Here is a 54,236-nt window from a genome sequence, read left to right as displayed (position 1 = left end):
CGGTAATTTTTGCTGTTGGTAAAAGAATCTCTTTCGCATTTCTTTGTTTCTCGTGAATAAAATATAATGATGTATTCACAGAATACGACCAAGGCATGGCTAATCCGCCTAATGTTTTTGAATTCTTATCAATCCATAACCAGTTACTCGCATTGGCAAAAACTAAAACAATTAACAAAAATAAACTAACTAAAGAAGTAATTGAAAATCGCTTGAAAGTTGGTTTTATAAGCTTAGCTTTTATGATAAAAATACTAGGTACAATACCTAAGAAAAGAATGTATACTAAAAACTTAATCGAAAAAAAGCTACTTGCTTCTTCATATTTTGTATTAAAAACGTTGCTTATCATGCTTTCGTCTATGATAACACTGTAAGTTGTGACAAAATAAAGCGCGATAGAATTTATAAGAAAAAATAGGGTAAAAAGAACCTTGCTAAATCTTCGTGATAGATAGAAAAACAAATAAATAACAAAGAAGTTTGCTACCAACATTGCAATTACAAGGCTAATGATTAATAATATTCCATTAAAACTTTTATAATCTACATCGACATGATTGACTACAAATCCAAAAAATGGAATATGAAACAATAAAAAATTAAGAACACTAATAATTAATCCGAAGTGGAATAATTTAAACTCTTTTTCTAACATAAACTCTTATCATTAAATAAACTGTAACAAATAATATTCCCAAAGGAAAGTAGTAAATAACTAAATTTTCTTTCAGAATTTTATTGATTAAAAGAACAATACTTACTGTAAATAACAAAATAAAAAAGGGATAGATTTTCTTGTTACCAATCCATTGACACAAACTATATTTTCTACAAATAAATATGCCTAAAAGCCCCGAAATATAACCAATTATGCTTCCCACCATAACATCTAAAGGATAATGAGCACCTACACCTACTCTAGTAAAAACTAACACTAAGCCGATTATAAGAACAGAGATTGTCCAAATTATTTTTTTATATTTTTCAGATGGCATAAATGCAAATAACAAAATAGTAAGAATCGTAAAAACTGTCATAGAATGACCAGAAGGCAAACTGTTATGTCCTGATAATGTTTTTCCAACAATAACAAAGCTGTTATTGTCAAGTATTACTGCTGGTCGCGGTACAGAAAATACTTTTTTAGAGATACTACAAAAAACAACTGAAACTAAAGAGGCACAAACTAAAGCTTCCCAAATTTTGGGTGCATGAATGATAAAGATTGTTAAAAGAGAAAGAAATACAAAGGCATCTCCTAATTGAGTCAAATTATGTTGAATCATTGGAAATTGAGATAATTTTAGATTCAAGAAAAGGAACAATTCTTTTTGAACTTCGATATACTTTTCAATACTAAAAGCATCTTTTGTATAAAGATATACTACAATTGAAAGTAGCAAAAATAATGGTGGAAGAATTGGTACTAAACTAAGTTTAGTATAATTTTCCATAATGGATTTATTCATAAGGTTGGTTGTTGGTTAGTTGGTATTAGGCTATATTTTTTATCTCATAACTTTAAATTTATTTCGAATAATAATTTGAAAATAGGTCTAAGATTATGTAATTAAGATACATAATCGGTAATTAAATGGTAATTTTAATGGCTTATTGTTACAAATATAATAAATTGATTTATAATATTTTAAAACAATTATTTAAAAAAAAACAGTAATAGCAATAATTTAGCTACTACTGTTTTTAATTAAAAGATATTTATATAGTTATTTTTCTGTTTTTCTATATGCGTAATAAAATACAACTGGTAAAATAGTAAAGGATAATATTAAACAAATAATCAATCCACCTACAATCATAATTGCTAAAGGTTTCTGAATTTCAGATCCCATTCCTGTAGATAATGCAGCAGGTAATAATCCCATAGACCCCATTAACGCAATCATAACAACAGGTCGTATTCTACTTCTTACACCAGAAACAATAGATTCTTTTAGTGGCATTTTATGTTTTAAATTCTCTCTAATTATTCCAATTAATACGATACCATCAATCGTAGCAACTCCAAAAAGAATAATAAAACCAATACCCGCAGAAATTCCGAAAATAGTTCCTGTTACCCATAAAGAAATAAATCCTCCTATAAAGGCAAAAGGTAATGTAAGTGCAGCAATTGCAGTGTCTTTAAAGTTTCCAAAGTTTGTATAAAGTAAAATCAAAATTAAAACTAAAGAAATAGGAACAACTAACATTAACTGTTTTGCGGCACGTTCTTTACTTTCAAATTCTCCTGCCCATTCCATATAATTCCCTTTTGGTAATTTTACTTCTTTTGCAACGACTTTCTTCGCTTCTTCTATTGTACTTCCTAAGTCACGTCCTTCTATACTGAAACCAATACCAATGTATCGGCTATTTCCTTCTCTATAGATAAATGCTGGTCCAGTTTGGTAACCAATATCAGCAACTTCTTGTAAAGGTACATTATGTCCATTACTTGTTGGAATTAAGATATTTCCAATTTTTTCTGGCGTATCTCTATATGTTTGCTGAAATCTTAAAATCACATCAAATTGACGATCATCTTCATAAAATTTTGTCGCAGCTTGTCCACCAATCGTCATTTCAATAACAGCTTGTACATCTGCTGTACTAATACCATATTTAGCCATTTTGGTATCACTTAACTGAATTCTTAACTCTGGTAAACCAATGTTTTTAAATACATTAACATCTGTAACTCCATCTACTTTTTTAATAGCTGTCCCAACTTTATTTGCATATTTTTCGAGATCGTATAAATCTTCTCCAAATATTTTTATAACTAAAGAACTCTTAACCCCAGCAACATATTCTTCTACATTATCTTGAATTGGTTGAGAAAATCCAAATGTAATTCCAGGGTAATGTTCTAATTTTTCGCGTAGCTCTTGAACAATATCTTCTTTTGATACTTTTCTCTTCCAATCTTTTGCATCTTTTAATTGAATATTAAATTCTATATTAAAAAATCCAGTAGGATCAGTTCCATCATTCGGTCTACCAGTTTGTGTTAAAATAAAATCAATTTCGTCATTGTCTTTCTGCATCAATTTTTTCATCTCTTTTGTTAATCGAGTTGATTCTTGGAGATTAACACTGTTTGGTAAAGTTGCACGAATGTAAATTGCACCTTCGTTTAACTTTGGTAAGAATTCTGAACCATAATGTGAAAATTTGAACATACAAATTGCTAATAAACCTAAGAATAAGCCTATTGTTAGTTTCTTGTAACGAAATGCTAAATCGTGCATTCCAAATATTGTTCTCTGAAAAAATCGTGTAACAAAGTTTTCTTTTTCGTCAATGTTTTTTGTAAATAATAATTTACACATTGCTGGAACATACGTTAAACTTAAGATCAGAGATCCTAAAAGTGCATATCCTAAAGTAAATGCTAAAGGTGTAAACATTTTTCCTTCTACTTTCTGAAAAGAGAAAATAGGTAATAATGCTACTATTAAAATAATTAATGCAAAGAATATATAAGAAGCTACACTTCCTGCACTTTTCTTAATAACACCCATTTTGCTCATTTTTGCAAAACGTTCTGCTCCCACTCTATGTTGCATTGTTGCTAAAGCAACAAAAACTGTTTCTACAATTACCAATGTTCCTTCTAAGAGCAAACCAAAATCTAAAGATCCCATAGAAATTAAATTCGCTGGTAAGCCCTGAATTTTTAACATTATAATAGCAAAAAGAAAAGATAATGGAATAACAGATGCTACAATTACTGTAGATTTCCAGTTATATAAAAACACAAAAACAATTAAAGAAACAAGTAAAATACCTTCTATAATATTTTTAGAAACAGTATGTACAGTGTTATCAACTAATTTTGTTCTATCAATAACAGTTTCAATCTTTACATTAGATGGTAAAGTTCTGGTATTTAATTCTTCTATTTTTGCTTTTAGATTACCAATAACTTCCGAAGGATTTTCTCCACGAAGCATAATAACAATTCCTTCTACTAAATCATCGTCATTATTGTATCCTACTTGTCCTAAACGAGGTTTGTTTGAGATTTGTACATCTGCAACATTTTTAATTAAAATTGGAGTTGATCCATTAAGTTTAATTGTAATATTCCCTATGTCTTCAATCTTATCCAATAATCCTACCCCACGAACAACATAAGCCTGATCACCTTGTTGAATGATATCTCCACCAACATTTATATTTGATTTTGATACAGCTTCGTAAACATCTAATGGCGATAAATCATAATTTTTTAATTCTGTTGGATTAATTTTAATTTCATATGTTTTTTCTTCTCCACCAAAACTAACAATGTCTGCAACACCAGGAACAGAAAGTAATTCTCTTTCTATCACCCAATCTTGTATAGCTGTTACTTCTTTTATTGGTAAATCACTTTTTATAACATATCTAAAAATTTCTCCTGTTGCACCAGATGGCGGTTCTATATCTGCATCTGCACCTTCTGGTAAATCGACACCATTTAATTTATTAGAAACATATTGTTGTGCATAAAAATCATCTACTCCATCTTCAAATTGAACCGTTACAACTGATAAACCAAACAGAGATATAGAACGAATGTTTGATTTATGCGGAATACTATTCATTACTTTAGAAATTGGCAAGGTTACCAATTTTTCCATTTCCTCTGCACTTCTTCCTGGCCATTGAGTAATAATACGAGCTCTCGTATTTGTTACATCTGGGAAAGCCTCTATTGGAGTATGTTTTAAGGAATAAATTCCTGCAAAAAGCAATACGAGAACTCCAAATAGAACAAAGGTTGTATTGCGTAACGAAAATGTTACGACTGCTTGAACTAACTTTTTCATGAATTTATTTGTTTAATTCTGCATAGATAAGTAATGCATTATTCGTAATAACTTTATCGTTTGGAGCAAATTTTTCGTCTACAAAAGTGTATTCTTCATTTTGACCAATTGTTGTTATTTTACGAATTTCCATTTTACAATCATCTTTATAAACCACAACATATTCTTTATTGTTTTCAAAGATTTTTGCTTTGTTTGGAATTGCATATGCATTTCTCAAAATATTTTTCTTATCGATAATAATGTCTGCGCTTAAACCTGGAATTAGATTTAAATCTTGATTTTCTAAAACAACTCTTGCTTTTAATACATGTTCATTTTCATCAAAAACATTATCTATTCTATCTATTGTACCACTGTATATTTTATCCGGATATGCCATTGTGCGAACTTTTACCACATCTCCTTTCTTTACATATTGTAAATTATTTGCATAAATATTAACCATTACCCAAACTTGATTTAAGTTTGAAATGGAGAATAAATTTTCTGAATCGTCTGCTGTTATAGATTGACCAGCACTTATATTTTTCTGAACGATGTAGCCGTTTTTAGGAGCAATAATCTGAAATTGTCCATTTCCAACCGCACGATACATTCTTAAAGTTGAGTTTATTTTTTCTACTTCTATTCTTGCCGATTGTAGTTCATGTTCTATTTCTGTTACTTCTGGTTGAGAAGCTAAACCATCATTTACTAATTCTCTTTTAGTTTTGATTTGTTTCTGTGCTAAATCTGCCTGGTTTTGATAAGAGCGTTTTTGTTGCATCAAATCAATTACATCGTTAGATCTTACAATTGCTAAAACCTGACCTTGTTTTACGTAATCACCCAATTCAAAATTTACCTTATCTACAGTTCCTTGTAACAAGCTTTTAAAAGCTACCAAATCATTCTCATTATATTCAACCTTTCCAGATAAAGTTAATTGCTCATGTACAGGTTTTTCTGTTACAGGTTCTATTCCTGTTGTTTTTTTAAGCTGAGCATTTAAGCAAAATTTTGCTTCTTCTTGTTCGTTTACTTCTTCATTTTGTTTTGATGAACAACTACTCAAAACGATAGAAATAGTTGCTAAAAAATAGATTACTTTCTTCATTTTTTTAAAAATCTTGGCCTACGATATAATTTAATTCTTCGAATGTATTTTGGTATGTTTCTAATAGCTCTAAATAAGCCTGTTGTGATTCTCTATACGCTTGTGTAAAATCTATAAACTCTAACATTGTAACTTGTTTACTCTGTAAGTGTTTTTTATAATTTTCAATCATTTTTAATTGATCTTCTGTATTTAAATCCTTCCATTGAACTAACGTTTTATCTAATTGATTTAATTGATTTTGAAGTCCATCAATTGTACTATTTAATTCATAAACAATCCCGTCATGGTTAACTTGTTGTTGAGCAACAGATAATTGTGCAGATTTTATATTCCCTTTGTTTGTATTAAAAATTGGTAAATCTAAACTAACACCAAGACCAACAAAATCTCGCATGATATTACCTCCTCTGTCATAACCAAGTTGAAAAGTTAAATCTGGAACACGCTGTGCTTTTTCCAAAATCAATTGTTTCTCTGCCAAGTTGATTTCATTTACTTGACGTTTTAATCCAATATTTTGGTTTTGTGCTAATTCTTTAATATTTAAAGGAATTGATTTTGAATGCTCTTTAAATGGAGAAAAATCTATTTCTGTTATTTCTAAATTAGGATTTTGAGTAAGAACACGAAGTTTTGTTAACTCTTCTATCTCATTTTTTTCTAATTCTATTCTATCTTTCTGAACGGAAATTAATTCTGTTTGCAAGCGATAAAAATCTGCTTTCGGTACATTTTTTAAATCTGCTTGTTTCTTATATTGTGTAGTTAATTGCGTAAATAATTCGATACTATTATCTAAAGCAATTTTTTCTTCGTTAATTTTTCCTAATGAAAAGTAAGTTTGACGCAATTCTTTTTTCAATTCGCGCATTAACTCTTCATAATCAAACAACGCACTATTTTTTTCGAGCTCTTTTATTGCAACTCTCTTTTTACGCTTTCCTGCAGTTTCTACTAATTGATCTATATCTACAGAAATCTGTTGATTTTTACCATATCTACCTAATAAATGTGGCTGTTCCTCTACATTATATGTTTTCCAAAGGTTAACTTCGGAAATGCTCAACGTTGGATTATTCCACAATTTTTCTTGCACAATTTCTGCATCGATTTTATCGACATTAAATTTATTGGCAATTAATTGATAGTTTTTTTCTAAAAAGGCAGCTTCTAGATTTTCTAATGTTACATTCTGTGCTTGTATTTGAGCACAAATGACCAGTGGTAGTAAAGCAAAATAATTTGATTTCACAATAATTTGATTTTATGAAAAGCAAAATTAGTTGCGCAACATTAAGAAAACTTTTGAAGTAGATTAGAATTAGATTAGAGTGGTATATTTTTCTGTAGAAAACTCTTGTTTTAGTCTAGTATGTCATCCTTGTCACATTGAGCCAAGTCTAAATGTCGTTTCAGGATCTCACCCTACTTACACGATGTGAAGCTGAAATGATGCATCGACAAGCTCAGCATGACAAAGCTTGAGATTCCCATAACTAAATGGTATAAGTTTAAACAAGTTCAAAAAAATTAAAGAACAAGTCTAATAATAGTCCCTTCTGGTTTGTTCTGAGAAATTTCTAATTGAATTTGATGAAGTACCAATATTACATTTGCCATAGATAAACCTACTCCTTTTCCTTGATATTTTTGAGTATTTTTTCCTCTGAAGAAGTTCTGTTTTATTTTAACCAAATCTTCTTCTAAAATTCCTATTCCTTGGTCGATAATCTGAATTTCTAAATGATTACCAACTTCTAGAAACTGAATATGAATTGGCTTATTATCTGAATATTTTATTGCATTACTCACTAAATTATTAAAAGCTAATTCTAATAATTTTTCATTTCCTTGTATGGATAAAAGATTGTTATTTTCAACTTTAATGTCAACATTAATTTTTGCCTGATGATATAAAATTGCATTTTCTATTACTTGCCAAACAACCTCATCTATTCTAATTGACTGAAATTCGAAACTTGTCTTAGCACCAGAAAGCAACATCATTTGGTCTAATGTTTCTTGCAAATCGTTTGTGTATTGTTGTAGTTGATTAATAACTTCTTTGTATTCTTCTTCGCTACGTTTTTTTTGTTTTGTAACTTCTAAAGTTCCTAGTAAAGCCGTAATTGGAGTTCTTAACTCGTGCGAAACATAATCTATAAAATTTTTCTGAACAGTAAATGTTTGAGAAATTCTATCAATAAAATGATTGTAATTAATAATTAAATCTTCTATTTCTGTATACGATTTTTTTAAAACCAAAGGTTGAGTAAAGTTTTTACTATCTCGTTCTTTTATTTGGTCTATAATTTTAATAATTGGTTCGTAAGCTAAATACCCTAAATAGTTAGAAAATACGTAGATAAATAGTAAACCAATTAAAAAAACAGAAATTAAAATATGTAATAAAGACTGTGCTCGTTCATTAAATTCTTGTTTAGATTCTCTTGTAATTACAACAAAATCACCTTGATTATCTTCATAGTAAAGACCTCTATAAAAATAAGTTTTCGTTACAAAGAAATCACTTTTAGTATGTCTAATATTATCAATGAATTTTTTCGAGATATTTTCATCAACTGCCATTTTACCTCCAAATATTTGGTTGTTTTTATCAACTACCATAATATCATTTCGAGAAATACTTTTTAAAAGTTGAGTCTTAATGTTGTTATGCTCAAAAACAGGTAGCTCATCTTGCTCTAAATAATAGATTGCAGCTAGAAGTGTTTTGCTTTCTAAGGATTGCAATTCTTTTCTTTCCATTTCGTTAGAAAATGAGAAATAAATTATTGCAGAAATAATTAGAACAACTACACTAAAAATAAAAACAGAATAAAGGGATAAACGGTGTTTTAACTTCATAAAATTAAGCTTTAAACATATATCCAACTCCTTTTACAGTGGTAATAAACTTTCTCTTTTTTTCTATTTTATTTCTTAAATAAGAAATATAAACGTCAACTACATTGGTATGATTATCGAATGTTATTCCCCAAACAGCATTTAGAATCTGAATTCTTGTTACTGTTCTTTCCATATTTTCTACGAGATAATTTAATAATTTAAATTCTCTTGGAGATAATTCTATTTCTTCGCCATCTAATAAAACTTTATACTGATCTAAATCAATCTCTAATTCATCAAAAACTAACTTATTGGGCACTGTTTCTTGTTGACGAAATTGATTACGTCTTGTTAATGCTTTTATACGTGATAATAGTTCATCGAAATGAAAAGGTTTTGTAATATAGTCATCAGCACCATAATCTAGTGCTGTTACTTTATCTTGTGTAGAATTTAATGCACTTAGCATTAGAATTGGTGTAAAAATCTTTTTAAATCTTAGTATTTGTACCAATTGAATACCATCCATCGCAGGCAACATGATATCACAAATAATTAAATCAAACTGAATGTTCATGTAATTTTCTAAGACAGTTTCTGCATCTAAACATAACGTAACTAAGTGATTATTCTCTTCTAATCCTTGTATTAGAAAATCACTAATTCGTTTATCATCTTCAATAACTAATATTTGCATGCGAGATATTTTTACAAAAATATTCAATTTTACAATAAGAAGAGTGTTTACCGCTTCTTTCTAATTGAACTTTAATCTACGAAAAATATATGAATGTTTTCTAAATGATAGAGGTTAGAGGTTAGAGGTTAGAGGTTAGAGGTTAGAGGTTAGAGGTTAGAGGTTAGAGGTTAGAGGTTAGAGGTTAGAGGTTAGAGGTTAGAGGTTAGAGGTTAGAGGTTAGAGGTTAGAGGCAAATTTAAAATTTTTAAAACTTAACAACCTAACAACTTAAAAAAATGACTTACAGGGGTTAGAAATTAAAAATTTTAAAAAGGTATACCGTTAAGCTTATAGCTTATAAATAAAAACATAAAAAAAGAGTTCGATAAATATTTATCGAACTCTTTATAATTTTTACTGTGATTATTTTTTAAACAATCCCGATATCTTTACGGTAAAATTCGTAATCAAAATTAATTTTTGTAATGTTCTCGTAAGCTATTTCTCGTGCTTGCTCTAAAGAATCTCCTAATCCTACAACATTAATTACACGTCCACCAGAAGTTACAATTTTATCGCCGCTTAGATTAGCACCAGCAATAAAAGTAGGACAAGATACATTTTCTAAACCTCTAACTTCGTAACCTTTCTCGTAATTACCTGGATAACCACCAGAAACCATTACTACACAACAAGCATGTTGATTTTTAAAGTTTAATTCGAAATTTTCTCCTTTTATTGCTTTGTTTACAACATCGAATAAATCATTTTCTAACAATGGTAAAGTTGTTTGCGTTTCTGGATCTCCCATTCTCAGGTTATATTCCAATAAATAAACACCTTTTGTTGTAATCATTAATCCAAAGAAAATAACACCTGCAAAATCTAATCCTTCTTTGATTAAACCACATTTTGTAGGCTCCATAATTTCTTCTTCGAATAATTTGAAATGCTCGTCTGTAAACAAAGGATTTGGAGCAATAACTCCCATACCTCCAGTGTTAAGACCAGTTTCACCTTCTCCGATTTTTTTATGATCTTTTGCCGAAACAAATGGAACAATTTTTTTACCATTAAAGAAAGATAAAATTGATGCTTCGAAACCTTCTAAGTATTCTTCGATAACAACTTCATTTCCTGCATCACCAAAAGTTTTATCTTCCATAATATCTAAGACAGCTTGTTTCGCTTCTTCAAAATCTTGACAGATAATAACTCCTTTTCCTGCTGCTAAACCAGATGCTTTTACAACAATTGGGTATTCTTGATTTTTTAAATAATCAATCGCCAACATTGGTCCTTGAAAATTCTTATATTTTGCTGTTTTTACACCATATTTATCCATAAAGTCTTTTGCAAACGCTTTAGAAGCTTCTAATTGCGCTGCTGCTTTATGTGGTCCAAAAACATTTAAATTCTCTTTTTGAAAAGTATCTACAATTCCTACTGATAACTCAGCTTCTGGTCCTACAAAAGTTAAATCGATATGATTTTCTTTTGCAAAATCTTTCATACTTTCTATAGATGTTATAGAAACATTTGTACCTAATTGAGCTGTACCTGCATTTCCTGGAATAAAAAACAATTCTAAATCTTGTTCTTTTGCTTTAAAATCTTCTGCAAATTTCCATCCTATTGCATGCTCTCTTCCACCGCTACCAATGATTAAAATGCGAGTATGCGATTTGTGGTTTGTGTTATTTATTTCGTTCATAATTTTAATTTTTAAATGAATAGTGATAAGTGAAAATAGAAAGATAAAATTTCCTAATTATCACATTAACTCATTTCCACATTAAAGGTTTTTAGTGCATAAAATGTCTCATTCCTGTAAATACCATTGGTATTCCATATTCATCACAAGCATCTATAGAATCTTGGTCTTTAATAGATCCTCCTGGTTGAATAATTGCTTTTATACCATTTTCTGCTGCATAATCTGCTACATCTCGGAATGGGAAAAATGCATCTGATGCTAAAACTAAATCTTCATTTACTTTTTCTTTTGCACGAGCAATAGCTTGTTGTGCCGCCCAAATACGGTTTGTTTGTCCACCTCCTATTCCATAAGCTTGACCATTTGTAGCTACAACAATTGCATTAGATTTTACCCATTTTACAATTTTTTGAGCAAATACTAAATCTGTCATTTGTTTTTCTGTAGGTTGAGTTGCTGTTACAACATTTAAATCTGTTGAAAACTGATTGTCTGTTGATTGTACAATTAAACCTCCGTCTACTTTTACATAGGTTACTTTATCCGAAACAGGATTTTTTACTTTAATAATACGTAGATTTTTCTTTTGTTTAAAAACTTCTAAAGCAGCTTCTGTAAAAGATGGTGCAATTACAATTTCTAAAAATATTTTATTTAATTCAACAGCTGTTTTTCCATCTACTTCTCTATTAAAAGCAATGATTCCTCCAAAGATTGACATTGGATCACATTCGTATGCTTTTTCATAAGCTTCTAAAACATTTTCACCAATTGCAACTCCACAAGGCGTTGAATGTTTTACTGCACAACAAGTTGTTTCTTCGAATTCTGAAACTACTTTGTAAGCTAAATCCATATCGCGAATATTATTAAAAGAAAGTTCTTTTCCTTGTAAATATTCGAAATCTTTCATTGCTCCATTTTTCGTTTTATCTACATAATATGCAGCTTTTTGATGCGGATTTTCACCGTAACGTAAATCCATCACTTTCTCGTAAGAAGACTCTAAGAATTGTGGAAAATCTTCACCCAATAAGTAAGTTGAAATTGCAGCATCATACGCAGAAGTTAAATTGAAAACTTTACCAGCACATAATTTACGTGTTTCGATAGAAGTTGATCCATTTTCTCGAATTTCGTTGATTACCGTTTCGTAATCATTAACGTCTGTAACAACAGTTACATCGTAAAAATTCTTAGCAGATGAACGTAACATAGATGGTCCTCCTATGTCAATAAATTCTATCATTTCTGCTTCAGAAAGTCCTGTATTCATCTTTTCGAAGAAAGGATATAAATTTACAATTACAATATCGATTGGGTTAATACCATGCTCTGCAATTGTTGCCATGTGATTTTCATCTGCACGACGAGCCATAATACCACCGTGAATAGCTGGATGTAAAGATTTTACACGACCATCTAATATTTCTGGAAAACCTGTTACATCTTTTACTTCTGTAACCGCTATTCCATTATCTTGTAAATGTTTGTAAGTTCCTCCGGTTGATAAAATTTTATAATCTTGTTCAACTAAGAATTTTGCAAATTCTAATAAATTGGATTTATCCGAAACACTGATTAGCGCTTGTTTTTGCATTTTATGTTTTGTTTTTAAAGTTTATTGTTTGAGGCATAATGCCTATTTGTTGTTTCGTAATTTTACAATTACTTTGAAATAAAAATACCTCGACGTTTTATACGCCGAGGTATTCTTTTATTATGCTTCGCTAATTTGTTTAATTGCTTCGATAAAAATTTTACTTTCAACCTCAGCCACCTTTCTTTGTAAATCAGCTACTTCATCGCTTTCTTCTATAGCAAAAGATTCTTGACAAATAATTTGTCCTTCGTCTACACCAGCTGTAACATAATGTACACTAGCACCGGATTCTTTATCCCCAGATTCTAAAACTGCTTTGTGCACTTTTGCTCCATACATACCTTTACCTCCAAATCTTGGTAGTAAAGATGGATGAATATTAATCATTTTTGATCCCCATTTTTCTGTGAATTCTGACGAGAGAATTGTTAAAAAACCAGCTAAAACGATTAAATCTATTTCTTCTTCTTCTAAATTATGTTCTGCATCTTCCGAAAAAGTTTTTCGGTCCAAGACATACGTTCTAATATCTTTATCTAACGAACGTTCTATTGCATAACAGTCTCTATCTGCCATTACCATAGATATTTCTACATTTGGTAATGTACCGTCTTCAACTGCATCAATAATATTTTGAAGATTTGTTCCTCCTCCGGAAACAAATACAGCTATTTTCATTTATGTTATTTTGTGTTTGTTCTTATGTTTTTTTGGTTAAGACAATTAAGTATTAACCTTTTTTAGCATTAATCTATAAATAGTAATGCTTTTTTAATGTCTTCGTAACCAATTTCTCCATTATAATAATCGAAAATTGGTTTCAATACTCTATTTTCTTCAAATTCTATTTCGCTGTAAGCAAAACGAACTTTATCAATTACCTTGTCTGTTGGTTTAAATTTAGAATAATCTAAGTCTGGTTCAATTTCCTTGATTTTTCCAATATGATCGACAATCGCCGATGTTGTTAAACCTCTTTTCTCTGCAATTTGTTCCAAAGATAAGCCATCTTTTACATATTCTAAAGTGATTTCGTAAGTAGATTTTTTTTGACCTTTCTCTTTGGTTTTATTTTTCTCTAAATTCTTGGCTATTTGCTTCTTATCTAACGTACCTCCAGAGTATCTGATAAAGCTTGCCCATGAATCTTGCAATTCTTTTTCATCTAAAAAATTATCTATTTCTGTAGACAATTCTTGGAAACGTTTATCAGCTTTCATTGCTAAAGAATCTATTTCTAAAGCTGTTTGATTAAGCCCATGTAACATTAACGATTTTAGATCTCTTAAACGAGAAAGTGCAACATAACCTTGTCCTTTTTCAAAAGCTTTTGATAAATCTATGAATGCTGAGTCTAATGTCATCCCTTGCGACTTATGAATGGTTATTGCCCAAGCCAATCGTAAAGGAACTTGTGTAAACGAAGCCAAGGCTTTACCTCCTTCATCTTCTATTGCCCAAGTTTCTGGTTTTGCTACATAAAATTCTCCGTCTAATGTTCTAATAATAGGTTCATCTTTTTCTGTATATCCAGATACATTTCCTAATGTTCCGTTTACAAAACCAACTTCAAAATTATTACGAACAAACATTACTTTTGCTCCAATTTTTAATTCTAAAATTTCTTCTGCTAAAACAGATTTTTTCAGTACTTCTATTAAAGCTGGATTTCCTGCAACTTTTGCTTCGAATGTTTTAGATGATGAATCTATATTAATTAATTGTCCTTTATTAATACGATCAACGTCCATATTATGCGTATATAAACGTGTTTGCGTATCTATTTCATCTGCAAAATATTCTATTCTAGATTCTAATAAACTAATCGTTTTTTGAGAAATTGCTCCAGAACGAATTTCATTTAAAATATCATTTAGTGCATTATTGGTCTGACGATATTGTTCTGTTAAATAACAAATATGAACTTTTGATTGTACCCAAGCATCTGACATAAAACAGAATTTATCTTTAGACTCTTCCCATTCCTCACCAATTGGAGGTAACTGGAAAAAATCTCCCGAAAAGATAACTTGAACTCCTCCAAATGGCTCATCATTTTGTTTAAAAAATTTCAGAACATAATCTACCGCATCTAATTGATTACGGTGAAGCATTGATATTTCATCAATAATCAACACTTTTACTTTATCCATTTTATCGCGAAAATATTTTTTATCGCGTAACGAAGCTAAATATCTATCCGATACATAATCCTTAATTCCTATTCCAGCCCAAGAATGGATTGTTTGACCATTCATGTGCGTAGCAGCAATTCCTGTTGAAGCTGTTATAGCAACTGGAACACCGTGTTGTTTTAGATATTGAATGTATTGATTGAGCACATAGGTTTTTCCGGCACCAGCTGAACCTGTTAAAAATACATTTCTTCCAGATTTTAGTATTGCCAAAGCCTTTGATTGTTGCATAATCTTCTATGTGAATTTTAGATATTAAAAAGTAAACAGCAAAGATAAGAAGATTGTATGAAGTAAGGAAATTGAAAGTAATAGGATATTTAGTATTTCTTAAGTAAAATATTTCTAACTAAAATAAATCTTTACTTGTTTTAATTTCAAATATTTTATTTAACTTTGCATTTCAAAGTACTTTTATTATGAACGAAAAAGATCCTATAAATAGTCTAAATGAAATAAAATCGATGATGCAAAAATCTTCGAAATTCACAAGTATAAATGGATGGAGTGGAATTTGGGCTGGTTTTGTAGGAATTATTTCTGCTGCAATTGCGCATTTCATTTTATTAGGAAACTCTTCAAATTATAGTAATTATCAAGAATTTTCTGATGTAAGTACTGTCAGATTAGAATTAATCCTATTAGGCATTGTAACTGTAATTATTGCTGCAACGGGAGGTTTTTATTTTATGATAAAGAAATCTTCTAAGGACAATATTAAATTTATTAATCCAGTAACAAAACGTATTTTAAAAAGATTCTGTTTTATATTATTTATTGGAGGAATTGTATGTTTATTATTTATTAAAAATTTAAACCTATTATATTTTGCTCCTTCTACTCTACTTTTTTACGGATTAGCTCTTTTTCATGTAGAACGTGATACGATTACAGAAATTAAATATTTAGCTATTACAGAAATATTTTTAGGCTTATTAGCTTACTATTTTATATACAATGGTTTACTATTTTGGTTAATAGGATTTGGTGTTTTACATGTAGTTTTTGGTATATGGATTATACTAAAATATAGAAACAAAGCTTAAATTTGATTATGGATTTTAATTTAAAGAAATTAAATAAAGTTTTTGATAATCGTATTCGAGTAGGAATAATGAGCGCTCTTTTAATGAACGATCAAATTTCTTTTAAAGATTTAAAAGACTTTTTAGACTTAACTGATGGTAATTTAGCATCACATCTAAAAAACTTAGAAGACAACAATTATATCATTGTACATAAAGGATTTATTGGTAGAAAAACTAACACAACATACTCTATAACACAATTAGGAAAACAAGCTTTTCAAGATCACTTGGCTTATCTTGAAGAATTAATTAATAACATGAAATAATTTTTTTTACCATTTTACTTTGAAAAACAAAGTACTTTTAAAAACAACAAATAAAAATCAATCAAATGGAAAACAACAATTTAGAAAAAGAAACAGAAAATTCAACTTTTCAAAACAGAACTATGATTAAAGGCTTTTTAGTTGGAGTTTTAACTTTATGCCTACTTATTCCTATTCCTTTTATACTAAGCTTAATAGAAGAGAGAGAACAAAACAAGGAAAAAGTAATGACTGAACTCACGAATAAATGGAGTGAGAAACAAACAGTTTATGGTCCATTTATAGAAATTACTCATTTAGAAAAACAGACAGATGATAAAGGTAAAACTGTAAGTAAGCAGCAAAAAACTTATATTTCGGCAGATAATTTAAATATAAAGGGATCTGTTAATGCTCAACTTAAAAATAGAAGTATTTATGATGTTACAGTCTACACTACAAAGTTAAATTTGGAATCGAAATTCAAAAATTTTCAGGAAATTTTGAAAAATTCAGAAATTGATGCCAATAACATTATTTCGACTAAACTTATTTTTGGAATTACAGATTCTAAAGGATATGAAAATAACGTTATCGCTAAATCTGGAGGAAAAAACTATCCTTTGATTGCGGACAATCAAATATTTTACACTCCAGAACCAACTCCCCCTGTTGCAAGCGAAAATTCTTATGATTCAACGCCTACAAAAGAAAACAAGACTGTTACAGAATTTCAATTATTGTCTCAAAAAATAGATATTGAAACATTTAATTTTAATAAAGTTACTATTCAGTTATCTGCAAAAGGATCTCAACTATTAAACTTTATTCCATCTGGTATAAATACCTATGTTAATTTAACAACGAATTGGAAAGATTTAAAATATGATGGAAATTTCTTACCAAATGAAACCCCAATTTACAAAGATGGAAAGACAAATATAGTATGGTCTATCTATCAACAAAATCCATTACAAGGACAGGTTTGGAAAGATGCTAGTAATTTTTCTAATTATAGTTTTGGAGTAAACTTTTTACAAATGAACGATCATTATGAGAAAACTTACCGATCTACAAAATATGCCATCTTATTTATTAGTTTAACTTTTGCTGCATTTTTCTTTATAGAAATTAAAAATCGTTTTAATATTCATTTGGTACAATACGCTTTAGTAGGAATAGCAATATGTGTAAATTTTGTTTTGTTAATTTCATTATCAGAATATATTGGTTTTGATTATTCTTATTTAATCTCTTCCGGAGCAACCATTCTATTAATTACATTTTTTATCAATACATTTTTACAGTCTTATAGATTAACATTTAAAATCAGTTTAATGCTAATCTTATTATATAGCTTTATTTATAGTCTTCTACAATTAAAGGAACATGCATTATTAGTAGGAAGTATTGGATTATTTATAATAGTTGCAATTATTATGTACTATTCAAAAAATATAGAATGGAACAAAGTAAAATAAAACTAATTTACTTTTATGTAGGAATTTTTGTCATCGGTATTTTACTGATGACATGTTCTTTACAAAATCAATTAATAATAAAACCTAAATTAATATTATCTATATCTATTTATTTAATAAGTCTTTCTTTACTACTAACTGGTTTTAGCTTCTATTATAAACTAGAATTTTTAGAAGATTTAATAAAGAAAAGAGGATTGAGAAACACAAAAGAATTATTTATAGTGACCAATATTTTTTGGTTTTTAATGCTTATTACATTTAATCTTGATGATTGTATAAATAACAATTTAAATTCACTAGATGGTTTTCATGTATTATTTATGGTATTACTTTTTGGAGCATTAGTTGTAAATTTTATTGTTCTCATATTTAGTGCATATGTAAATTTTGATGTTCCATTACTTTACATGAAGAAAAACCTGAACCTTCAAGATTTATTTGCTATTGTTCTTGTTCTTATCTTAATTATATTCTTCAGTTTTCTTACAGTTAGTTTAATCATAGGAAATTTTCCAACAACAGCAATTTGTTTTACAGCCTTTAATTTGATCTTAGTAAATACCTTATCTGGAATTTTCAGAAACAATTCATAAAACCACTTAAAATTAAAAAGCCGGATAAGAATTAACTTATCCGACTTTTTCTTTAAACTACTTAATCTACTATTTCAATATGATTTTGGTTGCACCCGCTTGGATTTCTCCAATAACAGCACTTCCATCAATAATATTCACTACTTTTTCGGCATCAGCTTGGTCTACGATTACAACCATACCAACACCCATGTTAAATGTTCCGAACATTTCGTCTTCTGCAATACCTCCGCGTTTCGCTAATTCTTGCATAACAGTTGGTACATTTATTTTAGATTTCTCTATTACTGCGCATAATCCGTCAGCTATAATACGAGGTACATTTTCGTATAAACCACCTCCAGTAATATGAGCAATTCCAGTCATTTCTATTCCTGCTTCTTTTACAGCAAAAATATCATTCTGATATAATTTAGTTGGCACTAATAAAGTTTCGAATAATGGTTTTCCTTCAAACTCTTCATTAAAATCTGGAAAAATTCTACGAACTAAAGAAAATCCATTCGAGTGAAATCCACTTGCTGGTAAAGCAACAATTGCTTGTCCTTCTTTAATTTTAGAACCATCAATAATTTCATCTCTTTCTACTACTCCAACACAAAAACCAGCTACATCATAATCACCAACTTTGTACATACCTGGCATTTCTGCTGTTTCTCCACCAATAAGAGCAGTTCCTGTTTCTTTACAAGCTTTCGCAATACCAGAAACAATTTCTGCTGCAATATCAGAATCTAATTTTCCACAAGCTAAATAATCTAAGAAAAACAAAGGTTTTGCTCCATGACAAAGAATATCATTTGCACACATTGCGAAACAATCTATTCCTACAGTATCATAAATTTTAGAATCTAAAGCTACACGCAACTTTGTCCCAACACCATCTGTTCCTGATACTAAAACTGGATTTTTGTAACCTCCTAATTGATAAAAAGCTCCAAAACTTCCTATTCCATTCAAAACATTTTCGTTATGTGTTGCTGCAACAGCTTCTTTTATTTTTGATACCGTTTGATAACCTTCCTCTTTATCTACTCCGGCTTGTTTGTATGTACTCATTGAATTATGAATTTATTTTTTGCTTAATTGTAAAACGTATCGAGTATAAAGACTTTTTACATTTTACATTGGACTTTTTACAATTTTCAATTAACAGCAAGAAGTTGATTCCTCCTGTGCTTTGTTGCTATAATTAACTGGATATTTTTCTGTAAAACATCCAAAACAATGTTGATTACTTCCTAGTAAATCAATTAAATTATCAACTGTTAAGAAATCTAAAGAATCTACATTCAAATATTTTTCAACTTCTTTTATTGACTTGTTTCCCGAAATTAAATCTGCTTTAGATGGCATATCAATTCCTAAATAACAAGGCGCAATAATTGGTGGTGATGCAGAACGGAAATGAATTTCTTTTGCTCCAGCTTCTTTTAAAATTTTGATTAATAATTTTGAAGTTGTTCCACGCACAATAGAATCATCTAAAACGACTAAACGTTTTCCTTTGATTTTATTTTTGATTGGATTTAATTTCAAATTTACTACACGTTCTCTCATTTCCTGAGAAGGAACAATAAACGAACGTGACATGTATCTATTTTTAATAAGAATTGGTTCGTATGGAATTCCAGATGCTTCTGAATAACCAATTGCAGAAGGAATTCCAGAATCTGGAACACCAATTACAATATCTGCTTCTACAGGAGATTGTTCATATAATTTTCTACCAGATTCTACACGTAAATCATAAATTTCATTTCCTTCGATATTAGAATCTGGACGAGCGAAATAAATGTATTCAAATGCACAAATATTTTTCTTAGATGGTTGATTTAAAGAATAAGATTTTAAACCTTCTTCATTTACAACAATTAATTCGCCTGGTTCAACATCGCGAATAAATTCTGCACCAACTGCATCTAAGGCACAAGTTTCTGAACAGAAAACATAAGCATCATCTAATTTTCCCATACATAATGGACGAATTCCGTTTGGATCACGAAAAGCTGCCATTTGGTTATTAGCCAAAAGTAATACAGAAAATGCTCCTTTTATTTTTTCAGTTCCTTTCTGAATAGCTTCTACAATATCTAAATGAGAATATTTCTGAATAGAACGTAATAAAACCTCTGTATCTGAAGTTGCTAAAAATGGTAAACCTTCAGCTTCTAATTCTTTTCTCAATTCATCAACTTCTATTAAGTTTCCGTTGTGAGCAATAGAAAAATGAGGTTTCCCGTAAATATTGTATGTATAAAGTGGTTGTATATTTCGCCTATGTCCATCACCAGCAGTTGTATAACGTGTGTGTCCAATTGCAGCATTCCCTTGGTATTCTTCAATCTCTGCTTCCATTGTTTTGAAAACATCCAATACCAAACCTGCTTTTTTAACTGTTTTGATGTTTCCATCTTTTAAGAAAGATACACCACACGCTTCCTGTCCTCGATGTTGAAGAGCAAATAAACCAAATTGTGTAATAGAATATGTATTGATTTTATTTGGTGAATAAACACCAAAAACACCACATTCTTCGTTTACACTGTCAACTGTATCGGCTGCATATTTTTTCAACAAATTTCTTTCATAGAAATTTGTCATATATTCAGCCTTCAGCTGATCCTTATGTAATTTTTTATCAATCATTTCGAATGAAAAAAATAAATTATTTTAAAACTTTTGACAAACGATTGTAAACCTCATGATAAGCTTCCGAAACGTCTCCTAAATCGCGACGAAAACGGTCTTTATCTAATTTTTCTCCAGTTTCTACATCCCATAAACGACATGTATCTGGAGAAATCTCATCTGCTAAGATGATGTTCCCATCAAGATCTTTTCCGAACTCAATTTTAAAATCAGCTAAAATCAAGCCAGCTTTTAAAAATAACTCTTTTAAAGCTTCATTAATCTTGTCTGTAATTGCATACAATTCTTTTAACTCATCGTAAGTTGCAGCTCCTAATAATACAGCATGATGGTCGTTAATTAATGGATCACCTAATTCGTCTTTCTTGTAACAAATATCAAAGATTGTAACAGGAGATTTCCCTCCTTCTTCTAATCCTAAACGTTGTGCCATACTTCCCGCAACATAATTACGAACAACCATTTCGATAGGAATAATCGAAACTCTTTTCACTAATTGCTCGCGATCATTTAATTGCTCGATGAAGTGAGTTGGGATACCTTTTTCAATTAAATAATTAAAAATTAAAGTCGAAATTTTGTTGTTCATTTCTCCTTTATCCTCAACTGTTCCACGCTTCTGCGCATTAAAAGCAGTTGCATCATCTTTGTAATAAACAATTACTTTGTCTGCTTCCTCTGTAGCATACACTTGTTTTGCTTTCCCTTCGTAAATGAAGTCTTTCTTTGTTAAACTCATCGCTTTTGTTTTTTCTTGAATTCGAAATTCGAAGCTCGAATCTAATTACTAGCTTCGAAAATCTAAAACCGAAAATTCGTAAATCTGTTTTTTTGTTTTGTTTGAAATGAAAAAGTCCACTTCGTGTTTGTCTATTTGTTTTGAAAAATAACTTGTTCAAGGTTATTCCTCGGTATTAAATTTTGATTGGTTCAGGATCAAAATTCGTATTGTTTGTTGTTTGTTTCTTTATTTAGATATTAAGATGTAAGACTTAAAGATATAAGATGAAATATTTTATTCAATAGCTTTTAATAATAATCTTATTTTACTAAGATCTGTCATGTTGAGCTTGTCGAAACATTTTATAAACTCTTTTACTATTCTTCGACAGGCTCAGAATGACATTAAAGTTTAAATAACTTCAGTAACATAATATGTTTAAAACATATCTTAATTCTTAATTCTTAATTCTTAATTCTTAAAATACTCTACAGCATTTTTAAAAATATTCATATATCCATTTTCAGGAATATTCTTAAATAATCCTTCTTCGTAACGTTCTGGGTGTCCCATTCTTCCGTATACTTTTCCACATGGAGAAACTATTCCTTCTACAGCAAAAGTTGATCCATTTGGATTATATGGCATTTGACTAGCTAATTTCCCTTCTAAGTCTACAAACTGTGTTGCAATTTGTCCTTTGTCTATTAACTTTTCTAATTCTTCTTCATTAGCAACAAAACGTCCTTCTCCGTGCGAAAATGGAATCCAATATTCTTGTCCTTCCATTCCTTTTAACCAAGGAGAATGAGATTTATTTACACGTATTTTTGCTAATTGTGTAATGTGACGACCAATTTCATTAAACGTTAATGTTGGTGTGTTTTCTTCTAAATCCTGAATTTTACCGTATGGTAATAATCCTGATTTAATTAAAGCTTGAAAACCATTACAAATTCCTAAAACTAATCCATCACGATCTAATAAATCATGAATTGCTTTTTTGATTTTCTCGTTACGTAAAACCGTTGCAATAAACTTACCAGATCCATCTGGCTCATCGGCTGCAGAGAATCCTCCTGGTATAAATAATATGTTTGCTTTATTAATTTCTTTTACATAAGCTTCTACAGATTCTTCTACATCTTGTTGAGAAAGATTTCTGAATGGTAAAGATGAAACGATTGCTCCTTCTCTTCTGAAAGCTTTTGCTGAATCATATTCAGAATTTGTACCTGGGAAAATTGGTATAAAAACTTTTGGTTTTTCTACTTTATGATCTGCAAATGAAAAACAAATTTGTTCTGCTTTTAAATCCTTTTCTTCTACTACAACATCTGTCGTTGTTTTGTATGGAAATAATGAATGAAATGTTGTTTTCCAAGCATCTTTTAGTTCTTTCGCATTAATTTGCTCTCCATTCAAACTAAAAATATCAGATGTATTTGTTTGTCCTATAGCATGGTAATTTTTAGCAAGTTCAGCTGGAACTATTAAATCTTCTGTATGTTCGATTATAATCGATGCAGGATAATATTTAGCTAAATCTAAAGTTGTTTCAACTTCAAAACCAATCTCATTACCAAAAGCCATATTAGCTAATGTTTCTGCGATTCCTCTAAATTTAACTGTCATCATCGATTTTACATTCTCTCTATCTAAAGAGTAAATAAAATCAAAAATTGATTTAGTATTATTCTCATCGATTAAGAAATCTTCATTTTGAGTAGGAACAAAAACTGAAAGTTTAGAGTTTGCTTGTGCAAATGTTCCTTGAATAATCTTTTCTGCTTTTGATGGTGCAACTGCAAAAGAGATTAACGTTGGTGGAACATCTATATCTTGGTAAGAACCAGACATTGAATCTTTTCCTCCAATTGCAGGAATCCCGAATTGTTTTTGCGCTTCGATTGTTCCTAGAATAGCAGCAAATGGTTTTCCCCAACGAATTTCTTCGTTTCTTAATTTTTCAAAGTATTCTTGAAATGTTAAACGGATATCTGCATAATTACCTCCTGCAGCTACAACTTTCGTCATAGAATCTATCACTGCGAAATAAGCTCCATGATAATTTGACCAACGAGAAACAATAGGATTATAACCAAATGATGCAATTGAAACAGCATTCGTAAATCCGTCTGTTGGGAATTTTTGTACCGAAACATCTTCTGGAGTATCCATTGTTTTTCCTCCAAAAGCATTTAAAATAGTAGAACGTCCAACATTGTTATCAAACATTTCTACCATACCTTTTTGTGATGCATGATTTAATTCTTGCATCATTGCTATAAACTCATTCTTATTGAATGCTTTATTATCAAAAGGATTTTTATATTCTTCATCCGCAACTTCAACTTTCGCTTGCTTACGAACTCCGTTTGTATCTAAAAATTTACGGTCTAATTCTACAATCTTAGTTCCTTTCCAAACTAAAGTCATTGTATCATCTGCAGTAACTTCTGCTACACAAGTCGCTTCAAGATTTTCATCTTTTGCTAATGCAATAAATTTCTCAACGTCTTTTGCTTCTACAGCAACAGCCATACGCTCTTGCGATTCGGAAATTGCTAATTCAGTACCATTTAGTCCTGCATATTTTAACGGAACCAAATCTAAATTAACATTAATACCGCGTGCTATTTCACCAATTGCAACCGATACTCCACCAGCTCCAAAATCATTACATTTTTTAATTAATGCTAAAACTTCTGGATTACGGAATAAACGTTGAATTTTACGTTCTACAATTGCATTTCCTTTTTGTACCTCAGCAGATAAATCGTCTAATTTTAAACCATCGTGAGTCTTAGATGAACCAGAAGCTCCTCCAACACCATCACGACCTGTTGCTCCACCTAATAATATAATTTGATCACCAGCAACTGGTTCTTCACGACGAACATATTCTTTTTTAACAGCCCCAGCAACAAAACCAACTTCCATACGCTTGGCTTTATACCCTTCGTCGTAAATTTCTTTTACAAAAGTTGTTGCTAAACCAATTTGGTTTCCATAAGAACTATATCCATTTGCAGCTTCTCTAGAAATTTTACGCTGTGGTAATTTCCCTGGTAAAGTATCCTCTATTTTTTCTAAAGGATTAGCCGCTCCTGTAATTCTCATAGCTTGGAAAACATAAGAACGTCCGCTTAAAGGATCGCGAATTGCTCCACCAACACAAGTAGAAGCACCCCCGAAAGGTTCAACTTCTGTTGGGTGATTATGCGTTTCGTTTTTAAATTGTAATAACCATTCTTCTTCTACACCATCTACATCAATTGGAACAACAATTGAACAAGCATTAATTTCCTCAGAAACATCTATGTTTTTAACAACACCTGTACGAGAAAGATATTTTCCCATAATTGTTGCTAAATCCATTAAACGAATTGGTTTCGAAATTCCTAATTCTTTACGTATTTCTTGATAATAAGAAAATGTTTTTTGAAGTGTATCGTTAAATTTTGAATTAAATTTTACGTCTGTAATCTCTGTCTCAAAAGTTGTATGACGACAATGATCTGACCAATATGTATCTAAAACTTTAAGTTCTGTTTCTGTTGGATTACGTTGAATAGATTTAAAATGTTCCTGAATAAAAACTAAATCATCCATCTCTAAAGACAACCCAAATTCTTTGTATATTTCTTGAAGACGATTTTCATCAGCAGAAATAAAACCATCTATAACTGGAACTTCTGTTGCTTCTGGATTCGCAGGAACTTCCATTTTAGATAAATCCTTTTCACGAGATTCTATCGGATTAATTAAATACTCTTTTACTTTTTGTAAATCAGCTGCAGATAAATCTTCATTAAAAATGTATAATAATCCAGATTTAACCGTAACATTTTCTACATTCATTAAAACTAAACATTGCTCAGCAGAATCGTCACGTTGATTATATTGACCTGGTAAAAATTCTGTTGCAAAATAGTTTTTTGTGTAAGGTATATTTTCGCTAATAGCATCTTCTGCATACTTATAAACCACATCAGTAACTGGATCTACAAATACTTTATTCTGAACTTCTTGTAGCTGGCTTTCTTCGATGTTAAATAGATCATAAATAACAAAAACCTTGCACACAATTGTAGGTACAAGGTTTCTAAGTTCTATTGTAGTCTTTTGACTGATAACGTCAAAATTTGATTTCTTCTGAATGAAAAGTCTTTGGTTCATTGTTCTGTTTGCTGTTGTTCTTGGTCTATTATGTTTAAACCATTTGTATCTACACAAACAAATATTTTTCAGATTCAAGCATTCATAAAAACGCCTAAATTGATTGAAAAAAATTCATTTGTAGTGGCAATTATTCATGGTCTGCCGTAGAGACGCTCAACCTTATTATGAGCTATACAAATGTTGTAAACTTTAAAAACTAAATCACCTTTAAAAGTGAATTGCGAAATTAAACATTTTATTAATAATAATCAAATGGATTTTAATTTAATTTTACAATAATTTAAAACTTATAAAACAAATCCTGATTATCAGTATAATTATAATTTGACAGATAAATACTTATCTAGTTATTGTTAAATCAAATTTATTTTCAGTGTCATCATATTTATACGATAACCCCATATTAAATTCTTGAATAAATCTTTGACAAAACGTTTCAATATCTAATGTTTCTGGAAAAGTTGATTTATTTACTGTCATAAACATGGTTGTCCAGCTTGTATTTTCTTCAAATATTTTACGGAATCTTTGCCCCCAATAATTTAAAAATTTCTCTTCTTGATCATTCACTAAAACCTCTTGCATTTAATCTCTCTTTAAAAAACAGTGTGCAAATTTACGATTATATTTTTAATAACTGGTATTTGAAACATGATTATAGTTATACTTTCTATTTTAAAATTTTTCGTTTCAATAATAACTCCTAACTTTATTTCTTTAATTAAGAAATCGACAATAAATGCAAAATATAAAATTAATTGTAACCGACATGGACGGTACATTATTAAAATCTGATCACTCACTAAGCTCTGAATTTAAACATGTTTACGAAGAATTAAAACAAAATAATATCCTATTTGTTCCGGCAAGTGGAAGACAATATTTTAGTATTATAAGTTATTTTGAGGATATAAAAGATGAATTAGCTGTAATTGCAGAAAATGGAACTTTTGTTACCAATAAAGGGGAAGAAATTTTTGTAGATGAATTAGATTCAACTGTTATACATAAAATTATAGAAAAAGTAAGAAAGATAGAAGGCGCTCATCTTGTTTTAGCAGGAAAAAATGGTGCTTATGTAGAATCTACTGATGAAGAGTTTCTTGAATATTTTAAAAATTATTATTCTAAAAATACTAAAGTAGATGATTTAACTAAAGTTGAAAACGAGAAATTTATAAAAATAGCTATCAATCATCCTGGAGGTACAGAAGATAATGTTTACCCTTTATTAAAAGAATTTGAGAAATACGGGTTAAAAGTTGTTGTTTCTGGAGAAGTTTGGGTAGATATTATGAATAAAAATTCTAACAAAGGTGTTGCGCTAAAGAATTTAATGGAAAAACTAAATATAACGTCTGATGAAGTGATGGTTTTTGGTGACTTTATGAATGATATAGAAATGTTACAATTAGCAAAATATAGTTATGCAATGGAAAATGCGCATGATGATGTAAAAAAAGTCGCAAAATTTTCTGCTCCTTCTAACAATGAGGATGGTGTTTTACAAATTATCAAAAAATATTTGTCCAATTTAGCAAACAAATAATTATTGATAATTGGTTTTCCTTTTAACATATTAATCGTTTAAAAATTAGTAATTTCGCAGAAAATCCAACATTTATTACGATGTCAAAATTTACTATATACAAAACTACATTCCTTTTTAGCTTATTGTTTTTAGCTTTTTCATGTAAAAATGAAAATTCTTCTACACAAGATGCATCAAAAGACGACACTCCAAAGGAGATTTTACAAGACGAAAATGACACTATTTATAGTGTGAAATTAGACACATTGTCTGAAAAGTTAGATACACTTGTTAAAAACGAACAAGAAAACACGATAGATTCTACTAAACAGTATGTTTATCTTACTTTTGATGATGGTCCATACAAAGGAAGTAAAAACATCAATAAAATTCTAAAAGAAGAAAACGTAAGAGGTACAGTTTTTCTTGTTGGATATAATGCTTTTACAAAAGAATTAAAAGAACACGTTGAGGATTATAAATTAAATCCGAACGTAGATATTGCGAATCATACTTTTTCTCATGCTAGAAATAAATACAAAAGTTTTTACAGTATGCCAGAACAAGTTTTTGAGGATATACGAAAAAATGAAGTGGTATTAGACATTCATTCAAGATGGGTTCGTTTACCTGCTCGTAATGTTTGGAGACTTAATAATAGAAAAAAAGGAGACGTTTTAAAAGATGCTAATGTAGCTGCTGATATTATTGCAAAAAAACAATACTATATCTACGGTTGGGATTACGAATGGAATCGTAATGCTGAGCATCTTGATAATCCTGAAAAGATTTACGAAGGAATTATTCATCGATTAGATCAAAATAAAACTTTCGAAAAAAATCATTTAGTTATCTTAATGCATGACGATATGTTTAATAGCGATAATAATGCAGAAAAATTAAGAAAATTAATCACATTATTAAAAAACAACAAAAAACTGGTAATTGAAGGAATATCAAATTATCCCGTAAGAATAAGCTAAAAAAAATGCTCTCTAATATTAGAGAGCATTTTTTTATTTAAATGAAATTTTAGTCTCTACTTGATGACCTTTTTCTAATATTTTATGCACTGGACAAGAATTGGCTACTTTGAGTAATCTTGTTTGTTGTTTTTCATCAAATTCGCCTTCAATTGTAATAGATCGCTTAAACAAAATTGATTCTGTTGTTTTTACTTCAAAATCTGTTTCTACATTTATATTCTCAAAAGGAATTTCTTTAAACCCCATATACATTTGTAATGTTATTGTAGTACAAGAAGCCAAAGCAACACCTAATAATTCTGTTGGTGTTGGAGCGGTATCCTTCCCTCCTTTTTCTATTGGTTCGTCTACAATTAAATGATGTTGACGAATTTTATTTGAAGTTATATATTGCTCATCAGTAATTGTAGAACTTACTTTTACATTATTCATTATTATCAGATTTTTGGTCCTTTATTTTAGTATTTAATTGTGCTTTTGGAAGAGGAACATAATCATCATCACCAGGAACTTTTGGAAAGTTATGATTTTTCCAATCTTCTTTTGCTTGTTCAATTGTTTCTCTTGAAGAGCTTACAAAATTCCAGAATATAAAATGTTCTTCTGGTAATTCTTCACCTCCAAAAATATAAACTGTAGAACCTGCTTTTATTTCAAATTCACATAGTTTCGCATCTTTTGCTACCAATAACTGTTTTGTTCCGTAAGTCTCTCCTCCGTCTTTTATTTCTCCTTCTAGAACATATAAAGCAGACTCTCCATAAAGATCTTTACCTAAAGAAACTTTAAAATCATTGTGTGCTTTTATTTCTATTAAGTACAAAGGTGAATAAACAGGCACTCCAGATGTGTATTCTCTAAACTGACCAGCAATTAATTTATACGCAGCATTTTCATCTTCCCAATGTGGTAATTTATCTGCTTCAACATGAACAAAACTTGGTTCCATATTTTCTAACTCTTTAGGCAATGCAACCCAAATCTGTAAACCATGAAGTGTTTTTTCTGTCGTTCTTAAATATTCTGGAGTTCTTTCTGAATGTACTACACCTTTTCCTGCTGTCATCCAATTAACTGCACCTGGTTGTATTTCTAATTCTGTTCCTAAACTATCTCTGTGCATTATTGCACCCTCAAACAAATACGTTAAAGTTGATAAACCTATATGTGGATGTGGTCCTACATCTAAGTTTTGATAATCTTTTAATTTGGCTGGTCCCATGTGATCTATAAAAACAAAAGGACCTACATGTCTTTTTTGTTTAAATGGCAATAATCTTCCTACTAAAAAGTTTCCTATATCAGCAGCTTTCTCTTCTAAAATTAATCCTACGTTTGACATATTTGTGATTTTAAATATTTATGATAAAAGTACTTTATATTCTATAAACAAAAGTTGATATAAGGTAATAAAAAAAGCCACTCAAAATTGAGTGGCTTTTAAATATTATGAAAAAACTTTAATTAAGCTTCTTTATTTTCTTGAGGTTTTTCCTCTGTTTTATCTGCTTTTGGTTTTTCAGTTCTTTCAGGTTTTGGCAATAAAGCCTTACGAGATAATTTCATTTTCTTTTTATCATCGTAACCTAAAAATTTAACGTCAATTTTATCACCAATATTTACAGAATCTTCTACTTTTTCTAAACGTCTGTGTTCTAATTCAGAAATATGAACTAAACCTTCAACTCCTTTAGAAATTTCAACAAAAGCTCCAAATGGTTTAATAGATTTTACAACTGTATTATAAGTTGCACCAACTTCTGGAACAAATGCTATTTGTTTGATTCTTTCAACAACTCTGTCTATATTTTCTTGGATAACTCCATTAATTTCAACACGACCTGTTGTATCTAATTCTGTAATTGCAATAACAGTTTCAGTTTCTTTTTGTAATTCTTGAATTACTTTTCCACCTGGTCCAATTACAGCTCCAATAAATTCTTTCGGAATTTCTACAACTACAACTTTAGGTGCATTTGGTTTTAATTGTTGACGTGGCTCTGGTAATGTTTCTAATAATTTACCTAAGATATGTAAACGACCTTCTTTAGCTTGTAATAAGGCAGTTTCCATAATTTCCATAGATAAACCTTGTACTTTGATATCCATCTGACAAGCTGTAATACCATCTGCAGTTCCTGTTACTTTAAAATCCATATCTCCTAAGTGATCTTCATCTCCTAAGATATCAGATAATACTGTAAATTTCCCTGATTTAGTATCAGTAATTAATCCCATTGCAATACCAGAAACAGGTTTTTTCATTTGTAAACCAGAATCCATTAATGCTAATGTACCTGCACAAACAGTTGCCATAGAAGAAGAACCGTTAGATTCTAATACTTCTGAAACGATACGTACTGTGTAAGGACATTCGTCTGGTAACATTTGAGCTAATGCACGTTGAGCTAAATTTCCGTGACCAACCTCACGACGAGAAGTTCCTCTTAATGGACGAGCTTCACCTGTAGAGAATGGAGGGAAATTATAATGTAAAAAGAATTTTTCGTCAAAGTTTGTAACAACTCCATCAACCATATTCGCATCTTTAGAAGATCCTAAAGTTACAGTTGCTAAAGCTTGAGTTTCTCCACGTGTAAAGATTGCAGATCCATGAGTTGATGGTAAGTAATCAACTTCTGACCAAATTGGACGAATTGTTTTTGGATCACGTCCGTCTAAACGAATTCCTTCGTTTAAGATTAATTGACGTACAGCTTCTTTTTGTACATCGTGGAAATAGATATGAGCAAAAGGCTTAACACGAGCTAACTCTTCTTCGTCTTCTGCATATTGTGCTAAGAATTCTTCTTCTACAGCAGCAAATTTCTCTCCTCTTTCGTGTTTTTCTGATGGACTTTTAGCAATATCGTAATACTTATCGTATCCATAAGCCCAAACTTTTTCACGAATTTCTTCGTCATGAGTTTCGTGGCTATATTCACGTTTTGGGGAAGATTTACCTACTTTAGCAGCTAAACTCTCTTGCGCTTCAATTTGTTTTTTAATTTCTGCATGAGCAAATTCGATTGCATCTAACATTTCACGCTCAGAAATTTCACTCATTTCCCCTTCTACCATTACAACAGAATCTTTAGAAGCACCTACCATAATATCGATATCTGCTTGCTCTAATTGTTCTTTAGAAGGATTAATCATTAACTCTCCGTTTAAACGGATAACACGAGCTTCTGAAATTAATGTAAAAGGAATATCTGTAATTGCAATTGCAGCAGATGCTGCTAAACCAGCTAAAGCTTCTGGCATTACATTTTTATCGTAAGAAATTAGAGAGATCATTACTTGAACCTCTGCATGGAAATCTTCTGGAAACATTGGTCTTAACACACGGTCTACTAAACGCATTGTTAATACTTCATCATCTGATGGTTTTGCTTCTCTTCTAAAGAAGTTTCCTGGGATGCGTCCTCCTGCATAAAATTTTTCTCTGTAATCTACAGTTAATGGTAAAAAATCTACACCTGGATTAGCTTCTTTGTTTGCTACTACGGTAGCTAATAACATGGTATCACCCATGCGTACAACCACAGATCCGTCAGCTTGTTTAGCTAATTTCCCTGTTTCAATTGTAATTTCTCTTCCGTCCGAAAGAGTAATTTTTTCTGTGATCGCCTGTGGAATCATTCGTCTTCTTGGTATTTAATTCGTCTAAAGTTAAAGCCGTTTGCTTTAACTGCATTCTATAAATGTAATTATTTATTTCAATTTCTAACAAAAAAAAAGGCAATTTTTTATAATTGCCCTTTTTATAGTTTTTCTAAAATTACTTACGTAATCCTAATTCAGCGATAATCGCACGGTATCTTGTAATATCTTTTTTCTTTAAGTAGTTTAATAATGCTTTACGCTTACCTACTAACATAACTAAAGATCTCTCTGTGTTAAAATCGTGGATATTTTTTCTTAGGTGACCAGTTAAATGGTTGATACGGTAAGTGAATAATGCGATTTGCCCTTCAGCTGATCCTGTATCTGTTGCTGATTTCCCATGTTTTGCGAAAATTTCGCTTTTTACTTCTGTTGATAAGTACATGCCAATATTGTTTTAATAATTATTATGTAATGAGGTGCAAATATACGACTATTTTACAATAAATTAACCTTTTTAAAAAAAAGAGACTAAATATTTACTTAGTCTCTTTTAGGTAGGCAGGTTGAAAGCTATTTTATTAGCCTTTTAAACTAGATATCATCATAAAGATGATACCCTTAATTAGGTAAAGCTGGTAGGTTAAATGCGGCTTATTAGTGTAGAATTTTTTATATTAAAACTGATTTTTAGAAGATTCTTCTTCTAAAATTGTTATTTTTTTATTTGCTATTAGCTTTATTGGATAAACAATTCTTTCTTGTCCTGTATGAATAGTCATACATATATTATCTATCGCAATTATTTCTCCTCTTACTGTATCATCAATTATAACACGCTGACCAATTTCAAAATTCTTATCTGCGTAAAATGATAATAATAATCTATATATTATGTCTTTAGATCCTAATCCGAATGCAATTGCTAATGTTAAGAAGATTGCTCCAAGTATTAATGATAAATTATTTGTTATTAGATCTGTATTAACACCTGCTTGGTTAAGAGCTGTAATTACTGTAAAGACGATAATAATGTAAAATATTGAATTACTAATTATTGTTGCTCCATTAAGGTCAATTGATTTTAATAATCCTTTTATAATGGTTTTTATGTAATTCGCTAAGTAAAATCCTCCTGCAAAAATTAATAAAGCACTAAAGAATTGAGGAAGATAATCTATTATTCTTCCTATTTGGTTAGACACAACTGTTAATCCAAAAATGTCGGCACCAATAATAATGATTAATAAAATGATGAATAATCTAACAAATTGTAAAATAAATTTACTTGGATTTATTTCTATTGAAGAGTTTTTAAGAACATCGTTATTATTTAAGGATTCTTTTAATTTATCTATTTTAGATAGCTTTAGAATAGATTTTGTTATAAATAAAATTAATTTTAATATTAAGTAAGAAACAATAACAAAAAGTATTGCTCCCACTATTTTAGGAAAAGCAATTACAAATTCCTGATATAAAGTATCTAATAAACTAAAATTTAAACCTATATTCATATTGTTGTTATTAATTAATTCTTATTTTTTATTTTCGTCTTTTCTGTGATTAGCTGATTTATTTTTTTTACCAAAAAATCCTGAAATTGTTTTAGGGTATTTTACAGCAATTAAATCTGCCAAATCAAGTGTTAGCTTTACCAAAGCAATATCATCCATTACTTTTTGTTTCAACTTTTCTGGAAGCTTCTCGTTTTCAATAATAGTTTTAAAAGGATTTTCCATGTTACAATTGATTATAAATTTCTAGCAATCGATTTTTTGCTCTATTCAATCTCATTTTTGTTGCACTCTCACCTATCTCTAAAGTTTCACAAATGTCTCTTATAGAAAAATCATCTTGATATTTCATTAGTAATATCGATTTGTCTTCAACATTCATTTTTTTTAGTGATAGCTGCAGCTTCTCAACTTTTAATTCAAATATCTCTGCATCATTTATTAAATCCTCTTCATAATTTTCTATTAAATCATCTGTTACTGTATAACTTTTTCGCTCTTCATTAAGTTTTCTTTGTATGTGATTAATACAAAAATTATAGGTAAATGAATATAACCATGTAGAAAATTTAGACTTTGCCTGATATGTTCTAAGTTTTACAAATAACTTAACAAATATATCCTGCGTCATGTCCTCTGCTTCGTCTTTGTCTCCTACAAAACTTAAACATTTATTGTAAATCACATCTGCATATCGATCGTACAATATTGCAAACAAATGTTGGTTGTTGGTTTTGACAATTTTATCTACTAAAATGTCATCATTCAAATTTCCCAATGAATCTTTTGACATTACATTTGTTTATTGTTATTATGACACAATAAAATAATATTGGTCACTATTTTTTTATCTTTATTTTCAAAAATAACACAAATAACTATTTTTCAAGCAAATAAAAAGCCGATAAATTAATTTATCGGCTTTTATATTATGGTAGGTAAATCCTAAATTTATTTTTCTAAAACATCTAAAACGTCTTGAAAACCTCCTCCGTTAAATACCTCTTCTAATCCATTTGACTGTAAAAATTGAGCTGCAGAACCAGATCTATTTCCACTTCTACAGAAAAATACAACTGGTTTAGACATTGCTTTTATTTCTTCCACTTTTGTTGGAACATCCCCCAAAGGAATATTAATTGCATTTGGTACAAAACCATCTGTTTCTAATTCATAAGGCTCACGAACATCTATTAATGTTGCATTTGCATTATTTATTGCTTCTACTGTTGTCATTTTTATAATTCTTTTTCTATTTTTTAACCAAGTTATGATTTTACGAATCATAATTACCAGATATAAATACGGTCTTTTGGTGCTTTATATAATTTATCTCCTGGCTTTGTTTTAAAAGCTTCATGGAAAGCATCAATATTTACAATTGGTGCAAAAGAACGGTAATATCCTGGTGAATGTGGATCTGTTTTTACTTGACTTACTAAAGCTTCATCTGTTGCTTTTGTTCTCCAAATTGTTGCCCAAGATAAGAAGAAACGTTGTTGTGGAGTGTATCCATCAATATTTGCATAAGTTCCTTTATCTTTTAAATACATTTGTAATGCATCAAATGCTACAGAAGCACCACCTAAATCTCCGATATTCTCACCAGAAGTAAATGTACCATTTACATGGCTTCCTTTTACAGGCTCGTAAGCGTCATATTGTGTTGCTAAAGCTTTTGTTGCTTTTGCAAATTTTTCTTCGTCTTGTGGTGTCCACCAATTTTTTAAATTACCATCACCATCATATTTCGCTCCAGAATCATCAAATCCATGAGAAATTTCGTGACCAATAACAGCACCAATACCTCCAAAGTTAACAGCAGCATCTGCTCTGTAATCATAAAATGGTGGTTGTAAAATTGCTGCTGGGAAAACAATCTCATTGTTTGTTGGATTAAAGTAAGCATTTACAGTTTGTGGCGACATTCCCCAACGAGTTTTGTCTACTGGTTTACCGTAATCTTTTAAGTTTTGTTGAGAACGCCATTTGCTAATTGCAATAACATCATCTATTAAATTACCTCCGTTAGCTAAAGATTTCACTTGTAAATCAGAGTAATCTTTCCATTTATCTGGGTAACCAATTTTAACTGTAAATTTATTTAATTTTTCTAATGCTTTAGTTTTAGTTTCATCAGACATCCATTTTAATTCTTTTATGTGTTTATCAAAAGATTTAAATAAATAGCTAATTAATTCTTCAGCATTTTGTTTTGCTTCTGGTGTAAAGTTATCTTTAACATAAATTTGTCCTAATAACTCTCCTGTTGTTCCATTTACAAAAGATAATCCTCTTTTCTCTAATGGACGTTGTTCTTTTTGTCCAGATAAAGTTTTACCGTAAAAGTCAAAATTAATTTTATCTAAATCAGATGTAGAATAACCTGCAAACGAATTAATTAATTTATAACGTAAGAAATCTTTAATTAAAGGTAAATTCTCTTGATTTAAGATTTTATCTAAGTTTTTGTAGTAATCTAACTCTCCAACAATAACAGTTTCAGGATTAATTCCTAAAGATTTTACATATCTTTCGATATCAATATTTTTTGTTAGATTTTTTACTTCAGATAATTTTACTGGATTGTATGATTTGTTTGGATCACGATCTTCTTCTACAGTTTTGATGTATTTAGACATCATTTTTTCAAACTCTACAATTTTAGGACCTTTTAAATCTTTTGTTTTAGAACCTGTATAAGGCATTAACTGATCTACGAATTTTGATAAATTAGCTAATGTTTCTGTATTTTTCGCGTCTTCTTTTTGATAATACGTTTTTCCTAAAGATAAATCTACATCTCCTAAATAAACAGCATTTTGTTTACTGTTTTTCATGTCTGTGTAAACGTATGCTCCATAAAAAGGATTTTCTCCAATAGAAGCTACTTCTATAAAGTAATCTTGTAAATCTTTAAGGTTTTTTATAGCATCAATTTTCTTGAAATATTTTTGTAAAGGTGCTAAACCTGTTTTATTACGAGCTTCAGTATTCATATACGCTTCGTACAAATCTGCAATTTTTTGCTCGCTTGTTCCTTGCGCATGTTTTGTCTTAATTAAATCCTTTACTAATTGTAAAGTAACTTTATCTGTATTTTCACGTAACTCGTCAAAACTTCCCCATCTAGCTCTATCAGAAGGAATTTCTGTAATTTTCATCCAGTTTCCATTTACAAAATTATATAAATCATCTTGTGGACGAACTGACTTATCCATATAATTTGGATTGAAAGCTTGATATGCTTCCTGTGCCGTTGCTAATATAGAGGTACATGCAAAAGCTGCTACAAATAATTGTTTTTTCATGATTATCTCAGTGTTTATTTTAAAAGAATATGTCGAAAAAGTTCAACGATTGTTACAAATCTACTAAAATTAGTTTAGAAATCTAGTAGATTATTTTACCTTTGAGCAAACAACAAAAGTAACTTTTTAGCATGGAAACCGATACGATTTTAATCACCGGTGCATTAGGACAAATAGGGTCTGAATTAGCCGAAAAATTAAAAATAATTTATGGGAAAAATAATGTAATTATCTCAGACATTAAAAATCCTGAAGATGTTGATTACGATGGAATATATGAAGTAATTGACGTTTTAGATTCTGATAGAATAAAAGAAGTAATCGCAAAGTATAACATTAAAACTGTTTATCATTTAGCTGCTTTACTATCTGGAACTGCAGAAAAAAATCCGATGTTCGGATGGAAATTAAACATGGATACCTTGTTAACTTTCCTAGAACTGGCTAAAGATAAAGTTATAGATAAATTATTTTGGCCTTCTTCTATTGGTGTTTTTGGTCCTGATACACCAAAAGACAATACACCTCAAAATCCTGTACAAACTCCTTCTACAGTATATGGAATTTCTAAATTAGCTGGTGAATATTGGTGCAAATGGTACAAAGAAAAACATAATGTTGACGTTCGTTCAGTTCGTTTTCCTGGTTTAATTTCTTGGAAAACTCCTGCTGGAGGAGGAACAACAGATTATGCTGTAGACATTTATTATAAAGCTATTGAAGAAGGAAAATATACATCTTTCTTAAATGAAGGTACATATTTACCAATGTTATACATGGATGATGCAATTGAAGCTATTATAAAATTAATGACAACAGACGAAAGCAAATTAACGGAATTTAAGTCGTATAACTTAGGTGGATTAAGTTTTGCTCCTGAACATTTAACTGCGGAAATCCAAAAACATATTCCAAGTTTTACAATTTCTTATGAATCAGATTTCCGTCAAGCAATTGCAGATTCTTGGCCTTCATCTATCGATGACTCAGAAACAAAACAAGACTGGGGTTATGAACCTAAATTTTCTATTGAGAAAATGACAGAGACAATGTTAGATAATTTAAAAATAAAATTAGGTAAAGCTTAATATTTTACCATAATATAATATTTTAGGAATGCTCTTTGCTAATTTTTGAATAAAATCACTAATTATGTCAAGAGCATTTTCTAATTTAAAAAATATTATTCGTTTACTGAAATCAGTAGATTTAGAGCAATTAAGTGCAATATCAAAAAAAGTTGATCTTCCATTATTAATGAACAGCTTTTCTAAACTTGATGATAAACAACTACAGGGTTTATCAAAAATGTTGAACTCAGATAAAAAGAAAAAAGAGTTACCTCCTATCGATGGTGATTTTTATGATGTTTTCCATACTTTAAGTCCCGAACAACGTGCACTACAACTTAAAGTTAGAGCATTTATGGAAAAAGAAGTTAGACCAATTGTAAATGATTACTGGCTTCGTGACCAATTCCCTTTCGAATTAATTGATAAATTTAGAGAACTAAATATTTCTGGTGTAACCTACGATGGTTATGGTTGCCCAAATCTGCCTTTTATTATGGAGGGTGTTTTAGCTATGGAAATGGCAAGAGTTGATGCTTCTATTGCTACTTTCTTTGGTGTGCAATCTGGTCTATCTATGGGGTCTATTTATATCTGTGGTTCGGAAGAACAAAAACAAAAATGGCTTCCACAAATGCAAAAATTTGATAAAATTGGTGCATTTGGATTAACTGAACCTGAAGTTGGTTCTGGTGCTGCTGGTGGATTAACAACTACTTGTAAAAAAACTGATGATGGATGGGTTTTAAACGGTCAGAAAAAATGGATTGGAAATGCAACTTTTGCTGATGTTATAATTATATGGGCAAAGGATTTAGATGATGGCGAAGTAAAAGGATTTATTGTTGAAAAAGATAATCCTGGTTTTTCTGTAGAAAAAATTAAAGGAAAAATGGCTCTTCGTATTGTTCAGAATGGTTTAATTACATTAAAAGATTGTATTATTTCTGAAGAAAATAGATTACAAAATGCCAATTCTTTTAAAGATACTGCAAAAGTATTACAAATGACAAGAGCTGGTGTTGCTTGGATGGCGACTGGTTGTGCAAGAGGTGCTTATGAAAGTGCGCTTGATTACACTAGAAAACGTGAACAGTTTGGAAAACCAATTGCTTCTTATCAAATGATACAAGGACATTTAGTAGAAATGTTATCTAATTTAACAGCTATGCAAACACTTGTTTTTAGATTATCTGAAATGCAAGATGAAGGTATTTTAAAAGATGAACATGCTTCTTTGGCAAAAGTATTTTGTACGATGCGTACAAGAGATGTCGTTTCTAGAGCAAGAGAAGTTTTAGGTGGAAATGGAATTCTCTTAGAACATGATGTTGCTCGTTTTGTTGCAGATTCGGAAGCGATTTATAGTTACGAGGGAACAAAAGAAATTAATTCTCTTATCGTAGGACGATCAATTACTGGATTTAGTGCTTTTGTATAAAGCATTACAATTCTATTCATAAAAACATAAAGCTCTATTTAAATAGAGCTTTTTTAGTTTATATTATTTTGAATAATCTTCAAGGTTTTGAATGTACTCTGACGGTGTTACTCCTTTAAAACTTTTAAAAGCATTATTAAAAGTGGACTGATTTTTATATCCTGCTTCTGTATAAACATACTGTAATGTCACTTTCTCTAAATCTACAGCATGTAAAAGTTCTACAACAAACTCTATTCTATAAAAATTTAAGTAACTATTAAAATTAGAATAATCCGAGTATCTAATTGCTCTAGAAATATAACTTGTACTAACTTTTAATAATGCACTTAAACTAGTTACACTTAAATCTTTCTGTTTAAAGATTTGTTCTTCTTTCATTAATACCTCTATCTTATCGAACAAACTTTTATAATGTTCCAATGCTTTTGGATCTAATGAAACTGGTAATTCTATTTTTTCTTGTTTTTCTAATTTATCAATAATCTGTAGGCTTCTAACTTTATCTTTATAAAGCATAAAATGACTTGCTATGATAACATTAGAAATAAATAGAAATATATCTGACATTTTTATTTGCTCTTTAGATGCTATTATTGTTGGTATTGGTAAATGATTAGCAAGTATAGAAGCTGCAATAATTATTATTAGTGCATATAAACTATAATAAACCACTTCTTTCGATGAAAAGAATACATAGGCTCCTATAGGTATAGGAATTAACCAAACAAAATTAGTAACAGAATATTCCCAAAATACAAGAACTATTGTAAATACATACAAAGGTGCTATTAATAAATATCCTCCAACTAATTGTTTTATTCCAATTCTATTTTTTAAAATAATCCATCCTATTATTATTCCCAAAAGACCTCCTAATACATAATACTGCATAAATGTATTTTTCAGAAAAAATATAAAATAGCACAAATAACAAATAAAGATGCTTACCATTAAGTAAACATATTTTGTGATCATTTCTCTTTTTAATTGAAGAATTTTCTCCTCTCTAATGTTACTATTATTCATAAAGTAAATTTCATATTTCTATACCATAATAAATTACGGTATTTTATTAGGTCAAATCATTTAAATACAATTAATTAACTAATTTGAATAGTTTACAGTAAATCATTAATAAACAATTCAAAACCCATTATTAGTATTAATAGATTTGTCTCACAACAAATCGAAAAAATAATTACTCATCTCGATTAATTATTATCACCTCGCATACAAACATACATGAAAAATAAAAACAATAATGACATTTTACGTGGTCCGCCTATTTTTTATAAAAGCTTTAAATAAATTATAAAATAACTAATTAAAAACAAAATGAAAAAATTATATATACTTTTAATCCTATCATTAATATTAAACAATTTTACATTTGGACAAGTAGGAATTAATACCGAAAATCCTCAAGGATTATTTCATGTAGATGGAAAATCTACTTCAGCTACTACAAATGCAACTACCGGAGTTCCAACTTTAGAACAACAATCTGATGATTTTATTGTAATGCCAAATGGAAGTGTAGGAATTGGAGCAATACCTACCTCTTCTGCTATTTTAGAACTTAACGTTAATCAACTTCAACCTGGTAATAAAAAAGGGTTTTTAGCTCCACAAGTCGCCTTAACATCTAGCCTAGATGTTGCAACTATAAAATCTCCTGCTACGGGATTGCTGGTTTATAATCTTGGAACAGAACCTACTTTTGATTATAATGGTTATGTTTTTTGGAATGGTACAGAATGGAAAACACTTGGAGGAAATTCTCTTATTAATGGAACAATTGGCTCTATAAATTGTACTGATGTCGCTTTATCTCCAAAATCATATACAGCAGGAACAACATACAATGGAATATTAACAATACCTTACACAGGAGGAAATGGAGGTATTTATACTTCTAAATCTATAGGCCCTATAAATGGTTTAACAGCAACTTTAAATTCAGGTAATTTTGAAAAAGGTTCTGGTGTTTTAAATTATACTGTAACGGGTATTCCTACAGTTTCTAGTCCAGAAACAACTACTTTCCCTATCTCAATTGGTGGACAAACTTGTGATGCAGTTGTTGGTATTGGAGACGATGTAAAACTTGGAGAACTAGTTTATTACAAAGCGGATAATATTCCTGCCAGTATTGGTGCGGGTGGAGCAAATGGTACAATAAATTCTAATTGGTTAAACTCTAATGTTAGTGCAGATAATCAACTCCCAATATTAGGTGGTAAACTTAGATTAGATGGCTACTTTACCGCTAATGCAAATGCTGGAACAGGAACCGTAAGTTTTAATCCTAGATTAGTTAATGTTAGTCAACAACCAGTAAAATTTTGGTTTGCAGCTTTAACAAATGTTGATAGATTTAATGGTGCTAATATCGTTTTATCTGCTGCAGGTTCTGGTTCATCTGCTCCTGGAGGTGGTGGTTGGGTTAACTTAGATAATGGTATTTATTCCAATTTTGGTTCGAATGGAACAATCAACAATCCACAAAATGAAATTACCAATACGGGTGTTAACAACCAAGAAGTGTTAACAATGGATATCAATTTGGACGACAAATGGTATAGAGTTTATTATTTTATGAATGTAGATAATAACAATACTACTTCAACTTCTGATGATATTAGAAGATTATATCTTTCTATACAAAGGTTATACTAACCTATTCTACGAATGCGAGCAATTGCTCGCATTCGTAGATTTAATGATTCATGTTTTATTTATTTTTAATGTTAAAACAACAACATATATCATTTAATTTTATTTAGATTAAATTAAAATAAGATGTAGTTTTGCAGAAATTAATAAAACATAAATGAAATTTTGTTTTTACATTATTCTCTTTACTTCATTATCTTTTTCAGTAAATGCACAGAATTATTCTCTAGAAATTGAACTAGAGAATGAAAATGATTCTTTGGTTTCTGGTATACAAATAACTGTTACATCTCCTCTAAATAATAAGATTATTGGTTATACCAATAAGAATGGAATCTTAAAAATTGATCATTTACAAAACGATAATTACTCAATTTTAATAGAATCTATTAAGATTAATACAATTAAAGAAGGTATCTACCTTACTTCTAATCTAAAAAAGAAGTACGAAGTAGAAACTAAAATAAACGAGTTAAACGAAATTGTACTTACAGCAAAAGAATCGAAAGGTTTAACAAGTACTTCTATAATAGATCAAAAAGCAATGCAGCATTTACAGCCGTCTAGCTTTACAGATTTGTTAGAGTTATTACCTGGACGAAGCTCTATTGACCCTATTTTTAATCGTACCAATAGTATAAAATTAAGAGAAACTGGAATTGCAGATTCTCAAGAAAATTATACAATCTCTTCTTTAGGAACAAGTTTTATTGTAGATAATATCCCCAAGAATGTAAATGCTAATTTACAGTATACTGCTGGCTCATCTCTTTCCATTAATTCTGGTAATAACATAGGGGCTTCGGATGCTAGAAGAAGCAGTGTTGCAAAAGGTGTTGATATGCGCGCAATATCTACTGATCAAATAGAACGTGTTGAAATTGTAAGAGGTATTCCATCTGTGGAATATGGTGATTTAACAAGTGGATTGGTTAAAATTATCCGAAAAAGAGGACAATCAAATTTAGAAGGTCGTTTTAAAGCAGATGCTTACAGCAAAATGTTTTATCTAGGTAAAGGAATAGAACTTAAAATAATTTGAATTTAAATTTCGGGGTTGATTTTCTTAATGCTAAACCAGATCCTGTAAATGATTTTGAAAATTATAAAAGAATTACAGCCTCTTTCCGTTCTTACAAAAAATGGGACAATGATAAATCTACTATAGATTGGAATTTAAATTTAGATTATACTGGTTCTATTGATAATGAAAAAACAGATCCTGATAATTCATACGCATTAACTGACAGTTATAAATCTTCTTATAATGATATTGCTATTTCTAGTACACTAGATTGGATTTTTAAAGAAAGTAAATTTCTAAAAAGTTTAAATTTCTATTCTGGAATTTCTCAACAATTTGATCAAATAAAACAATCTAAACTTGTACAGTTAAGTTCTGCTAAAGCAATTCCTAACACAAAAGAAGAAGGAGAATCTTATGGTGTTTTTCTTCAACCAAAATATATTTCAGATTTAAAAGTAGATGGTAAACCAATCGATTTATATCTAAAATTAATTGGGAATTTTGATTTAAAATGGATTAACGCTAGAGCTGGAGCAGAATGGAAATATGCAAAAAATAATGGTGATGGACAAGTTTATGATCCTCTACTTCCTCCTAGTGAGGATATGAATACTCGAACAAGATCTTATAAAGAAATACCTGCAATTCAGGATTTATCATTTTTCGTAGAAACAAATAAGAAATTTAAAATAGAACAACATCAGTTTGAGTTTTTAGCTGGATTAAGAAGCATTACATCGCCTGGTATTGATAAAAAATATACCATTAGTAAGCAGTATTATTTTGATCCTCGAATTAATTTCCAATGGAAATTACCTAATATTTACATCAATAATAATCCTCTAAAAATTGACTTTACTGCAGGATATGGGGTAAATACAAAAATGCCTACTCTAAATATGTTGTATCCAGAAAATACGTATGTAGATTTTGTACAGCTTAATTATTATCATGATAATCCTGCATACAGAAGAATTCATTTAAAAACGTATGTATTAGATAATACTAATTACGCATTAAAACCAGCTGTAAATAAAAAATGGGAAATTAGAACTGATTTAGAATACAAAGGAACCAATTTCTCTTTTACTTATTTCCAAGAAAGAATGAGCTCTGGTTTTAGAAATATGAAAGGTTATAACCGCTATACATATAGAAAATTTTCTACTTCAGCTATAGATCATACAGCAATTAATCAAGCACCTAATGTGGAAGATTTACCTTCTGAAACTATAAATGAATTAGGAACTTATACTAAACAAGCAAACGGTAGTGTATTAGATAAAACTGGAATTGAATTCCAAATGAGTACAAAAAGGTTTTCTATTATTAATACTCGACTTACAGTTAATGGTGCTTGGTTTAAAACGAAATATACCAATAGTCTTCCTGTATACGATAGAAATGATAAAATCATTATTAATGGAAAACCAACACCTTATTTAGGTCTTTATTTAAATGATGATGGAACTGAAGGAGAACGTTTTAATACCAATATTATGGGAGATACTTATATTCCTGTTCTTAAGTTAGAGTTTTCTACTTCTGTACAAATTATGTGGTTCTCTTCTTCTAGATCTTTACCAAAAAATGGTATACCAATAGCGTATGTAGATCCATCTGGAAATCAATACAATTACGAAGAAGCTGATAAAAGTGATCCAGCTCTAAAGTGGTTAATTTTAAATTATAACGATAATGCATTCAGAAAATATACAACTCCTTTTTCTATGAATGTCAATTTTAAAGTGTCGAAAGTTTTTTATGAAAACTTTCGTGTCTCTATGTTCGTAAATCGCTTACTAAACTACTACAAAGAATACAACGTTAACGGTCAAACTTTAGGACGAAGAGGACTTACATCCCCTTATTTTGGAATGGAACTTAATATAAAATTTTAAATATAAATACTATGCAAAAATTACTTAGCAGATTCGGTATACTTACAGTACTATCTGCATTTTTACTATTCTCTTGTAATAATAATGATGATGAAGCTATAAAATCTTCTTCGGTAATCTATACAAGTAAATTACCAGATGGTATTCAGAATGCTGATATTATTCAATTAAATTATACTTTCAAAGAATTAAACACCGGTAAAGTTTCGGAACACACAGTAAACGGAAACAAAGAATTAACGATAGATTTACCAACTGGTTCTTACGAAGTTTCTGTATCTGGACAAATAAAAATTCAATTAGATGGAGGTGAAAGTACAGAAGATGTTGTAGGATATATTTCTTCTGAGGCTATTACTTCTACTGACAAGAATAAAACGATACAATTATTTATAAAAGTTGCTAAAGGAGATTTAATTCTTGAAGAGTTATTTTTTACAGGGACATTATCTCCTGAAGGAAAACAATATAATGGAGATAAATATTTCAAAATTTACAATAATTCTGATGAAATACTTTATGCAGATGGTTTATTAATTGTTCAGTCTGAATTTTTAACTGTAGAAAAACAAGCATACAGACCTAATATTATGGCAACAGACTTTACAGCAGGTGCTATAATTATGTTACCAGGAAATGGTAAAGATTTTCCTATAGCGCCAGGTAAATCTATTGTTGTTGCAGAAGATGCTATCAATCACAAAGAACTTAATCCTAATTCTATCGATTTAAGAACGGCTGATTTTGAAATTTATAATGATGATATGGATGATGTAGACAATCCTTCAGTAAAAAATACACTTCCAGTTTTCTCTAGTATGATTATGCATAACAGAGGTTTTACAAGTTATGTTTTAGCTAGAATGCCACAAGGAATGGATATTAGTCAATACTTAGCACAATATAATTATACGTACGAATATGATTTTGTTTTTGGAAAAGATACTTTTCCTATGAGTAATGATGCATATAAAATTCCAAACGATTGGATTATAGATGCTGTAAACCTTAGTGTTAATTCAGAATTTCAATGGATTGTTACTGCTCCTTCTTTAGATGCTGGTTGGACATACAGCGGAACTGTAGATAGAGATAGTAATAGATATGGAAAAGGTGTAAGAAGAAAAACATTGTCTACTTCTACTAATGGAAACAAAATTTTGGTTGATACAAATAACTCAACAAGAGATTTTTCTGCGCAAGTAAAACCATCTTTATTTAATTAGAAATAAATACAACATGAACTTTCGTTTTAATTACACATTATTTCTTTTTTTTATCAGCATTACATGTTCTTATGCACAAAATAATTCGTTAGAGAAGTACCTGCAAAATAATTTTTCGACTAATCATTTTTTTGATTCTATCAATACAAGTATTGCAGATCAAATTATTAGTAAAAGAAAGAATTATACAGCATTAAGCGGAAGGTATTATAATACTAAAGAGAATAATAATATTAAGCAAAAAGGAAATGGTTTAGATCATTTATCTTTTCATGTTATTTCTAATTATTCTATAGATTCTACGAATTATGTTTGGGGAAATGTATTCTATAAAAATGGAACTAGAAATAATGTAAAATGGAACGAAAGTTCTGATTATGATAAAATTTCCCCTTATGTTATGGCAGATTCTATTGGTGGAAATTTATCATTAGAAGAATATTACATAGAAGGTGGATATAACCGAAAAATGAAAAATTTTAATTTTGGAATAAAAGCTGACTATCGTGCTTTGATGGAATATAGGAATAGAGATCCTCGTCCAAAAAATACAATTTCAGATTTAAATTTTGGACTTGGAATTTCTTCTAAAATTACAAAAGAGAAAATAATTTCATTAAATATTTTGCTTAATAAATACAGTCAAGCAAACGAATTAAAGTTTTTTAATCAACTAGGAAATCCAGAAGTATATCATTTTAATGGATTAGGAATTTATAGTAATTTATTTCGAAATAATAATAAACGGGTTTATTTTGATGGTAATGGATATGGCTTTCAGTTAGCTTATTTAAATGCTACAAAAAAAGGATTAATGGGATCTGTAGGTTATTCTACAAGTTCTATTGAGAAAATATTAACCAATTTGCAAAGTTTAGTATCATCAACATTAACAGAGGATAAATATTCTTTTAATATCTCTTACTCTACTCCTAATTTATCTTTTTTTAAAGGAATAAAATTATCTTCAGTATTTAGAAATAGAAAAGGGACAGAGGGAATATTTTTTAATGAAACATCATCAAATTATAAAAAAATTGGCGAAGCTACACGCTACCATTATAATGAAAAAGTGGTGGAATTATCTTCTTTATTCGATGTAATGAAGAATACAAAACTTCAAAATTTATCACTATCTCCTTTCATTAAATACATTTCATCAGAAGAAAAATACACAGATCCATTAATTAAACAAGCTATAAAAAAGATAATTGTTGGTTTAAATACTAATTTATTTTATGAATTAAATGATAAAACGCTTCTCAATTTTAAAGTAGATTTTGGTGTAAATAATAATTTGAGTAATCAATGGTTATCAAATTATAGCTATCAAAAGCAATCTATAGAAGAAATGATGAATCAAAACTATCAGTATTTAACTTCAAATTATTGGTATATTAATCTTTCTTATAGACATAATTATATTCTTAGCGATAAATACACTATCTTCTTAGAAACAAAATACAAATACGCAGATTTTAAGAAGAGTGATTATAATTCTTACTTTGATATATCATTAGGATTTTTCTTTTAAAAATGTAAAAAATAATCTCACATTTATCATTTTATTATAATTTTTCAAAAAAATGTTGTCTTTTAAAGACAACATTTTTTATATAATTTCATTACTGTAATTAATCATAAATTACACGTTTAACAATCGTTTTATATTCATATAATAAAATAGTTACTTGTATATATTATCTGTAAAACATTTAAAAAAACAACTAAGTAAAAGCAAATTAAATTCACTTAAACAATTAAATAACAATACGATACAATTATATTTATTTAAAAAATATTTCTAATTTTGTCATGTTAAATTATTATTAACAAGTAAAATATTTAAACTAACCCCTAACCTTATGAAAAACTTACTACCTACCTCCTCACAATTATTTTATAAAATAATTCGTGGATTTTTTATGCTCATATTATTTCTTATTATTTCACAACAAACTTTATTTTCACAGTCAAGAACATTTATAAATCCTGGTCTGGAATTTGGAGTTACTGCAAGTGGTCTTGCTTATATTGACACTAATTTTAGAGCCAATGCCAATTCGGCAGTAGACCGAGGGCATTATTCTTCTAATCCATGGTTTACTACACATGCTAACCAACCAGGTGCATGTGATTTAATGGGTAGTGGAAATTGTCATCCTATCGAGGTTTGGAGATCTGGTCATGGTGAACCAAGGGTCTTTGCTGCAGAAGGTATTAATTTCGTAGAACTTAACGCTATTCAACAATCTGCTATTTATCAAAACATCTATCTAAGACCTGGTGACGTTATTAATTATTATTTTAGGCATAGAGCAAGGCAATTTACATCAGAACAAGTAGCTATACAAGTTTACAATCAAAATCAAATTCACCAAATACAGATAGGTACATCAAATATACCTTCTAGTACTTCTTCTTGGTCTATTAATCAAAATTCAGTTACTTTACCTTCGACATTTGTTGCTGGTGTTTATAGAATAGCATTTCAAGGTTATGGTGGTACTCCTTCTGTTGGTAATTTCTTAGATGATATACGAATTAGAATTAGTCCTATAATAGATTTAAAATACTCTAATGCTCTTTCTTCATGCGAAGGCGTTGTAAATGGAAATGGTAGTTTATTCTTAAGAATTAATGGTTCTGTTACTGGAACAACTACTGTAGCTGTAGAATTAATAAATCCTAGAAATGGTAATGCTGCAGCGAATAATGCCGATATAAATCTTACTCCTGTAGCCAACTCTAACGGTACTCCTTCTGTAACACATGTTGATGGAACAAATATTTATTTGATAACAATTCCTCCTGGTAATTATGATGGAGGTACTACACTTGGCTATAGAAATTCTACAAACCACGAAGATGGTGTAAGAATTAATATTACACCAATAAATGACGACATTAATGAACCTGATGAATCTTTTGCTTTTGAAATTAAACCACAAAATACAAATGGAGCAACAGATAATTTCGATTCTACAACTAGTCCAGTTTTTTCTGACACATTTACTAATATAACTGATGACTATACAATAAAAAGATGTGGTTGTTATGATGATGCGAATACTAGTGGTAATGGAATTGATAGTATAGTAGGAATAACACTTTTAGGAAGAGCATCTGAAAAAAACAAAGACAATTGGCCTATGATAAGAAAAGGAGCTCATCTTGTTTTAGAATCTAACCAAAAAGGATTTGTAATAAATAGATTATTTACAACCCAAATAAGGAATTTTATATCTCATCCACAAGAAGGGATGATTTTATATGACAGAGATGAAAAATGTCTAAAACTTTACGATGGTACTTCTTGGGCTTGTTACAATATTCCTGCTTGTCCTTAATTATAACAGATAAATAAATTTTAAATAAAAAAGATGAAAAATATAATTACACTAATTTTTATAACAATAGCGAGTAATACAAATGCTCAAGTTATCATTGGCGATGATGATACTGGTTCAGCAATATCTAAAAACTCTGTTTTGCTTGACTTTGCTACTGGTCAAAACAAAGGTATTATTTTACCTTATGTTAGAACGCTACCTACTAATCCTACAGAAGGAACTTTATTACTTGATGCAACTAACCCTGAAAAAGCACATGTAAAATATTTTAATGGCGAATGGATAAGTCTAAGTGGAGATGCAGATTCTAATATTAGTGATGCTTTGGCAAACCAGCCATTACCAGAAGATATTAAAGAAACTAGTATTTCTAAAACAATTTTTGGTGGAGAAACAACTACAGAAGATGGTGTTTTAGTTTTAGAATCACAAACAAGATTATTAGTTTTACCAACTGTTAATGATGTTCAAGATATAGTTAATCCTTCACCTGGAATGATTGTTTATGTAAATAAAGCAAATGCAAAAAGACTTGCTGTTTTTAATGGTAGTAAATGGGCTTATTGGAAAAAACCATAAACCTTATTATAATTTGTAAATAAAACAAGGCGAATACAACTAGTATTCGCCTTGTTTTATATTATAATATTGTTTCTACAATGTTTTATTATGTTCAGCTTGTCTCACATTAGTTTTGAAAAAACTAAAATATTTAAACAATTTCTATACTATAAAAAGAGTATTTAATCTCTTTCAAAGAAATATTTTTTCTCTAAATAATAATAGATTTTTAAAAATAGATACGAAGCTACTACTCCTATTAGTGATCCAAAAAATACATCACCTGTAAAATGTACACCTACATAAACTCTACTATAGGCAATCATTAAAGCCCAAAGTAATAATACATAAATTAACCATTTATATTGTTTACGTAATAAAACACCTATAAAAATTGCAACTGCAATATGATTAGATGCGTGTGCAGATGTAAAACCATATTTACCTCTCCCTTCACAATCTATTGGGCGAAATAAACCTTGTAACTCTGGTGTGTGACAAGGACGAAGACGTTGAAAATAGTTTTTCAAGATATTTGTAAACTGGTCAGCACAAGTAATCATTAAAGCAATACATACTCCTGCCAATAATGTTTTTTTCCAACCTAATTTAAGGTATAATACGATTAGAAAAATTACATACAAAGGAATCCATGTTTTTTTTTCTGTTACAAGTAACCAAAACCAATCCCATTTTTGTTCACCTAAATTATTGAAGTACAAGAATATTTGCGCATCCCAATTAAAGAAATCTTGTATCATTATCTACTAATTGTTCCTCCCATTCCTAAAACATCATTTACAGAAGGCTTCTCTTCTGTTGGTGTATCTTCTTTTTCGATACTTTTTTCTTCTGTAATTGGTGCTTGTGTAATTTCTAATTCTGTTTTTACACTTTCATCTTTTACTACATCAGGTTTTTCTTCAACAACATTTTCATTATGAATGCTATTGTGTATTTCATCTACAGGATTACGAACTTCATCAAATGATTTCTGAAAATCTTTTATTGGATTAATTTCTTTAAAAGAATCTTCTACTTCATTCATCGGATTTAGTTCCTTTATCGTTCGTTGGATATCTTTTGTAGGGTCAACATCCTGAACAGGATTCATTATCTCTTGTTTAATGTCTTCTGAGGCTTCTTTCAGCTTTCGTACAGCAGATCCTAGGCCGCGAGCAATTTCTGGAATTTTATCTGGTCCAAAAATAACGACTGCAACTACCATTATAATTACGATTTCTTGGAAATCTAAAAACGCTGGATATATTACTAAATTATTCACGCAACAAATGTATAAAATCTAAATTGAGAAAAATAAAAAAAGCCATCAAATTTCTTTGATGGCTTTCTTAAAATTTATTTAAAATTTGAATTTTATTTATTCATTTGACCTTTTCTTGTAAAGTCATATAATAATGGAGATGCTACGAAAATTGATGAGAATGTACCAATAACGATACCTACCAATTTAGCAAACATAAATCCTTTTATTGACTCTCCACCAAAAGCAAAGATGATTAATACAATCAAGAATGTTGATAATGATGTATTGATTGTACGTGATAATGTTTCTGATGTAGAAATATTAATAATATCGTACAATTTGTGATGTTTTTCGATTGTTAAATTCTCACGGATACGATCCAAGATAATAATCGAGTCATTCATCGAGTAACCTATAACTGTTAAGATTGCCGCAATAAATGCTTGGTCAATTTCCATATTAAAAGGTAATACACCTTTAAATAAAGAGAAAACACCTAATACAATAATAACGTCATGCGCTAATGCAATAATCGTAGATAATGAGAATTGCCAACGTTTAAACATTACAATTAAGTAGAAGAAAATTGCAACTAAAGCTAAAGATACTGCTATAAAAGAAGCTCTTGTTGTATCATCTGCAATTGTAGGTCCTACTTTAGCAGAAGACATTAATCCTATTGATGCATTATCTTCTGAGAAATGTTTCTCCGTTATATTAGCTGGTAAATATGATTTTAATCCCGTATATAATTTAGTCTTAATTTCATCATCTACATTTGTTCCATCTTCGTCTGCTTTGTAAGCTGTTGTAATTTTTACTTGGTTTTGCCCACCATAAGTTTTTACTTGAGGAACTAATTTTTCTCCTTCGTAAACAAATACATCACCTAAACTTTCAGAAATTTCTTGTGGATCTACATGCTTATCAAAACGAACTGTATATGTACGTCCTCCTTGGAATTCGATACCCATATCAAATCCTTTTGTAAAGATAGATATTAAAGCAATAATTGTTAAAACAATAGAAATAGCATAATTTACTTTTCTTGTTTTTAATAAATCAACTTTAATATTTTGTAACCAATGTGCTGTAAAACTTGTATAGAATGGAACTGATTTTCCTTTCGCTAAACGTCCTTCTACAAAATAACGTGTAATAAAAATTGCTGTAAATGTAGAAGTAAAAATACCAATCATAAATGTTGTTGCGAAACCAACAACTGGTCCTTTACCAAAGAAGAATAAAATTAAAGCTGTGATAAATGACGTAGAGTTAGCATCTATAATTGCAGAGAAAGCTCCTTTCCAAGAATAAGCAAAATCTACAGCGTTACGCAACGATTTTCCTTTTCTTAACTCCTCTTTTACCCTTTCGTAAATTAAGATATTAGCATCCATACCCGTAACTAATGTTAAGATAATACCTGCAATACCTGGTAATGATAAAGTTGCTTTTAATGAAACTAAGAATCCTAATAAGAATAATAAGTTAATGATTAATGCAACATTTGCATAAAGACCAGCACGGCTATAGTAGAATAACATCCATACTAATACCAATGCGAATGCACAACCAAATGCGATTAAAGAGCTATTAATAGCTTCTTGTCCTAATGATGGTCCTACAACCTCCGCAGAAACAATTTTAGATGAAGCTGGTAAAGAACCTGCTTGTAAAATGTTTCCTAAATCTTTTGCTTCTTCTAATGTGAAGTTTCCAGAAATTTGAGAGTTTCCTCCTGTAATTTGATTCTTGATACTTGGAGCAGAATATACCATGTTATCTAAAACAATAGCAACTCCTTGTCCATTACGATCTGCAGCAGATGGTTTTAATTCATCAGTAATACGAGACCACTCTTGTGCTCCTACTTGATTCATTTGCATAGAAACCACTGGCTCATTTGTAATAGAACCTGCATTACGTTCAGCAGATGCAGAAACTACTTTATCACCAGTAATTAATGGTTCTTGCGTTCCATTTTTACCTTTTAAAACATAAAATTCTAATAATTTTGGAGTATCCTTTGCTGCAGGATCATTTCCATAATTATTTACTTTATTTGCCCAAGAATATTTATATCCTCTAACATTAGCTGGTAAACTTGCTACAAAACTTTTGTCTTGTAAAACACGGTTTACAACAGCAGTATCTTTTACATCGACAGCGAAACTAGCGTTAGAACCAATTCCTTGCATAACTTCTCCTAATGATTTGATCACTTGACCATTATCATTTTTTACATTATATTTCTCTGTATTAATAGAAGAAAAATATTGTAAAACTGTAGGATCTTGGCGTACAACTTGCCAAAACTCTAACTTAGCTGTAGATTGTAATAATTTTTTTACACGATCTGTATCCGAAACACCTGGTAATTCTACCAAGATACGTCCGTCACCTTTTTCACCTAAACGTTGAATAACTGGTTCTACAACACCAAATTGGTTAATACGAGAACTAATAACGTTATATGCCGTAGCAACTTTAGCTTCGATATCTTTACGGATAACTTCTTTTACTTGATCGTCAGTAAAATTAAATTTAATTTTATCTGCATTATCTCTGTTACCAAATAATTCTGATGAAGCATATTTTGTTCCTCCTTTTACTTTGTCAAATTCTTGAAAGAATAATTCAACGTAAGGAACGTTACCGTTTGATTTTTGAGCTTTATCTGTAGCATCCAACGCTGTTGATAACATTGGATTTTGAGTTTTAGCTGCTAAATTCTCGATTAAATCTCTTTCAGAAACTTGTAAGATTACGTTAATACCACCTTTTAAATCTAATCCTAAATTGATTTCATTGTTTTTG

General features: G+C 29.7%; 44 protein-coding genes and 1 riboswitch (1 of these 45 running past the window's edge). Of the genes, 15 read left to right on the top strand and 29 right to left on the bottom strand.

The window, feature by feature from the left end; translation table 11 throughout:
* The 11 genes from BUA86_RS04600 to BUA86_RS04550 form a co-directional block, all read right to left on the bottom strand.
* The coding region (locus BUA86_RS04600) for a phosphoethanolamine transferase domain-containing protein (protein ID WP_143147243.1) at nt 1–658 on the bottom strand (658 nt) is incomplete at its 3' end.
* The gene (locus BUA86_RS04595) at nt 639–1,472 is read right to left on the bottom strand and encodes a phosphatase PAP2 family protein (protein WP_072930303.1); all 834 of its coding nucleotides are present in this window, start codon (nt 1,470–1,472) and stop codon (nt 639–641) included. The genes BUA86_RS04595 and BUA86_RS04600, both read right to left, overlap by 20 nt.
* Nucleotides 1,473–1,730: 258 nt before the next feature.
* On the bottom strand, nt 1,731–4,823 hold the full coding sequence (locus BUA86_RS04590) for an efflux RND transporter permease subunit (RefSeq protein WP_072930302.1): 3,093 nt from the start codon (nt 4,821–4,823) through the stop codon (nt 1,731–1,733).
* Between the two features lie 4 nt (nt 4,824–4,827).
* Nucleotides 4,828–5,922 (bottom strand): efflux RND transporter periplasmic adaptor subunit, encoded by a 1,095-nt coding sequence (locus tag BUA86_RS04585; protein ID WP_072930301.1) that lies wholly within the window; start codon nt 5,920–5,922, stop codon nt 4,828–4,830.
* A gap of 4 nt (nt 5,923–5,926) precedes the next feature.
* Nucleotides 5,927–7,177, bottom strand: coding sequence for a TolC family protein (locus BUA86_RS04580; protein WP_072930300.1), 1,251 nt, complete (start codon nt 7,175–7,177; stop codon nt 5,927–5,929).
* A 278-nt stretch (nt 7,178–7,455) separates the two neighbouring features.
* Entirely contained in the window at nt 7,456–8,793 is a 1,338-nt protein-coding gene (locus BUA86_RS04575) for a sensor histidine kinase (RefSeq protein ID WP_072930369.1), read from the bottom strand.
* A gap of 4 nt (nt 8,794–8,797) precedes the next feature.
* A complete protein-coding gene (locus BUA86_RS04570) occupies nt 8,798–9,472 on the bottom strand; it encodes a response regulator transcription factor (RefSeq protein WP_072930299.1) in 675 nt (224 codons plus the stop codon).
* Between the two features lie 412 nt (nt 9,473–9,884).
* A complete protein-coding gene (gene purD / locus BUA86_RS04565) occupies nt 9,885–11,168 on the bottom strand; it encodes a phosphoribosylamine--glycine ligase (protein ID WP_072930297.1) in 1,284 nt (427 codons plus the stop codon).
* 91 nt (nt 11,169–11,259) lie between these two features.
* Nucleotides 11,260–12,771, bottom strand: a complete 1,512-nt coding sequence (gene purH / locus BUA86_RS04560) for a bifunctional phosphoribosylaminoimidazolecarboxamide formyltransferase/IMP cyclohydrolase (protein ID WP_072930295.1) — start codon at nt 12,769–12,771, stop codon at nt 11,260–11,262.
* A 120-nt stretch (nt 12,772–12,891) separates the two neighbouring features.
* Nucleotides 12,892–13,452, bottom strand: a complete 561-nt coding sequence (purN, locus tag BUA86_RS04555) for a phosphoribosylglycinamide formyltransferase (protein WP_072930293.1) — start codon at nt 13,450–13,452, stop codon at nt 12,892–12,894.
* A 68-nt stretch (nt 13,453–13,520) separates the two neighbouring features.
* A complete protein-coding gene (locus BUA86_RS04550; protein ID WP_072930291.1) occupies nt 13,521–15,200 on the bottom strand; it encodes an AAA family ATPase in 1,680 nt (559 codons plus the stop codon).
* Nucleotides 15,201–15,388: 188 nt separating this feature from the next.
* On the opposite strand from BUA86_RS04550, the gene BUA86_RS04545 reads away from it, so the two are divergent.
* The 4 genes from BUA86_RS04545 (at nt 15,389) to BUA86_RS04530 (ending at nt 18,379) form a co-directional block, all read left to right on the top strand.
* The gene (locus BUA86_RS04545) at nt 15,389–16,015 is read left to right on the top strand and encodes a hypothetical protein (RefSeq protein WP_072930289.1); all 627 of its coding nucleotides are present in this window, start codon (nt 15,389–15,391) and stop codon (nt 16,013–16,015) included.
* Between the two features lie 8 nt (nt 16,016–16,023).
* Nucleotides 16,024–16,323, top strand: a complete 300-nt coding sequence (locus tag BUA86_RS04540) for a winged helix-turn-helix domain-containing protein (RefSeq protein WP_072930287.1) — start codon at nt 16,024–16,026, stop codon at nt 16,321–16,323.
* A gap of 65 nt (nt 16,324–16,388) precedes the next feature.
* The gene (gene creD / locus BUA86_RS04535; RefSeq protein ID WP_072930284.1) at nt 16,389–17,783 is read left to right on the top strand and encodes a cell envelope integrity protein CreD; all 1,395 of its coding nucleotides are present in this window, start codon (nt 16,389–16,391) and stop codon (nt 17,781–17,783) included.
* On the top strand, nt 17,765–18,379 hold the full coding sequence (locus tag BUA86_RS04530) for a hypothetical protein (RefSeq protein ID WP_072930282.1): 615 nt from the start codon (nt 17,765–17,767) through the stop codon (nt 18,377–18,379). The genes creD and BUA86_RS04530 overlap by 19 nt, the downstream gene beginning before the upstream one ends.
* Before the next feature lie 69 nt (nt 18,380–18,448).
* On the opposite strand, the gene purM is transcribed toward BUA86_RS04530, so the two are convergent.
* The 5 genes from purM to BUA86_RS04505 all read right to left on the bottom strand — a co-directional run bounded on the left by purM (nt 18,449) and on the right by BUA86_RS04505 (nt 26,522).
* Nucleotides 18,449–19,438, bottom strand: coding sequence for a phosphoribosylformylglycinamidine cyclo-ligase (gene purM, locus BUA86_RS04525; RefSeq protein WP_072930281.1), 990 nt, complete (start codon nt 19,436–19,438; stop codon nt 18,449–18,451).
* 90 nt (nt 19,439–19,528) lie between these two features.
* Nucleotides 19,529–21,028 carry an amidophosphoribosyltransferase gene (gene purF / locus BUA86_RS04520; RefSeq protein ID WP_072930279.1) on the bottom strand — a complete coding sequence of 500 codons (1,500 nt, stop codon included), beginning with the start codon at nt 21,026–21,028 and terminating at the stop codon, nt 19,529–19,531.
* A 19-nt stretch (nt 21,029–21,047) separates the two neighbouring features.
* The gene (purC, locus tag BUA86_RS04515) at nt 21,048–21,770 is read right to left on the bottom strand and encodes a phosphoribosylaminoimidazolesuccinocarboxamide synthase (RefSeq protein WP_072930277.1); all 723 of its coding nucleotides are present in this window, start codon (nt 21,768–21,770) and stop codon (nt 21,048–21,050) included.
* Nucleotides 21,771–22,223: 453 nt separating this feature from the next.
* Nucleotides 22,224–25,934: a phosphoribosylformylglycinamidine synthase gene (locus BUA86_RS04510; protein ID WP_072930275.1), complete on the bottom strand. Its 3,711-nt coding sequence runs from the start codon at nt 25,932–25,934 to the stop codon at nt 22,224–22,226.
* A 101-nt stretch (nt 25,935–26,035) separates the two neighbouring features.
* A riboswitch (purine riboswitch) is annotated at nt 26,036–26,134 on the bottom strand.
* 142 nt (nt 26,135–26,276) lie between these two features.
* Nucleotides 26,277–26,522 (bottom strand): hypothetical protein, encoded by a 246-nt coding sequence (locus tag BUA86_RS04505; protein WP_072930273.1) that lies wholly within the window; start codon nt 26,520–26,522, stop codon nt 26,277–26,279.
* A gap of 154 nt (nt 26,523–26,676) precedes the next feature.
* Between BUA86_RS04505 and BUA86_RS04500 the strand changes: the two genes are divergently transcribed.
* Both BUA86_RS04500 and BUA86_RS04495 read left to right on the top strand, forming a co-directional pair.
* The gene (locus BUA86_RS04500; RefSeq protein WP_072930271.1) at nt 26,677–27,486 is read left to right on the top strand and encodes a Cof-type HAD-IIB family hydrolase; all 810 of its coding nucleotides are present in this window, start codon (nt 26,677–26,679) and stop codon (nt 27,484–27,486) included.
* Nucleotides 27,487–27,566: 80 nt separating this feature from the next.
* The gene (locus BUA86_RS04495; protein WP_072930270.1) at nt 27,567–28,451 is read left to right on the top strand and encodes a polysaccharide deacetylase family protein; all 885 of its coding nucleotides are present in this window, start codon (nt 27,567–27,569) and stop codon (nt 28,449–28,451) included.
* 33 nt (nt 28,452–28,484) lie between these two features.
* On the opposite strand, the gene BUA86_RS04490 is transcribed toward BUA86_RS04495, so the two are convergent.
* From BUA86_RS04490 to BUA86_RS04450, 9 genes are all read right to left on the bottom strand, one after another.
* Nucleotides 28,485–28,886, bottom strand: coding sequence for an OsmC family protein (locus BUA86_RS04490; protein WP_083580298.1), 402 nt, complete (start codon nt 28,884–28,886; stop codon nt 28,485–28,487).
* A complete protein-coding gene (locus BUA86_RS04485) occupies nt 28,879–29,796 on the bottom strand; it encodes a pirin family protein (protein ID WP_072930267.1) in 918 nt (305 codons plus the stop codon). Before BUA86_RS04485 ends, BUA86_RS04490 begins: the two co-directional genes overlap by 8 nt.
* Nucleotides 29,797–29,918: 122 nt before the next feature.
* Nucleotides 29,919–32,099 (bottom strand): polyribonucleotide nucleotidyltransferase, encoded by a 2,181-nt coding sequence (locus BUA86_RS04480; RefSeq protein WP_072930265.1) that lies wholly within the window; start codon nt 32,097–32,099, stop codon nt 29,919–29,921.
* Between the two features lie 139 nt (nt 32,100–32,238).
* Nucleotides 32,239–32,508 carry a 30S ribosomal protein S15 gene (gene rpsO, locus BUA86_RS04475; RefSeq protein ID WP_072930263.1) on the bottom strand — a complete coding sequence of 90 codons (270 nt, stop codon included), beginning with the start codon at nt 32,506–32,508 and terminating at the stop codon, nt 32,239–32,241.
* 232 nt (nt 32,509–32,740) lie between these two features.
* A complete protein-coding gene (locus tag BUA86_RS04470) occupies nt 32,741–33,580 on the bottom strand; it encodes a mechanosensitive ion channel family protein (RefSeq protein WP_072930262.1) in 840 nt (279 codons plus the stop codon).
* A gap of 21 nt (nt 33,581–33,601) precedes the next feature.
* Nucleotides 33,602–33,805 (bottom strand): hypothetical protein, encoded by a 204-nt coding sequence (locus tag BUA86_RS04465; RefSeq protein ID WP_072930259.1) that lies wholly within the window; start codon nt 33,803–33,805, stop codon nt 33,602–33,604.
* A gap of 1 nt (nt 33,806) precedes the next feature.
* Nucleotides 33,807–34,373 (bottom strand): RNA polymerase sigma factor, encoded by a 567-nt coding sequence (locus tag BUA86_RS04460; protein ID WP_072930258.1) that lies wholly within the window; start codon nt 34,371–34,373, stop codon nt 33,807–33,809.
* Between the two features lie 158 nt (nt 34,374–34,531).
* Nucleotides 34,532–34,816 carry a rhodanese-like domain-containing protein gene (locus BUA86_RS04455; protein WP_072930367.1) on the bottom strand — a complete coding sequence of 95 codons (285 nt, stop codon included), beginning with the start codon at nt 34,814–34,816 and terminating at the stop codon, nt 34,532–34,534.
* A 53-nt stretch (nt 34,817–34,869) separates the two neighbouring features.
* The gene (locus BUA86_RS04450; RefSeq protein WP_072930256.1) at nt 34,870–36,891 is read right to left on the bottom strand and encodes a M13 family metallopeptidase; all 2,022 of its coding nucleotides are present in this window, start codon (nt 36,889–36,891) and stop codon (nt 34,870–34,872) included.
* Nucleotides 36,892–37,022: 131 nt separating this feature from the next.
* Here BUA86_RS04450 and BUA86_RS04445 point away from each other — a divergent pair, with 131 nt between their 5' ends.
* Both BUA86_RS04445 and BUA86_RS04440 read left to right on the top strand, forming a co-directional pair.
* Nucleotides 37,023–37,979: an NAD-dependent epimerase/dehydratase family protein gene (locus BUA86_RS04445; protein WP_072930254.1), complete on the top strand. Its 957-nt coding sequence runs from the start codon at nt 37,023–37,025 to the stop codon at nt 37,977–37,979.
* Between the two features lie 64 nt (nt 37,980–38,043).
* On the top strand, nt 38,044–39,402 hold the full coding sequence (locus BUA86_RS04440; protein WP_072930252.1) for an acyl-CoA dehydrogenase family protein: 1,359 nt from the start codon (nt 38,044–38,046) through the stop codon (nt 39,400–39,402).
* Between the two features lie 63 nt (nt 39,403–39,465).
* Here BUA86_RS04440 and BUA86_RS04435 read toward each other — a convergent pair whose 3' ends face one another.
* Entirely contained in the window at nt 39,466–40,296 is an 831-nt protein-coding gene (locus BUA86_RS04435) for a helix-turn-helix domain-containing protein (protein ID WP_072930250.1), read from the bottom strand.
* A 444-nt stretch (nt 40,297–40,740) separates the two neighbouring features.
* Between BUA86_RS04435 and BUA86_RS04430 the strand changes: the two genes are divergently transcribed.
* The 7 genes from BUA86_RS04430 (at nt 40,741) to BUA86_RS04405 (ending at nt 50,167) form a co-directional block, all read left to right on the top strand.
* Complete coding sequence (locus tag BUA86_RS04430; protein ID WP_072930247.1) at nt 40,741–42,084, top strand: hypothetical protein; 1,344 nt, start codon at nt 40,741–40,743, stop codon at nt 42,082–42,084.
* Between the two features lie 154 nt (nt 42,085–42,238).
* The gene (locus BUA86_RS16250) at nt 42,239–43,123 is read left to right on the top strand and encodes a TonB-dependent receptor plug domain-containing protein (protein ID WP_229731942.1); all 885 of its coding nucleotides are present in this window, start codon (nt 42,239–42,241) and stop codon (nt 43,121–43,123) included.
* Nucleotides 43,120–45,009 (top strand): TonB-dependent receptor, encoded by a 1,890-nt coding sequence (locus tag BUA86_RS04425; protein WP_229731943.1) that lies wholly within the window; start codon nt 43,120–43,122, stop codon nt 45,007–45,009. The genes BUA86_RS16250 and BUA86_RS04425 overlap by 4 nt, the downstream gene beginning before the upstream one ends.
* A gap of 11 nt (nt 45,010–45,020) precedes the next feature.
* Nucleotides 45,021–46,235 carry a DUF4876 domain-containing protein gene (locus tag BUA86_RS04420; protein ID WP_072930244.1) on the top strand — a complete coding sequence of 405 codons (1,215 nt, stop codon included), beginning with the start codon at nt 45,021–45,023 and terminating at the stop codon, nt 46,233–46,235.
* A 13-nt stretch (nt 46,236–46,248) separates the two neighbouring features.
* On the top strand, nt 46,249–47,769 hold the full coding sequence (locus BUA86_RS04415) for a DUF6850 family outer membrane beta-barrel protein (RefSeq protein WP_072930241.1): 1,521 nt from the start codon (nt 46,249–46,251) through the stop codon (nt 47,767–47,769).
* Between the two features lie 331 nt (nt 47,770–48,100).
* Nucleotides 48,101–49,585 carry a hypothetical protein gene (locus BUA86_RS04410; RefSeq protein WP_143147238.1) on the top strand — a complete coding sequence of 495 codons (1,485 nt, stop codon included), beginning with the start codon at nt 48,101–48,103 and terminating at the stop codon, nt 49,583–49,585.
* 33 nt (nt 49,586–49,618) lie between these two features.
* Nucleotides 49,619–50,167 (top strand): hypothetical protein, encoded by a 549-nt coding sequence (locus BUA86_RS04405; protein ID WP_072930236.1) that lies wholly within the window; start codon nt 49,619–49,621, stop codon nt 50,165–50,167.
* A gap of 164 nt (nt 50,168–50,331) precedes the next feature.
* Here BUA86_RS04405 and BUA86_RS04400 read toward each other — a convergent pair whose 3' ends face one another.
* The 3 genes from BUA86_RS04400 to BUA86_RS04390 all read right to left on the bottom strand — a co-directional run.
* A complete protein-coding gene (locus BUA86_RS04400) occupies nt 50,332–50,910 on the bottom strand; it encodes a phosphatase PAP2 family protein (RefSeq protein WP_072930233.1) in 579 nt (192 codons plus the stop codon).
* Nucleotides 50,910–51,434 carry a twin-arginine translocase TatA/TatE family subunit gene (tatA, locus tag BUA86_RS04395; protein ID WP_072930230.1) on the bottom strand — a complete coding sequence of 175 codons (525 nt, stop codon included), beginning with the start codon at nt 51,432–51,434 and terminating at the stop codon, nt 50,910–50,912. The genes BUA86_RS04400 and tatA overlap by 1 nt, the downstream gene beginning before the upstream one ends.
* A gap of 92 nt (nt 51,435–51,526) precedes the next feature.
* Nucleotides 51,527–54,236, bottom strand: the 3' portion of a protein-coding gene (locus tag BUA86_RS04390; RefSeq protein WP_072930227.1) for a protein translocase subunit SecDF. Its footprint extends 206 nt past the window's final position; the window shows 2,710 of its 2,916 coding nt (coding positions 207–2,916); the start codon falls outside the window, past its right edge; its stop codon occupies nt 51,527–51,529.

The sequence above is a fragment of the Chishuiella changwenlii genome (assembly GCF_900142565.1).
GTDB classification, from domain to species: Bacteria; Bacteroidota; Bacteroidia; order Flavobacteriales; family Weeksellaceae; genus Empedobacter; species Empedobacter changwenlii.
Note: the sequence above shows the minus strand (reverse complement) of the source record. Positions and strands in the feature narration are given on the sequence as shown.

What these genes read in the sequence shown, in the direction of transcription:
- BUA86_RS04595 (WP_072930303.1), bottom strand. Translation starts at nt 1,472, where the DNA reads ATGAATAAATCCATTATGGAAAATTATACTAAACTTAGTTTAGTACCA.
- BUA86_RS04590 (WP_072930302.1), bottom strand. Translation starts at nt 4,823, where the DNA reads ATGAAAAAGTTAGTTCAAGCAGTCGTAACATTTTCGTTACGCAATACA.
- BUA86_RS04585 (WP_072930301.1), bottom strand. Translation starts at nt 5,922, where the DNA reads ATGAAGAAAGTAATCTATTTTTTAGCAACTATTTCTATCGTTTTGAGT.
- BUA86_RS04575 (WP_072930369.1), bottom strand. Translation starts at nt 8,793, where the DNA reads ATGAAGTTAAAACACCGTTTATCCCTTTATTCTGTTTTTATTTTTAGT.
- BUA86_RS04570 (WP_072930299.1), bottom strand. Translation starts at nt 9,472, where the DNA reads ATGCAAATATTAGTTATTGAAGATGATAAACGAATTAGTGATTTTCTA.
- purD (WP_072930297.1), bottom strand. Translation starts at nt 11,168, where the DNA reads ATGAACGAAATAAATAACACAAACCACAAATCGCATACTCGCATTTTA.
- purH (WP_072930295.1), bottom strand. Translation starts at nt 12,771, where the DNA reads ATGCAAAAACAAGCGCTAATCAGTGTTTCGGATAAATCCAATTTATTA.
- purN (WP_072930293.1), bottom strand. Translation starts at nt 13,452, where the DNA reads ATGAAAATAGCTGTATTTGTTTCCGGAGGAGGAACAAATCTTCAAAAT.
- BUA86_RS04550 (WP_072930291.1), bottom strand. Translation starts at nt 15,200, where the DNA reads ATGCAACAATCAAAGGCTTTGGCAATACTAAAATCTGGAAGAAATGTA.
- BUA86_RS04545 (WP_072930289.1), top strand. Translation starts at nt 15,389, where the DNA reads ATGAACGAAAAAGATCCTATAAATAGTCTAAATGAAATAAAATCGATG.
- BUA86_RS04540 (WP_072930287.1), top strand. Translation starts at nt 16,024, where the DNA reads ATGGATTTTAATTTAAAGAAATTAAATAAAGTTTTTGATAATCGTATT.
- creD (WP_072930284.1), top strand. Translation starts at nt 16,389, where the DNA reads ATGGAAAACAACAATTTAGAAAAAGAAACAGAAAATTCAACTTTTCAA.
- BUA86_RS04530 (WP_072930282.1), top strand. Translation starts at nt 17,765, where the DNA reads ATGGAACAAAGTAAAATAAAACTAATTTACTTTTATGTAGGAATTTTT.
- purM (WP_072930281.1), bottom strand. Translation starts at nt 19,438, where the DNA reads ATGAGTACATACAAACAAGCCGGAGTAGATAAAGAGGAAGGTTATCAA.
- purF (WP_072930279.1), bottom strand. Translation starts at nt 21,028, where the DNA reads ATGATTGATAAAAAATTACATAAGGATCAGCTGAAGGCTGAATATATG.
- purC (WP_072930277.1), bottom strand. Translation starts at nt 21,770, where the DNA reads ATGAGTTTAACAAAGAAAGACTTCATTTACGAAGGGAAAGCAAAACAA.
- BUA86_RS04510 (WP_072930275.1), bottom strand. Translation starts at nt 25,934, where the DNA reads ATGAACCAAAGACTTTTCATTCAGAAGAAATCAAATTTTGACGTTATC.
- BUA86_RS04505 (WP_072930273.1), bottom strand. Translation starts at nt 26,522, where the DNA reads ATGCAAGAGGTTTTAGTGAATGATCAAGAAGAGAAATTTTTAAATTAT.
- BUA86_RS04500 (WP_072930271.1), top strand. Translation starts at nt 26,677, where the DNA reads ATGCAAAATATAAAATTAATTGTAACCGACATGGACGGTACATTATTA.
- BUA86_RS04495 (WP_072930270.1), top strand. Translation starts at nt 27,567, where the DNA reads ATGTCAAAATTTACTATATACAAAACTACATTCCTTTTTAGCTTATTG.
- BUA86_RS04490 (WP_083580298.1), bottom strand. Translation starts at nt 28,886, where the DNA reads ATGAATAATGTAAAAGTAAGTTCTACAATTACTGATGAGCAATATATA.
- BUA86_RS04485 (WP_072930267.1), bottom strand. Translation starts at nt 29,796, where the DNA reads ATGTCAAACGTAGGATTAATTTTAGAAGAGAAAGCTGCTGATATAGGA.
- BUA86_RS04480 (WP_072930265.1), bottom strand. Translation starts at nt 32,099, where the DNA reads ATGATTCCACAGGCGATCACAGAAAAAATTACTCTTTCGGACGGAAGA.
- rpsO (WP_072930263.1), bottom strand. Translation starts at nt 32,508, where the DNA reads ATGTACTTATCAACAGAAGTAAAAAGCGAAATTTTCGCAAAACATGGG.
- BUA86_RS04470 (WP_072930262.1), bottom strand. Translation starts at nt 33,580, where the DNA reads ATGAATATAGGTTTAAATTTTAGTTTATTAGATACTTTATATCAGGAA.
- BUA86_RS04465 (WP_072930259.1), bottom strand. Translation starts at nt 33,805, where the DNA reads ATGGAAAATCCTTTTAAAACTATTATTGAAAACGAGAAGCTTCCAGAA.
- BUA86_RS04460 (WP_072930258.1), bottom strand. Translation starts at nt 34,373, where the DNA reads ATGTCAAAAGATTCATTGGGAAATTTGAATGATGACATTTTAGTAGAT.
- BUA86_RS04455 (WP_072930367.1), bottom strand. Translation starts at nt 34,816, where the DNA reads ATGACAACAGTAGAAGCAATAAATAATGCAAATGCAACATTAATAGAT.
- BUA86_RS04450 (WP_072930256.1), bottom strand. Translation starts at nt 36,891, where the DNA reads ATGAAAAAACAATTATTTGTAGCAGCTTTTGCATGTACCTCTATATTA.
- BUA86_RS04445 (WP_072930254.1), top strand. Translation starts at nt 37,023, where the DNA reads ATGGAAACCGATACGATTTTAATCACCGGTGCATTAGGACAAATAGGG.
- BUA86_RS04440 (WP_072930252.1), top strand. Translation starts at nt 38,044, where the DNA reads ATGTCAAGAGCATTTTCTAATTTAAAAAATATTATTCGTTTACTGAAA.
- BUA86_RS04435 (WP_072930250.1), bottom strand. Translation starts at nt 40,296, where the DNA reads ATGCAGTATTATGTATTAGGAGGTCTTTTGGGAATAATAATAGGATGG.
- BUA86_RS04430 (WP_072930247.1), top strand. Translation starts at nt 40,741, where the DNA reads ATGAAAAAATTATATATACTTTTAATCCTATCATTAATATTAAACAAT.
- BUA86_RS16250 (WP_229731942.1), top strand. Translation starts at nt 42,239, where the DNA reads ATGAAATTTTGTTTTTACATTATTCTCTTTACTTCATTATCTTTTTCA.
- BUA86_RS04420 (WP_072930244.1), top strand. Translation starts at nt 45,021, where the DNA reads ATGCAAAAATTACTTAGCAGATTCGGTATACTTACAGTACTATCTGCA.
- BUA86_RS04415 (WP_072930241.1), top strand. Translation starts at nt 46,249, where the DNA reads ATGAACTTTCGTTTTAATTACACATTATTTCTTTTTTTTATCAGCATT.
- BUA86_RS04410 (WP_143147238.1), top strand. Translation starts at nt 48,101, where the DNA reads ATGAAAAACTTACTACCTACCTCCTCACAATTATTTTATAAAATAATT.
- BUA86_RS04405 (WP_072930236.1), top strand. Translation starts at nt 49,619, where the DNA reads ATGAAAAATATAATTACACTAATTTTTATAACAATAGCGAGTAATACA.
- BUA86_RS04400 (WP_072930233.1), bottom strand. Translation starts at nt 50,910, where the DNA reads ATGATACAAGATTTCTTTAATTGGGATGCGCAAATATTCTTGTACTTC.